34 protein-coding genes (1 of these 34 running past the window's edge) are annotated in these 57671 nt (G+C 50.8%); 23 read left to right on the top strand and 11 right to left on the bottom strand.

Features of this window, described 5'->3' with window-relative positions; translation table 11 throughout:
• Both FGL37_RS00160 and FGL37_RS00155 read right to left on the bottom strand, forming a co-directional pair.
• A protein-coding gene (locus tag FGL37_RS00160) for a CPBP family intramembrane glutamic endopeptidase (RefSeq protein WP_028068739.1) crosses the window boundary here: on the bottom strand, positions 1-128 show its 5' portion. The gene continues 547 nt to the left of window position 1, outside the view; the window shows 128 of its 675 coding nt (coding positions 1-128); its start codon is at positions 126-128; its stop codon lies off the left edge, out of view.
• A gap of 10 nt (positions 129-138) precedes the next feature.
• Positions 139-1149: a carboxypeptidase-like regulatory domain-containing protein gene (locus tag FGL37_RS00155; RefSeq protein ID WP_028068738.1), complete on the bottom strand. Its 1011-nt coding sequence runs from the start codon at positions 1147-1149 to the stop codon at positions 139-141.
• Positions 1150-1369: 220 nt separating this feature from the next.
• On the opposite strand from FGL37_RS00155, the gene FGL37_RS00150 reads away from it, so the two are divergent.
• Positions 1370-1855, top strand: a complete 486-nt coding sequence (locus FGL37_RS00150; RefSeq protein WP_028068737.1) for a hypothetical protein — start codon at positions 1370-1372, stop codon at positions 1853-1855.
• Here the strand turns inward: FGL37_RS00150 and FGL37_RS00145 are convergent.
• Positions 1845-2573 carry a LytR/AlgR family response regulator transcription factor gene (locus FGL37_RS00145; RefSeq protein WP_028068736.1) on the bottom strand — a complete coding sequence of 243 codons (729 nt, stop codon included), beginning with the start codon at positions 2571-2573 and terminating at the stop codon, positions 1845-1847. The two genes, FGL37_RS00150 and FGL37_RS00145, sit on opposite strands and share 11 nt — an antisense overlap.
• A gap of 153 nt (positions 2574-2726) precedes the next feature.
• Between FGL37_RS00145 and FGL37_RS00140 the strand changes: the two genes are divergently transcribed.
• A complete protein-coding gene (locus FGL37_RS00140; protein WP_028068735.1) occupies positions 2727-3776 on the top strand; it encodes a sensor histidine kinase in 1050 nt (349 codons plus the stop codon).
• 466 nt (positions 3777-4242) lie between these two features.
• On the opposite strand, the gene FGL37_RS00135 is transcribed toward FGL37_RS00140, so the two are convergent.
• Genes FGL37_RS00135 through FGL37_RS00120 form a run of 4 tightly spaced genes read right to left on the bottom strand, consistent with a single transcriptional unit; the run spans position 4243 to position 10055 of the window.
• Entirely contained in the window at positions 4243-4821 is a 579-nt protein-coding gene (locus tag FGL37_RS00135) for a hypothetical protein (protein ID WP_051606534.1), read from the bottom strand.
• 38 nt (positions 4822-4859) lie between these two features.
• Positions 4860-5354 (bottom strand): lipid-binding protein, encoded by a 495-nt coding sequence (locus FGL37_RS00130; RefSeq protein ID WP_051606533.1) that lies wholly within the window; start codon positions 5352-5354, stop codon positions 4860-4862.
• Between the two features lie 58 nt (positions 5355-5412).
• Positions 5413-6867, bottom strand: a complete 1455-nt coding sequence (locus FGL37_RS00125; protein WP_037532236.1) for a SusD/RagB family nutrient-binding outer membrane lipoprotein — start codon at positions 6865-6867, stop codon at positions 5413-5415.
• Between the two features lie 17 nt (positions 6868-6884).
• Positions 6885-10055, bottom strand: coding sequence for a SusC/RagA family TonB-linked outer membrane protein (locus FGL37_RS00120; protein ID WP_028068733.1), 3171 nt, complete (start codon positions 10053-10055; stop codon positions 6885-6887).
• A gap of 460 nt (positions 10056-10515) precedes the next feature.
• On the opposite strand from FGL37_RS00120, the gene FGL37_RS00115 reads away from it, so the two are divergent.
• On the top strand, positions 10516-11964 hold the full coding sequence (locus tag FGL37_RS00115; RefSeq protein ID WP_051606531.1) for a tetratricopeptide repeat protein: 1449 nt from the start codon (positions 10516-10518) through the stop codon (positions 11962-11964).
• 110 nt (positions 11965-12074) lie between these two features.
• Here the strand turns inward: FGL37_RS00115 and FGL37_RS25295 are convergent, their stop codons facing one another.
• Both FGL37_RS25295 and FGL37_RS00110 read right to left on the bottom strand, forming a co-directional pair.
• Positions 12075-12242: a hypothetical protein gene (locus FGL37_RS25295; protein WP_162835068.1), complete on the bottom strand. Its 168-nt coding sequence runs from the start codon at positions 12240-12242 to the stop codon at positions 12075-12077.
• 44 nt (positions 12243-12286) lie between these two features.
• Positions 12287-13855: a fimbrillin family protein gene (locus FGL37_RS00110; protein WP_028068732.1), complete on the bottom strand. Its 1569-nt coding sequence runs from the start codon at positions 13853-13855 to the stop codon at positions 12287-12289.
• A gap of 515 nt (positions 13856-14370) precedes the next feature.
• Between FGL37_RS00110 and FGL37_RS00105 the strand changes: the two genes are divergently transcribed.
• Both FGL37_RS00105 and FGL37_RS00100 read left to right on the top strand, forming a co-directional pair.
• Positions 14371-15729, top strand: a complete 1359-nt coding sequence (locus FGL37_RS00105) for a glycoside hydrolase family 88/105 protein (protein WP_051606530.1) — start codon at positions 14371-14373, stop codon at positions 15727-15729.
• Positions 15730-15818: 89 nt separating this feature from the next.
• Positions 15819-16424: a YdeI/OmpD-associated family protein gene (locus FGL37_RS00100; RefSeq protein ID WP_037532233.1), complete on the top strand. Its 606-nt coding sequence runs from the start codon at positions 15819-15821 to the stop codon at positions 16422-16424.
• Here the strand turns inward: FGL37_RS00100 and FGL37_RS00095 are convergent, their stop codons facing one another.
• Positions 16425-20462: a hybrid sensor histidine kinase/response regulator transcription factor gene (locus FGL37_RS00095; RefSeq protein ID WP_051606528.1), complete on the bottom strand. Its 4038-nt coding sequence runs from the start codon at positions 20460-20462 to the stop codon at positions 16425-16427.
• Between the two features lie 321 nt (positions 20463-20783).
• Here FGL37_RS00095 and FGL37_RS00090 point away from each other — a divergent pair, with 321 nt between their 5' ends.
• From FGL37_RS00090 to FGL37_RS00040, 12 genes are all read left to right on the top strand, one after another.
• The gene (locus FGL37_RS00090; protein ID WP_051606526.1) at positions 20784-23387 is read left to right on the top strand and encodes a glycosyl hydrolase 115 family protein; all 2604 of its coding nucleotides are present in this window, start codon (positions 20784-20786) and stop codon (positions 23385-23387) included.
• Between the two features lie 66 nt (positions 23388-23453).
• Positions 23454-24953: an MFS transporter gene (locus FGL37_RS00085; protein ID WP_028068729.1), complete on the top strand. Its 1500-nt coding sequence runs from the start codon at positions 23454-23456 to the stop codon at positions 24951-24953.
• A gap of 118 nt (positions 24954-25071) precedes the next feature.
• The gene (locus FGL37_RS00080; RefSeq protein ID WP_028068728.1) at positions 25072-26205 is read left to right on the top strand and encodes an endo-1,4-beta-xylanase; all 1134 of its coding nucleotides are present in this window, start codon (positions 25072-25074) and stop codon (positions 26203-26205) included.
• Positions 26206-26233: 28 nt separating this feature from the next.
• On the top strand, positions 26234-27199 hold the full coding sequence (locus tag FGL37_RS00075) for a glycoside hydrolase family 43 protein (RefSeq protein WP_028068727.1): 966 nt from the start codon (positions 26234-26236) through the stop codon (positions 27197-27199).
• Between the two features lie 229 nt (positions 27200-27428).
• On the top strand, positions 27429-27626 hold the full coding sequence (locus FGL37_RS25650; protein WP_232048802.1) for a hypothetical protein: 198 nt from the start codon (positions 27429-27431) through the stop codon (positions 27624-27626).
• Positions 27607-29241 carry an alpha-glucuronidase gene (locus FGL37_RS00070; protein WP_232048779.1) on the top strand — a complete coding sequence of 545 codons (1635 nt, stop codon included), beginning with the start codon at positions 27607-27609 and terminating at the stop codon, positions 29239-29241. The genes FGL37_RS25650 and FGL37_RS00070 overlap by 20 nt, the downstream gene beginning before the upstream one ends.
• 179 nt (positions 29242-29420) lie before the next feature.
• Positions 29421-31160 carry a glycoside hydrolase family 43 protein gene (locus FGL37_RS00065; RefSeq protein WP_081817783.1) on the top strand — a complete coding sequence of 580 codons (1740 nt, stop codon included), beginning with the start codon at positions 29421-29423 and terminating at the stop codon, positions 31158-31160.
• A gap of 80 nt (positions 31161-31240) precedes the next feature.
• Positions 31241-34327: a SusC/RagA family TonB-linked outer membrane protein gene (locus FGL37_RS00060; protein WP_197734424.1), complete on the top strand. Its 3087-nt coding sequence runs from the start codon at positions 31241-31243 to the stop codon at positions 34325-34327.
• A gap of 11 nt (positions 34328-34338) precedes the next feature.
• Positions 34339-36300, top strand: a complete 1962-nt coding sequence (locus tag FGL37_RS00055) for a RagB/SusD family nutrient uptake outer membrane protein (protein ID WP_028068723.1) — start codon at positions 34339-34341, stop codon at positions 36298-36300.
• A 77-nt stretch (positions 36301-36377) separates the two neighbouring features.
• Positions 36378-38249 carry a sialate O-acetylesterase gene (locus FGL37_RS00050; RefSeq protein ID WP_028068722.1) on the top strand — a complete coding sequence of 624 codons (1872 nt, stop codon included), beginning with the start codon at positions 36378-36380 and terminating at the stop codon, positions 38247-38249.
• 32 nt (positions 38250-38281) lie between these two features.
• Positions 38282-39901, top strand: a complete 1620-nt coding sequence (locus FGL37_RS00045) for a xylulokinase (RefSeq protein WP_028068721.1) — start codon at positions 38282-38284, stop codon at positions 39899-39901.
• Between the two features lie 2 nt (positions 39902-39903).
• On the top strand, positions 39904-41142 hold the full coding sequence (locus tag FGL37_RS00040; protein WP_051606523.1) for an MFS transporter: 1239 nt from the start codon (positions 39904-39906) through the stop codon (positions 41140-41142).
• A 155-nt stretch (positions 41143-41297) separates the two neighbouring features.
• Here FGL37_RS00040 and FGL37_RS00035 read toward each other — a convergent pair whose 3' ends face one another.
• On the bottom strand, positions 41298-42194 hold the full coding sequence (locus FGL37_RS00035) for a cyclase family protein (protein ID WP_028068719.1): 897 nt from the start codon (positions 42192-42194) through the stop codon (positions 41298-41300).
• 824 nt (positions 42195-43018) lie between these two features.
• Between FGL37_RS00035 and FGL37_RS00030 the strand changes: the two genes are divergently transcribed.
• The 6 genes from FGL37_RS00030 (at position 43019) to FGL37_RS00005 (ending at position 57601) form a co-directional block, all read left to right on the top strand.
• Positions 43019-44524, top strand: a complete 1506-nt coding sequence (locus FGL37_RS00030) for a helix-turn-helix transcriptional regulator (RefSeq protein ID WP_051606521.1) — start codon at positions 43019-43021, stop codon at positions 44522-44524.
• A gap of 384 nt (positions 44525-44908) precedes the next feature.
• Positions 44909-46219, top strand: coding sequence for a tetratricopeptide repeat protein (locus FGL37_RS00025; protein ID WP_051606519.1), 1311 nt, complete (start codon positions 44909-44911; stop codon positions 46217-46219).
• Between the two features lie 66 nt (positions 46220-46285).
• Complete coding sequence (locus tag FGL37_RS00020) at positions 46286-50191, top strand: hybrid sensor histidine kinase/response regulator (RefSeq protein ID WP_051606517.1); 3906 nt, start codon at positions 46286-46288, stop codon at positions 50189-50191.
• Positions 50192-50346: 155 nt separating this feature from the next.
• A complete protein-coding gene (locus FGL37_RS00015) occupies positions 50347-52920 on the top strand; it encodes a glycoside hydrolase 5 family protein (RefSeq protein WP_028068715.1) in 2574 nt (857 codons plus the stop codon).
• 121 nt (positions 52921-53041) lie between these two features.
• On the top strand, positions 53042-56023 hold the full coding sequence (locus FGL37_RS00010) for a SusC/RagA family TonB-linked outer membrane protein (protein WP_037532228.1): 2982 nt from the start codon (positions 53042-53044) through the stop codon (positions 56021-56023).
• Positions 56024-56035: 12 nt separating this feature from the next.
• On the top strand, positions 56036-57601 hold the full coding sequence (locus FGL37_RS00005) for a RagB/SusD family nutrient uptake outer membrane protein (RefSeq protein ID WP_028068713.1): 1566 nt from the start codon (positions 56036-56038) through the stop codon (positions 57599-57601).
• Positions 57602-57671: the final 70 nt, after the last annotated feature.

Raw genomic sequence — 57671 nt, 5'->3', positions numbered from 1 at the left:
AATAGTGTAGACTGCCAATAGGGTAGATAGGGATTGAACATGAAGGCATTTGCAAATAACAGGTATATGATCGGGCTAAGCTTGGTAAGGGGCTGACTGTCGTATGCCACTGATGTCTTGATTTCCATGGATGTCTGATCAGTTCATTTCAATAGTTAAGGGCACTTCTTTCCAGTTGCCAAACCAGGCCAGACACTCGGGATCGCCAGGAATAAAGGTCAGTTCTGCTTTTCGTAAAGCATTCTTTGGCGCCAGGCCAAATTCATCTTTCAGGTTGATTCCTTCCTTCATGGAAATGGGTGTTCCGTCACCGGTTTCTATTTCGATCGTGTACCGTCCCAGAGGAATGTTATTGATGTAGAGTTCGCTGTTGAGTACCTGTTTTTTGATGATGAATGTGACCTTTTCGTCTGCATGTACCAGATCGAGCGGCGTCAATCTGATGACGATGACGGTCCCGAGAGGGAAACTTCCGGGCAGCGGAAGGGTTTCTGTTCGCAGGCTATAGGAGAGATGCACGGAGCCTCCCATATAGCTCGTCGGCCATTGGGGGGAGTTGGCAATCTGATCGGGTCTGCCCTCGCCATAGGGGAGCAGCACAAAATTCTTTACAGCTCCGTTGCTCGAGGGAAATTCATTCAACGTACTGTCGGCAGGAAATAGAGAGACAAACGCCCGGCCGCCGGCATGCAGCATATTTAATTTGGCTCCCCAGATTTCGGTATGGCCAACGGGAATTTTTATTTCGTAGTAGCCTCTGGAATCACTTTTGGCAGTGGCCGAGCTGTAAAGTCCTCCGGCAATAGAGGAACGGACGCCGATCTCCGCATCGGGGACAGGACGGCCAAAGACGTCTTTTATATATCCGCGCAGTATGCCCGGTTTTACGTCCAGGGGCGCGAATTTTGGTAACTTGGGGCGTTGTTTTTCCATAACGTTGACATGCCGCCGGTTTCCGGGAACATTCATGCTCTTGGTCCTTGCGGGAAGCTGCGAAAAGGGAAGCTGCGGTCGTATTTCTTCCTGTGGATAGGGCTCCTCGCCGCCATTGGGCGGGTTACTGCCCTTTGAACAGGCTGAAATCATCAGACAGCTGAAAAATAGGGAGGCCATCCGTACGGTTTTTGTAGGGTTGATAAGTTTGTTCATAGCTAATTTTTTTTGCTAAGTTATCCAGCGGACCTTTAGGGCGGCACCTTTTTCGATGAATGGCGCATTATAACTGCTGAGCGGCGTAAAACAGGGCTAAACGAAAGTCATGCATCAGTTCAGGGGCCAGAAAATACCGTTGGTCTCCCTGACATGCTGTTCATCGTTTATTAGGATAAGATATGGTTTAGGGGACGATCTTTGGAAAAAAATAAACGACATGAAAATGATCAGATTAAATGTATTCATTCTTTCGCTGGGTCTATTGGCCCTGTTGAGCGCGGCATGCCATGCCAGTGGGGGGGACCGTCCGCACAGCACTTCTTTTGTAGGCAAAAAATGGCAGATGGAAAAATTAACAGCATCTCCGAGTATTGACTGGGATATCGACGGAGTCAAGGATACCGACATCTTTGCCCTGATCGACCCCTGTGACAAAGATGATGCTCTGATGTTGCGGGAGGACGGCATTGTCATCCGCGAAGGGGGCGCAGAAAAATGTGACGAGGACGAAGATGAGCAGTGGGAAGATGGTACCTGGAAGTATGATGATGCGACCAGCATGCTGACCTTCTCCAAGGAGGCAAAGCTGGATGTGTCCAAAGTGCTGGAATCAAATTCGGAAAAGCTGGTCCTGGAGCACCATTTCAAAAGCACCAAAGGGGAGGAGCATGTGCTGACCGCCGTCTATCGGATCAAAAGATAAGATGCTTAATCGTGGGAAGATAACTTCTCCCTACGGTCAGTTCTGTGCCGTTGTCCATGACGAGAAAGGTTTTTCCGATATCCCGGTAGAGTTCCGAAATGTGCTGCACATTGACGGCGACGGATCGGTGGATACGGAGGAACTTTTCTGGGTCAAGCCTCGATGCCAGTGTGCTGATCCCCGACGAGCTCAGGTACATCTCGGATGATGTATGAAGCTCTGTGTAGTCACCGAATGCCCGGAGGAAAATAATATCGGCCACATCGATGTTGCGGTACCTTTTCTTGGATTCCACCAGGATTCTTTCGGGAAAGGCTGATTTCTTTCCCAAGGTTTCTCCCAGCATGAAAGAAGATGGAACAGAGTTGGTATGCAGCTTTTCCATCGTCTTTACAAACCGTTCCTTGGTATATGGCTTCAGGAGGTAGTCGGTCGCATTCGTTTCAAACGCCTGAATGGCATATTTGTCGTATGCGGTCGTAAAGATCACCTGTGGCACATGGCCGATCTTCTGCAGGACTTCAAAGCCGTTGGCTCCGGGCATCTGGATGTCAAGAAAGATAAGGTCGGGTTCGAGCCGGTCGATCTGCCCGATGGCCTCCAGCCCATTGGCACATTCACCCGCCACATAATAGGCGTCAAATGGTTTCAGATACTGCCTGACCAGCACCCTGCCGTGCTCTTCATCATCGATGATTAATACTGACTTTTTTGCCATGGGATCATACTTTTATGCAAGATAAACAGAAATATTGTTTTGTCCTTATTTTTCGGACAGACGGCATTGTACACCGATGAACGTTAAAAATATGGAGCCGAATCGGCATCAGTAGTTTAAAAAAACTTAAATTCAGGTAAAAAATACGAGTGCATGACACATCTGGGACACTTAGGAAATCCCAAAAGGGAAATATCGCTGTTTATATTCGTTTTGTTGGTGATGAGTGTGCTTTATGCCACACCGCGGCTCTTCGCCGGCGGCTTTTCGGCAGGCTTTTTCAAAGAGCTGCTGGTTGATTGTCTGGTCATGGCAACAGCCTGTCTCCCTGTCTGGTGGTTACATTTTCGCAAATGGACTGCCCTTCCGATGAAAACACGCTTTGCCCTGCATCTGCTCACCGGCATGTTGTACTATGCCATCTGGGTGATCCTCTATCAGTTCTACAACCGCTGGATGGGGATACCCCTCATGACCGGCAGACAGATGGTACAGAATATCGGTCCCAATCTGCTGTTTTATATCCAGGTATTCAGTTCGTTGCATATTGATCTGTTTTTCCGTGAGCGGGAGTATCAGCAGAACAGGGAGAGAGAATTGCGTGAACTTGCCCATCGGGCAGAGATCGAAAGCCTCAAGGCCCAGATCCAGCCTCATTTTCTGTTCAATACGCTGAATAGTATCAGTGCATCGGTACCCGCAGAAAACGAGCATACCCGCGTCCTGATTGCTCAGCTGGCGGATACCTTTCGGTATGCGCTTCGCTCCACCAGGGAGGAGCTGGTGCCGCTCTGGCAGGAACTCGATTTTTTGAAAAATTACCTGTTGCTGGAACAGAGCAGGTTCGGAAAAAGACTGGAATTTAAAATTGTTGCCGATGACGGATGCCGGCAGGTCAGCATTCCTCCGATGCTGTTGCAGCCTCTGGTGGAGAACGCGATAAAGCATGGCATTGAACCGGCTGTAGATGGGGGACGGATAGATATTACCTGCAGCCTGGAGCAGGGATTGATCCAGTTTTGCATTCGGAATACTGGTGCTCTGTATACAGGGACGGTCGAGGGAATGTTTAATGCGGACGGGGTCGGACTTTCAAATACGGCCAAACGTCTATCGAACCAGTTCGGAGAAAAACTCCATATTGCGCTTGACGAAAATGGAGCGGTAACAGTTTCTTTTGCGCTTCCGGCTGGTCCGCGCTAGCTACCTGTCGTTGGTCTGCCAGTATATGCATCTCATCGAAAAGATCAGCACCGTAACCACAGGACGACGATATTTGTCAACAGTTAGTAATACTAGTTTCATTTCATATGTGGCATGTCGTGACGATATTCCGATGTTTATTTAAGAGTTACCAGGGGCTCCTCAAGCCCTTGGTTTCCTTTTTCGGGCCATTCAACGACCAAAAGTGCTGTTCATCGAATTTATCGCCCAAGATGTTCAAAAAGTTTCATATTTGATAACAAACTGTGGTAAGGTTTATTTTCATACGGGACATGTCGTGAGATATTTCCAGTTAAAAAGTGTTTATTTCGGGGTCTGCAAAGACCCCGATTTTTTGTTTTATCGGGCAGACAGCCGCTGGACGTATAGCTGACCGTAAAAAAAAAAGGTGCCCCAATAGGGACACCGTCAGCAAACCAGGGAAAAGCGGGGCTGGATATGCTTGCTAGAACGTGTATTTCACACCGAATCCGCCACTCTTGCTCGCAAACCCGCCACCGCTGTTTAAGGTATATCCGGGCTGCCAGTCTACACTGATCGCGATAGGCAGCTTGTCAATTTTGTATTCAAGTCCGGCGACGCCATCCACACCATAGGAAAACGATGAACTATCCAGCTCGCTGTCTTCAAATCCCTTGAGTTTGATGTAGCCCAGCGAGGCCCCACCACCCAGATACCAGCGGAGTCCCGGTACAGCGAAACTGCCATGATATTCATAGAGCGCGGTAAGATTCAGGGCAGTACCAAGGCCGCTCATCCCATCATAGTGGACAATGGCCTCAAAGGCCGCATTATCCTTTACAAAGAACTTTCCGGTAGCACTGATGCCCCAAAGAAATTTGATGCCCAGTGCGGCCTTATAAGGCTGTTCTGAATGTTGCACCACAGATGATGCTGCTGTTCTGCCTTCTTTCGCCGGGGAGGTCGTGGTACCCTGTGGAGCCGCAGCATCTTTTTGCTGCGCAAATACAGGAGCAGCGATTATATATGCTCCTGTCATCAACAATAGTTGTTTAAATTTCATGTATAATGGATTAAAAATAAATTCACTGGTCTTAGGTCTTAATATTCATCTTCGGGCCAGGCAGTACGCCGGTGCCCTTTGACGGTATAGATATCGCCTTCGGCGCCGGTTTTATATTTAATATAGATACTGTCCGCCATCACATCACTGGGTTGCTTGGACGCATTTAACAGCACCTTGCCCTCGATGATCGAGAAATTGACCGCTGGATCGGTCTGGGTATCCTGATAATCGCCGGCAACAAAAGTCCTGTTGGCCACATTCACTTTGATCTTTGCTAGAATAGTGGGCCGCGATGAGGTGATCAGTCGAAACCAGGCGGCATCGGGTACATTGTCCGAGGTGTTATAGGTGCGCAGTATCGATAGGTCACCGACACGTCCGCCATCGGCATTGTATATATGTGTGTGCCATTCGCCGGACATCGGAAAAATAGGGGAATATTCGACTGCGGGCTGCTCTTTCCTGCAGGCGGCAGCGCCCAGAAGGAAGAGTCCTGTTATGATGAGTGTTCTATTGTAACGTGATTTCATGATGCTGTTCCTTTATTTGTTTGGTAACTATTTCTGCTGATTTTCCATACTCCTGTACTTATTTTTTGTGCCACCACATCTTCGTATTGATCGGAACGACCTTGGGGGTATTGGGGTTAAAGTCAGACGAATTTTTTGGATAAGCCAGCCGACGTGGCAGCTCATTGCCCGGAAGAGCGGAATTGACAGACACGGTATAGTGCCCTGCAACGTAATTGGGGCTGTCTGGTTCTACGGTGCTTACCCTCGGATATCCGGTGCGGTTCTGGTCGTAGAATGAATCCCAGGCCTGACAGCGGGTGGCAGCCACCCATTTCTGCAGGATAATCTGTTCAAGCATGGATTCCACGGCTCCGGGGCGAAAAGCATATTTGCCATTTTCTGCAAGAAAAGGCGCGGCGTTTTTACCCCAGCGTGCAAATGCAGCTGTAACGCCAGCGTTGTAATGTGCCGCCGCTTTGGCAGGTTCGCCTGTCCGGGCAAAGGCTTCGGCCTGTAAAAATTCAACCTCGGCATAGGACATGAAATAGACTGGATCGGTCGCCGCCAGTGAGGCCCGCGAAGAGATGACGGTAGAGGACGCAAAATAATCTCCCTGACGATAGGCTTCGTAATTTCCATTCGATGCAAGTTCAAAAAAATCCGAAATACGCGGATCACCCTTTTGCTGCAGATAATACAGTAAGGTACGGCTTGCACGGATGTTGGGGCCACCCAGCGTTCTTCTTTCGGACTCGTAAAGGGGATTGGACTTGCTTACCTGATCCTCAAATGCAGTCATTTTTGCATCCGTGTTCAGTAGATCCGCTTCGTTCAGAAGCGTGGTAATAGCGGCTCGGTTGGCGTCGAAATCGCGCATCAGTATTTTTAGTTTGAGTGACTTGGCAAATTTCCGCCAATGGTCCATATTCCCGGCAAATACAAAATCATTTGTTCCCATGCTGGGAGCCTGCCTGGCCTGCTCAATCTTTGCTAGGGCTGCATCCAGCTGTTCGAGGATCAAACCGTTTGCGGTCTTTCCGTCGTCCCACTTGGGGGTGAACTGTCCCAGATCCCCCTGAAGCCCTTCTTTAATGGGCAGGTCGCCGTATAAATCGACCAATACATGGTAATCAAAGGCCAGCATAATGCTTGAAGCCACAAAATAGTGCCACTGGCCCATCCCTTCGGCCTTTGTCCTAGCGAGCTGTAGATCCTTCATACCTCCGCCAAAAAGATTGAACCAGATACCGTTGTAGGATTGATTGGTCAGGCTATAGGAGTCGATGTCCCTGTATTGGCTGGAATTGTTGTTTTGTGTATAATGCTGTGACCAAAGGCCCCCAAGCAATTGAAGATCGCCACCTATTTTGGCGGCGCTGTAGGCGACTCCCGAGGGGAACAGCAGGTGAGGGCTCGCATCCTGCTCGGACGGATCGTACGGATCGATATTAATATCAAGGCTCTTGGAACAGGCACCCAAAAAAAGGGTACTTACCAAAACCATATAACCTATTTTCTTTAAATTTCTCATAGCAAACTTCAATAAGATTAAAAACGAACGCTAACACTCCCACCAAAACTTCTGGAGGTCGGGCCTACCGCAAATTCCCCATAGTTGGACCGGATATCATTGCCGTAATTGGAGGATTCGGGATCGACAAAATTGTTATTCTTCGGTGTCCAGAGGAAAACGTTGCGGGCGACCAGGCTGAAATCTATCCCTTTGATTTTCGAACCCAGAGCAGATTTCGGCAATGTGTATGTCAATACGATTTCCCGAAGCTTAATAAAGTCCCGCTTTAGCACCGCTTCGCTATATTGTGCATTGTTGGTATTGGGATCCCAGTAGCCGTATTGATTACCTGCAGAGATGGGCCGGTCATTCTCCACATAGCTGCCGTCTGCCAGCTGTCTGACCGAATTTGGCACAAGCCAGGGCTGCCTTTCATTGAAGGTGGTCTTCACTGCGTTTCCGACAAAATAGTTTAGCTGAGCAGTATAGGAATAGAAGTACCCGCCCTTACGCCAGTCCAGCACAGTCCCCAGACTCCAGTCTTTATAGGCAAATCGGGTTGTGAAGCCCAGTACAAAGTCGGGCTCATGTTTGCCGACAGCGCGTTTGACATTGGCGTCGGCAATGGGTATACCCGAATTATTGACGACTGTCCTACCGACAAAGGGACCTTCGGCCACGGTCATGACCTTTGGAACCTTGTAGATCCCCAGAGGCTGCCCAACCTCGGCGATAAAGTCTACACCATACGTGGTATAAATATTATATTCTCTCACGTTATCCCAGAGTTTGGCGACCTTGCTGCGATTCTGGGTGAAATTGACACCCAGGTCCAACTGAAAAGTTCCGGTTTTCATCGGGGTGGTATTTAAGCCGATCTCGACACCCTTATTCCGGATATCACCAATATTCCTCGTCCGCGTTGTGAAGCCGGTTTCGGGCGAAATGTCTGCAGCAATGATCTGGTCCACCGTTTTACGGTTATAATACGAGAGGTCCAGACGGATCCGGTCCCGTAGAAAGCGCATATCGGTACCAAATTCGAGTTCGGTTGTAATTTCGGGCCTTAATTCCTGATTCCCTAGAATTTTGCTATGCTGCAAGCCCGCACTACCACCCAGGGGGAGAATCATTGAACCGAAACCTAGTGCAATCTGTGTTGCTCCATACACGTTTTCCGTTAAATACGGTGAAGCATCATTGCCTGTTTTTCCCCATGCGGCACGCACTTTCAGGAAATTGAACTGATCGGACCTTAATCCCGGGAATGCCTCCGTCACCACCAGGGAGGTATTTGCCCCGCCATAAAAATAGTTGCGGTGATCGGCAGGCAGGGTCGAAGACCAGTCCGAACGGAATGAGCCATTGATATACCAGAAGTTCTTATAGCTGAACGTAAGGTCTGCAAGCAGACCCATCAGTCGCTGCCGCATAAAAATATTGTTGGAAACCGGATTTCCGGTGGTATTTTTCAGGCTATACCAACCCGGTATGTTCAGTCCGGAGATAAATGAATTGAGTTCGGAGTGGCCTCGCTGATTAAAATTGAAACCTGCAGTTCCCGTCAGATTCATGTCCGGATTCAGCTGCTTGTCGCCTTGCAGCATCAAGGTCGCATCCAGTTGATTGGTTTTCCGGTAGAATTCAGCATAACGTCCCGTAATTGGGGCTTTGTCGTGTTCGGCAGCCGGTGATCCGGCGGTATAGCTTATCTTCTGCGCAAAATCGATGGTCCTGTTGTTGCCAAAATCTCCACCTAGTTTTCCGGCAATGCGTAGCCAGGGCAGGAGTTTATAGGAGAGGTTGATATTCCCGTAAAAACGGTCGTCCTGAAACTTTCTGCCGTTATCCACCAGCGCCTTATAGGGGTTGGATGCATACGATGTATAATAATTGTCGTCGTTATAGTATTTGTTCATATAGTCCCGCATCGCGGCAATGGGAATGTCAACGGGGATCTGTATCAGTTCCTGGAAAGTCACATTTCCACCGTCCGAGGCGCCCTGTCCTTGATAGACCGCGTCCAGATCCCGCCGGACATAGTTGACGCCGTAGCTCATCTCAAATTTATCCAGCTTCGTATCACCCTTAAACGAAAAGTTATTGCGCTTCAGCTTATCGGGGTGGCCCGGCAAAATGCCCTGCTGGTAAAAATTACCGTAGGAAAAATGGTACGACGACGTTTCGCCACCCCCGGAGATCGCTAGCGTATTGGTGGCATCTAGTCCGTTTACATAGAAGTTGCGAATATTATCTTTGACGTATGCAAAAGGCTTGGTCTGGGCCACGCCGTCGACCACTGAACCCCAGGCGCGCACGATACCATCGAGCTTGGGACCCCAGGAACCATTTTCGTTGGAATCGTAGTCTGGCCAGCCTTGTCCGAACATGTTTTGGGTCTGTGGTACCATCAGCACACTGCTCGAATTGATAGCGCCAGTATAGGTCACCGCAAGCTGCTGACCCAGTTTGCCGCGCTTCGTCGTTATCATAATAACACCATGAGCTCCTCTTGAACCATATAAAGCCGTTGCCGAGGCTCCTTTTAAGATGGTCATGGATTCTATATCGTCGGGATTGATATCGTTGGCCGTGTTTCCCAGATCGACAGACCTGGTCGTCCCGATATCCCCCTGCATGCTGTTATTGATGGGGACGCCGTCCACCACATACAATGGGTTGTTGCCTGAAAAGGACGATATCCCGCGGATAATGACTTTGGTGGATCCGCCCACCGTGCCTGCATTGGAAATGCTGACACCGGCAACTTTTCCCTGCAGGCCGGTCATGGCGGTCATGTTGTTGGCCGCGGTAATGTCGTCGGACTTAAATGTGGTCGCGGCATAGCCCAGTGCCCTGCTCTGTCTTGAACTTCCCATGGCGGTGACAACCACCTCCTGCAGGGCATTTGAAGATTCGTCCAGACGTATATTAAAGATAGACTGTCCCTTGGTGACGATAACCGTCTTTTCTGAAAAGCCCACCGAATGGAACACGATTGCCTTTCCTGTAGGCACAACAAGCGAATAGTTGCCGCCCGCATCGGTCTGGCTGGCGAGGTTAGATCCTTGGACGGCGACCGTCACACCTGCCAATGGTCTGCCGTCAGGCCCCGTGACGCGGCCGCTCACCTTTTGCTCCTGAGCAAAAGCAACAGCAGTCAGGGCTACACTGCCGACAATTAAACTGAGTAATTTGTGTTTCATAATTTTATGTTATAGTCCTCTTTTGTCGCGTTAGGAATATCGGCGGGTAACCTTATCCTGTAGCGAAGATATCTGCCTGGGCGATAATGCAGACAAGAATTAGACGAACGGCATTTGCCGGCGGTCATCCGGCAAAAAATGACGTCCAATAGCGGACGGGCTTTTCTGCTTTAATAAAAATTGGAAGTGGGCTCCTTTCGCCCTGCCACATGGGTACGACAAATTCTTTTAATTGATCTTTCGATCTTTTAATGTTTGTATAATGTTGTTTATCAGTTATTTTTATGGTTTTTGTGCACTATTGTTAATGGGGTTAACTATTTGTTTCCCGTCTTTTTTTGTTTGTCTTCTTTATGTTTGTCGTACGTATGTAGTACCTATTTTTTTTCGCTTTATTGGATTTTTTTTGTTGTATCGCGGGAAAATCGAATTTTTGCCTTGTCTATATTATCCTTGATCGATGAAGATTTTTGCCATTTTATGTTTGCTTAGCTTACCTATTTACAACTTTGCGCAGTACAGTACCCGGGAGATCGACACCCTGTTGATAAACGAAAAACCGGCCGGACAGAACGCTTCGGGCATGGAACGAATCTTATGGAACAAAAAGATCATTGATCTTGCACATAAAATGAATTATCAAAAAGGGAAGGTGCTAGGTTACACGAACGTGGGGCGGATCCTCCGACAAAATTTTGAACTTAAGGAGAGTTTAAAATACCTGCATATTGCTGAAGACCTCTCCAAAAATGTGGACGATAATTTTGTAAAAGGACGTTTATATATCGAATATGCGCAGGTGTTTAATCAGCTCGGGCTTTTCGAAACAGCTGTTAAATACTGTGACATAGGGATCGCGCATTATACAAAATTGAAGCCTGCTGACCGGTACAGGAAAGCATTGCGATATGCCTATGGGTGTCGGGGGGCATATTATCAGGAGTTAGATCCCATAAGGGCATTGGCTAGTCTGCGTAAAGCAGTGGAGCTGGATCCGACTCCGATTGCGTTGAGTAATATCGCTACGCACTATCTAAAATTTGAATACAACGAAGATTCGATTCAGCTGTATCTTAAACGATCTTTCGAACTGCTCGATAGCCCGGTCTTTAAAAACAACAGTTATCACCGATCTGCTGTTCTGCTGACGAAGGCAGACTTTTTAATGCATAGTCATCAGTACCGCGAAGCGATAGTCTGTTTCAGGGAGGTGTTCGAATTATCGAAAAATTTTGTCGGTCAGGACATGGTTCTGGCAGCCTATAGGGGTATAGCCAGAGCTTACCAACAGCTAGGTAGCACCAAAAAGGGAACGGATTTCCTGCAGCGGGCCAAAATACTGGAAGACAGTCTGGTCATGGCGAGAAACAGGGGGCTGGCCGTGTCAGTGGACAAGCTTTTTGCCGACAATAGAACTTTTCAGCAGTCGCTGGACCGGCAGCGGGTAGAATTGGGCCTTACGCTTGCTGTATGTTTGGGTATCCTGGTGCTGGTTGCTTTTTTTCTTTTCGGTTATCGCAAAAAAATGCTGATCAGGATACAGGAGCGGGACCAGGAGCATGGAGTATTGCTGGATCAGGTGAATAATGAAAACGAAGAGCTGTTCAGCCGGAAAGTTGATCATCTGATTGAACTGGCTAAGGAAAATGATCCGAAATTTTTTATTGTTTTTCAGGAAGTCTATCTCGCATTCTTCGAGCGGTTGAGATCAATAGATCCTAAAATCAGCAATGAAACATTAAAGTTCTGCGCCCTCCTGAAGCTGAATTTTTCCACGAAAGATATCTCACTCTACACTCATATTGAAGTCAGAAGTGTCCAGACAAGGAAAAGCAGGCTAAGAAAACAGCTCAATATTCCTTCGGATGTAGACCTGAATGTCTTTATGGATCAGCTCTGTGGAGACTAAAATAGCTGGGCAAATGATCTACAAAAAAAGAAGACTGCCCTATGTTGAGCAGTCTCTTCTGTCGATGGTTCTGTTCGGTTGCCCCTAAGCTACCCTCCAGGACACATAGCTTACCAGTCTATCGTCTGATTGATATCATCGGTTTTATTCCAGGACTGCTCGGGGCTGTTTGTTGTTGTGCCCCCTGCCGAACCTGCCGCAATGCCTTGTTCAAGTTCTACGTTGATTGTCTCTATACGTGGGCTGATATAGACGTTTTTTGAGTGATCTGTTTTCATGTGATTATGAATTGTTGACTAATTTATATGTTATTGCTGCTGGGTTAGTTGCACGATATCTTCTTTCTTCCACTGCCGGCGCCGACCATTTCCGTTTTACCCTGTACGATCTGTGTAATTTTCACTGTATTGGAGGTCGGGCTCCAGTTAACCTGGTTGAATGATCCGGCTGTCAGGCGCAGCGGATAGAGCGCACCACCGGAAACCTTACTACCGTACAGCTTAACCTCACCTGTACGGCTGATGACGACGCGAAGAATTGGTGCGGCTGCAGTTCCGGTCAGGGAGTAAATCTGTGAAATATTGCTGCCGCCTTCTGTATTCACGCCGGCATATTGACTACCATCTTCAAACTCCACATTTTTGGGAGCAAGGCTGTTGCTCGTCGCTTCAAACTGAATTTCCTGAGTTGCTAACGGTTGCCCGTTCACCTCCATATTGAAGGAGTTGTCGAGACGTAAAATATCGAAAACAAATCCATAATCCGCGCCAGGCGCCTGTAGTGTTTGCTCAACAACACTGCCGTTTGGCCTAAATTGGCCATTGACAGTTGCTCCCCCGTTTGTGGCAGGATAGTTCCAGTTCAGGTCAGCTCCGCCGGTGACTTCCTGTGTACAGGTTTTGAAGTTCAGATTGAGATTATATCGTTGTCCCGGCACAATGTGCAGTCCAGCGAAAGATACATTATTCTTCGTTTCACCATCGATTGTGATGGTACCGATGTTGAAAGTACCGTTCGTCTCACCGGGGTTGAGCAATAGGGTGGGATTGCTTGCCACGGTTCTCAGACCAGTGCCCAATAGCGGAAAAGCTACCGGTGCTGATGCGGTCGGTAAGTTCCATTGTGTGATCGTGCCGTCGGATAGTTTTAGATCTGCACTTGTATAAGTCGGCGTGATTGTGGGATTGACAAGGTTGGTAATATATCCTGTCATGTCTGTAGCCATGCTCAGACTGGTCGTTATCTGGCTGTATTTGTGCGCGAGGACGACGTCCAGATTGTTGGTGCCTGTCTGGACAGTCAGGTCTCCTTTGAAATACATAAGGTCGGCACTAACATCTTCCAAAGTTGCAGCCGATAGGCTTTGCGGATTGCTCACCGTAGGAACAGTGGAGGTGCTATTGATGGAGTAGGCCACGAAGGTATAGGTTTTGCCAGCCTCCAGTTCGAGTTCGGCAGCGTTGTCTACCGTATTGGTATAAATCTGCTCTTTTACATAGTCTCCATTGCTATCGTAGACTACGACTTTATATTTTATATTAGCGTCCAGCGGTGTTCTCTCTTCAACTGTGGCAGCCTTGGTTGCGGAGGCAGCGCGTAAGGAAATACCGTTGGCAGGAGCGGACGCACTTGTCAATGTGGCTTCAAAAGAACTTGTCTCCGTAAAGGGGATAACGACGGATTGCGACACCGAACGGCTTGTCGTTTGCGTGCTTCCTTTTTTGTTGATGGAGATCGGATTTTCAACGCCCAGTAATCGCACTTTAACACTCGCTGTGTTCATGGATGCAACACTGTCTTTGCTTTCTTTACAGGAATAAAAGGAGCCGCAGGCCAATGCTACCAAAGACAGTGTTGTCCAGCTGCCTACAGTTTTAAATTGTGAAGTCATGTTCTTGTTTTTTAATTGTTTTTTTTAATGGTGTTATTTGTTAATATTGCTGTTGCTTTTGTTTGTTATGTAATTAAATATCTCTAACCGGTTAAATTTTTCGCCGCAAATAAAGTTATAATCTTCAGGATATGTTGTTTTTCGGTATACGACTTAGATACTACATTTTTTTATGCGTTAGTCCCGGCGATGTTGCCTGTGACCGGTAGGGACCGAGCGGCCTCCGGAATTCGTTCATAGTTCATAGGCTTCTTCCATGAAGCAACAGACACAGGAAAGGTCTTTTATCCGCATAGGAATGGCTTTGGATCGTGGTGATCTGAGTGATGTAGTATGGTGGTAGTAGCTGTTGTTGGCCGCGCCCAGACTACAAACTGATTGCCGGTGACGGGCAGCGGATCGGGCTGGCCCGGTCGGGCTGAAACTGGCAGGCGAGCAGAGCATGACACCACAGAACGGTTATGTCGGGCTGACAGTGTATCTTGTATCACAAACGGATACATAACCAATTGATCATGATAAACCTGAGAAAATTTTCGCTCATACCCTTTGCCTTGCTGGCTATCCATGGATGTCAGTCCTATTCGCAGAAAGATAAAGCCGAGATCAATGATTCCAACACGCCGCTGCACCTGATGAAGCCGGAATATCCCGTGATGTATGGGGAGACGACACTGGACAGCATCCGTGCGGATGTTGAACGGGTGTACGCGTATTTAAATCGGGTGACGCCTATGGTGCTTGAACAGAAAACGGACCATGCACCGGTCACAGATATGGCTAAAATCGATACCAATACGCTATTTAAAAAAGGCGATTTTCGGCTGATCAGCTATGAGTGGGGTGTTACTTACGGTGCTATGCTGCGGGCCTCAGAGGTGATTGGGGATCCTCGATATGCGGCTTATACGATCGACCGGCTGGGATTTATCGGAAAGGTATTGCCGTACTTTCAAAAACTCGAATCTGCTCAGCACGGATATCGGTCTCCAGTACATTCGGTCATGCAGCCGCATGCATTGGATGATGCTGGATCCATGTGCGCCGCGATGATCAAGGCACAGCATGGAAGAACATTGCCTGTGGATATGAAGCCTGCAATTGCCAATTATATCGATTACATCCTGACCAAAGAATTCCGCCTGAAGGATGGGACGTTGGCCCGAAACAGGCCACAGCCAAACACGCTCTGGCTGGATGACTTGTATATGAGCCTCCCCGCACTGGCACAGATGACCCAGCTTACTGGAGACAGCAGATACTTAGATGAGGCTATAAAGCAATTCTGGCTCTTTGCCGATAAAATGTTTGTGTCCGAAAAGGGGTTGTATCGGCACGGTTGGGTAGAGGGTATGGATCCCCACCCCGCATTTCACTGGGCCCGGGCAAATGGCTGGGCACTGCTGACCAAAGTCGAATTGTTGAATGTGCTGCCGGGGACCCATCCCGCCCGGGCCAGGCTGCTGGCGCAATTTAAGAAACACGTCGCCGGAATTGCAGCGCTGCAGCATGGTACCGGCTTCTGGCATCAGCTGCTGGACCGTAATGATTCTTATCTGGAAACATCCGCCACAGCGATCTACACTTATTGCATCGCCAGAGGCATCAATGCAGGCTGGCTGGATATCAAAGCCTATGGCCCGATGGTGCTGCAGGCATGGAATGCTGTGCACACCAAAATCAACAGCCAGGGGCAGGTGGAGGGTACCTGTGTAGGCACAGGCATGGGCTTCGATCCGGCATTTTATTATTATCGTCCTGTCAATAAATTTGCCGCACATGGGTACGGACCGGTGATCCTGGCGGGAGCTGAACTATATGAACTGATCAAAAAGAATACCTATGTGATCAACGATAGTTCAGTGCAATTCTAAAAGAAGTAGCTGGCACTCCGGACATACAGCTGTCATGAGGAATGGCTATCTTTGTATGGAGGTCAACGAAAATAAAGAAAGGCAAACCAATGAAAACCACAGCAGAGAAGTTATCCATAGCCATCTACACACGGGAGGAATGGCGGTACTGGTTAGAAACCAACCATAGGAAGGAACAGTCCGTATGGGTGATCTGCCATACGAAAAAGTCCGGGCTACCGGCTGTCAGCTGGTCGGAGCTGGTGGATGAGGCGCTTTGTTTTGGCTGGATCGACAGCACCCGCAAGACGATCGACACGCATACCTTCAAGCAATTGTTTAGCCGCCGTAAGCCGAACAGTACCTGGTCAAAGATCAACAAGGAGAAAGTGCAGCAGCTGATCGGCAGCAAGTTGATGTCAGCGGCAGGATTGGAGTGTATCCAAATCGCCAAGGAGAATGGCTCCTGGACGATCCTTGATACAGTGGAGGCATTGACCATCCCAAGCGATCTGGAGGCGGCCTTTGCGCAATATAAAGGTTCAAAAGCCTATTTTCTGAGCTTGAGTAAATCCATCAGGAAGATGATGTTACACTGGATCGTGCTCGCCCGGCGCCCCGAGACGCGCCAAAAACGAATTGAGGAGATCGTGGCACATGCCGCAAAAAATGAACGTCCCAAACGGTTTCAGCCCATTAATTCGACCAGCCGGTAACTATAAGCGCTTTTCTTTTACATCCGAAGTCGAAGGATTTTCCTTGCAGCTGTGCCGCTGGATATAGTCGGTCGGGCTCAGTCCGTACATTTTCTTGAATAGCGTGGTGAAATGCGTCTGATTGGTGAATCCAAGCGCATAGGCCACCTGTGAGATATTCATCTTTTTCTCCAGCAGCAGCTTTTCGGCCTGCTGCAGCCTGATATTGCGGATAAATTCGCCGGTTGAGATGCCGGTCAGGGACTTCACCTTGCGGTGCAGCTGTACGCGGCTCAGTCCGACTTCATCAGCCAGAAACTGCACATTAAACTCCGGATTTTCCAGATATTGGTTGACCGTTCTGAGGATACGTTCCATCAGTTGTTCATCGCTGGATTTGAAGCTGATCGTCTTCACCTTGCCGTCCTGCTGTTGCGCTCCCGAAAACTTCCCTTTCACCTTCATACGGTTTTTGATCAGGTTGCCGGCCACCAGATGCAGTTCGTCAACCATAAAAGGCTTAGTCAGGTAGGCATCTGCACCCAGGCCGATGCCCTCCATACGATCTTCTGTATTGGTGCGCGCCGTCAGTAGGATCACCGGTATATGGTTGGTGGTACTGTTGCTCTTGATCTTCTTGACTAAGGTATAGCCGTCCATGGCCGGCATGGCGACGTCAGAAATAATCAGGTCGGGCTGCTCGGCCAGGGCGAGCTGAAATCCCTCACTGCCATTTTCGGCAACCAGAACCTTATAGCCACAGGCCAGCTCCTGACGCAAAAACTGCAGGATGTCCCGGTCGTCATCGACCACCAGAACCTTATAGCCTGTCTTCTGGTAGCCGTTTTTGGGCAACTGCTGATCATCCACGACGACTTTTTCAGACTGTTGTTCAATAGGCGCATGCAGCGGCTGAAAGGCAACCAAATCTTCCTTGCGTAGGTGTCTATGGCCCATCGGGAGGCTGACCACAAAGCGGCAGCCGCTGCTGTCCTTTCTATTTTCGGCATGTACCTGTCCACCATGCAGCTCGACCAGCACTTTGGTCAGATGCAGGCCGATGCCGGAGCCCTGACGCTGAGCGGCCCCACCCGAAGTGGACTGATAATACCGCTTGAACACATGTCGGATATCGCTCTCGGGTATACCGGTCCCCGTGTCGCTGACAACAAGCTGTAGGCTTTCGCTCCCGTTTTTGCCTGCTTGGACGGCCAGAGAAAGCCTGATCTGCCCACCGTCCGGCGTAAACTTAAACGCATTGGACACAATATTGTGGATGATCTTTTCAAAGCTGCCCGCATCGATCCATACCGGGATCTCATCGGCTTCGCTGTGTACCGACAGCTCGATCTGATGGGCCAGCGCCTGATCGTCAAAGGCCTTGATGACCTGCTTCACATAGTCCACAGCATTGACACGGGCAAACTTGAGGTTCAGGTGTCCGCTTTCGAGCTTGCGGATGTCGAGCAGCTGATTGACCAGGCTGAGGATCCGTTGTGCATTGCGGTTCATATTCTGTAGCGTCGAGCTCGTCTGGGCATCTGGAGCATGCTTGATCAGTTTGTCGATCGGGCTCATCACCAGGGTCAGCGGCGAGCGGATCTCATGGGAGATATCCGTAAAGAGCTGTAGTCTGAACGCATGCAGACGTTCGAGCCGCCGCTCGCGTAGGTATTTGCTGATCAGGAAGACGATACCGGCAATCAGCAGGAAATACACGAAATAGGCCGTGCCACTGAGGTACCAGGGCGGCAGGATATGCAGTAACACCGTACGGCTAGGTGAATAGGCACCAAATTTACAGGCCCGTATCTCGAGCTCATGCTCGCCCGAAGATAGGTTGTTGTAGGTAATCAGATTGACTCCGGGGAGTGTGGCGTTCCAGCTTTTGTTGATGCCCTTGATGCGGTACTCGTAATGGACGTTTTCGGGGCTGTTGAAGTCCATAGTGGACAGTTCAAAGGTAAAACTGTCGTCGTTGTTGTGAAAAAAGAACGCGTTTGCAGCCATCAGGTCACCCTGATAGATGACGCTGCCGCTGGGTGACATGCCCGGCTTGATCGGCTGATTTTTGACATAGAGGTTGGTAATCAGCACTGGGTAGGAGTAGGTTTGCAGCTGAATCTTTTCGGGAAAAAAAGAGGTAATGCCCTGTCTGCCGCCATAGTATATTTTCCCCTCATTATCCTGGAAGAAAACGCCGCGGTTGTAGGACCGGTCAACTAGTCCATCCCCTGTATAATAGCTGACGATTTTTCCCGACCTTGGATTCAGACAGTTGATTCCCTTGAAGGTGCTGCACCAGATATGGCCCTTGCGGTCCCAGCCCAAACCTGATATCACATTGCTGGACAGTCCATTGTTGCTGGTATAACTGTTGATCTTGCCATTTTTTTTATTAATTTGATAGAGCCCATTGTAGGTCCCCGCCCAGATATGGCCGGCTCGGTCCTCGAGGAGTGAGATCGTGATCTGCTCGGAGAGCCTATGATCGGTAAATTGCCCGGAGAAGCTGTTGCGGACAGGATCATAGCAGCTGATGCCTTTGTGGTGTCCCAGCCACACGAGGCCATCCTGATCGCACAGGACAGCCGAAATCCAGTCGTTTGCCAGTGCACCTTTTGTCGAATTGGCGGTGTTCATGCTGAAAATTCGCGACACTCCGGTCTGACTGTCGTACTCGACAAATCCGGCACCGAAAGTAGCGATATAGATTTTATTATTTCTGCCCAGGGCAAATGCTTTGACCTGTTTGTTGGAGCAGATATTTAGATTATCGGTGTTACCGGTAAGCGGATCGATGCGCCCAAGACCTTTTTCATATGAGCTGAACCAGATCGTGCCGTCTGTCCCCGTTTCGAGTTGGGTGACATCCTGAATGGTATTTATTTGCTGGTGTGAGCTGCCTTGCGCATCAGTTTTGAATATACCGCCGTGCTCCAGAGCGTACCAGATGCTGCCCTCCCGGTCGCGGGTGATCGCGGTGATGTTCTTTTGATCGGTTTTTTCACGGCTCAGGATGCGCCAGAATTCAAACTGCTTGCTCTGCCCAGGAATAAAGACCAGTCCCCGCTGAAACCAGCCGAGCCAGAGGTTGTTTTCGCGGTCCTGTAGAATCGTACGGATGCGCCCCTGCCGGTAGTCGTTGTCCAGATTAGGCAGTTCGGCAGGGGCCGCGATCAACGGTGCCCGTCCCAGATCCAGATACCAGAGACCGTCCCCCTCAGTACTGATCAGCAGATGGTTTTTTATGGTTTTGGAAAGCTGGATCTCCGTTACGGTAGACCGGAGTTTTTCCTTGAAGTCCACCGCTTCAAAACTGTTTTTCGCCGCATCATAACGGCATATTCTGGAGGGGGAGGCAAATAACAGCCTGCCATCGGCCTGCTCGACGATGTCGTAATTACCACCCTTGGGCTGCGGCAGCAGGTCGGAAACAAGTCGCATGGCTTGCTTCTGGTCCGGCGAGATCCGCGATACGCCCACGCGGTCCACCGCTACCCAGATCGCGCGGTGCTGGTCTTCAAAGATGCTGCGGGCAAACATGCCACCTACCTGCGAATTGATTCGCGGCAACGATACAGCCTGTCTGCGGCCGACCTGGATATCGAAGATGCCCCAGCCCGAAGTGGCCACCCAGATGTGGCCGTCTTTTTTATGGACGATATCCGTGATGTGCGGTGCAATCTGGTTGGGAAAATGGATGCGGACAAACTGATCGCTGTTTTCATCATAGTACTGCAAACCGTTGTTGCAGCCTACCCACAGCCTTTTGTCACGGTCCAGATAAAGAATGATAATATTGTTGCTCGATATGGAGGTGCTGTCCTGTACGTCATGCAGATACTGCACAAAACGGGTCCCGTCAAATTTGTTGAGTCCATATTCGGTGCCGGTCCAGATGTAACCGTGCTTGTCCTGACTGATACTGCTGGTCAGGTTGGAAGAAAGTTCGCCAAAGCCATAGTCCCGATTGTCGTAAATACGTGTGGCCTGTCCATGTGCATAGAGTACAAAAGCAAATAATAGGATGACTGTCGAAAAAAAATCCCTCCGCATTGGTTTTATTGGTTTATGTGTTGAAGATACATATTATTGCGCAACCTTGAAAAGAAAAAAACGTTTGCGGCCCGGTAAACGCTGTTTTTGGTCCTGATGTAACAAATTGAAATAAATATGAAACATGGCTGGGCTCTTCCGCAACAAAGGCCAAAGGGAATGTAACAGATACGAACGTCGCTACTGCCCAGGACTACTAATTTTAGATTTTCCAGAATAGGGGAATGTACTGCAGCCCAGGGGCCCGCCTTGCGCAGGGATAGGTTGCTGTATGTGCTGAGCCCGGGAAAGGGAAAAATACCAATTGTAAATAAGGTCATCATGTTATTATTGAATAAAATGGAGTTATCCGCTACACGGATCTGTACCGGTCTTTTGACCGGGTACCGCTACGGCAAGGCGCTGCTGGCTGCGATGGTGCTGCTTTGTTGTGCAGGCAATACCCGGGCTGTGTCCTACAACGCAGTGGATACGGTAAAGACGGGCTTGGTGGTCCAAGATGCCCAGCCGGGTTATCTGCCGCTGGTCAAAGATGGCCTGCCGCTGCCCATGCTCGTCGATCCTCAGGACCATAAGGGGGTACTTCGGGCCTTCGATAATCTGAAAAAAGACTTTGTGCGCGTCACGGGCCATAATCCAGGCCAGCAGCAACAGAGCCGCTCCAAAATAATTATCGGTACCTATGGCAAATCGGCACTGATCGACAGCCTTGTCCGTAAAGGTCTTCTGGACAGTAAAGAGCTGGCTGGAAAGCGGGAAAAGTTTGTCATGACAGTGGTCAGGCAGCCCTTGGATGGGCTTGAATCGGCCCTGGTCATCGCCGGCAGCGACAAGCGCGGCACCATCTACGGTATTTACGAACTGTCGGCCCAGATCGGCGTGTCGCCCTGGTATTACTGGGCGGATGTGCCGGTCCGCAAAGCGGCACAGCTTTATGTCAAGCCCGGCGTCTATACACAGGGGGAGCCAAAGGTCAGGTACCGCGGTATTTTCCTTAACGATGAGGCTCCGGCGCTGAGTGGCTGGTCCAAAGCGACTTTCGGTGGGTTTAACGCGGATTTCTATGAAAAGGTGTTTGAACTGCTGCTACGGCTCAAGGCCAATTACCTCTGGCCGGCCATGTGGGGGAGCGCCTTTTACGATGATGATCCCTGCAATGGGCCGCTAGCAGATGAAATGGGCATCGTGATGGGAACCTCGCATCACGAACCGATGGCAAGGGCCCAGGCCGAATGGAAACGCTACGGAAATGGGGGCAGCTGGGATTATACCAAGAATAAAGCGGGGCTGCAGCAATTCTGGCACGGCGGCATGCAGCGAGCGCGGGCCTGGGAGTCCATCATTACCATCGCCATGCGCGGAGACGGAGATGAGCCCATGAGCGAAGAGCAGAATGTCGGGCTGCTCGAGCAGATCGTCAGAGACCAGCGCCGCCTGATCGGCAAGGCAACAGGCCGGCCGGCTGCTGAAACACCGCAGCTATGGGCCCTCTACAAAGAAGTGCAGGACTATTATGACAAAGGAATGCGCGTACCGGACGACGTGACGCTACTGCTCTGTGACGACAACTGGGGCAATGTCCGCAAGCTACCCGAACGGGATGCTAAGCCACGCCCGGGTGGTTACGGTATGTATTACCACTTTGACTATGTAGGCGGTCCCCGCAATTCCAAATGGATCAATGTGTCGCAGATACAGCGTGTCTGGGAGCAGATGAACCTGACCTACCGGCACGGCGTGGACCGGATCTGGATCGTCAATGTCGGCGATCTCAAGCCGATGGAATTTCCTATCTCATTTTTTCTGGATATGGCCTGGGATCCGGACCGCTTTGATGCCGGCAACCTGATGGCGTATACCGAGCAGTGGTGCCGGCAGCAGTTTGGCGAGGCTTATGCGGCCGATGCCGCCGGACTGATCAACCGCTACAGCAAATATAACCATCGGGTCACACCCGAACTGCTGAACGAAAAGACATTTAGTCTCACACATTATAACGAGTTTGACAGCGTCGTCAACGACTATAAAACGCTGGCCATGGAAGCCTCGCGCCTTTATTACCTGCTGCCGGATTCGCTGAAGGATGCGTTCGACCAGCTCGTGGTATTTCCGATCAATGCCTGCGCCAACCTGTATGAAATGTACCATGCCAAAGCCATGAACGAGTACTGCTACGCAAGAAATGACCGTAAGGCAAATGACTGGGCCGACAAGGTAAAAGCCTGCTTCCGGCGTGATTCACTGTTCAGCGACCACTACAACCATAAGATCGCCGGCGGCAAATGGCAGCACATGATGGATCAGGTGCGTATCGGCTACAGCAGCTGGAACGAGCCACCACGGGCGATCATGCCCGCGGTTCGCTATCTGCCGGAACCCGCTACTGCTTCTGTATCAACGGTATTTGTCGAGGCAGACGGCTATATCGCCATGGAAGCGGCAAGCTATGCGGCAGCAAGCAGCGCTCCGGGCATTCAATGGACGGAAATCCCTGACCTCGGAAAGACCGTGTCGGCCATGACAACGCTGCCGGTCACAGCCAGCTTGGGGGACAATACGGCTTTGGAATACAGGATTTGCGTGAAGGAAAAGCGCGAAGCGAAAATCATCGCACTGCTGTCGCCCACGCTGAACTTCAATGGAAACCGCGGGCTGCGCTATGCCATATCCATAGACGGCGGTCCCGAAACGCTGGTCAACTTTAACGGCCACTACAAAGGGGAACTGGGCCAGTGGCAGGCACGCCGCATCATCGAAAGTGTTTCGGTCCACAGCCTGCTGCCGGGGGAGCATACGCTTAAAATCCGCTTTCTGGATCAGGGCATTGTCCTGCAGCGCATCCTCATCGACCTGGGCGGGCTCAAGCCTTCGTACCTGGGGCCGCGGCAGAGTGCGGAGCAAAGTCCCGCGAACAGGGACCGATAGGGATAAACAGCACAGGCAGCGAAAATGCCTGCCAAAAAATGAATGATTATACACATGATTTAATATATGAATGCAAAAACACAAAAGGTTGGTTTCTGGGAAAAGGTAGGTTACAGCATGGGGGACGGCTCGGCCAACCTCGTCTTCCAGATGATGATGATGTTTCAGCTGTTCTTTTATACCGATGTATTCGGCATAAAAGCGACCACAGCTGGTTTTATACTGCTGTTTGCAAGGGTCTTCGATGCCTTTGTGGACCCTCTGGCGGGTATTCTCGCCGACCGTACGCATACCCGCTGGGGCAAGTACCGCCCTTGGGTGCTCTGGACTGCGCTGCCTTTTGCGGTGTTTTTTGTCCTTTCTTTTACAACACCTGACTTGGAGGAACGTGGAAAAATATGGTATGCGGGTATTACCTACACGCTGCTGATGTCGATCTATTCGTTCAACAACACGCCGTATGCTTCGCTGGGTGGCGTGATGACCAGCGACATCAAGGAGCGTACGAGCATATCGTCCATACGTTTTGTGACGGCGACCATCGCGACCTTTGTGGTCCAGGGACTCACCCTGCCCCTGGTGGCCAAGCTCGGTGATGGCGACGCGGCCAGTGGCTGGATGTATACCATCATGATCTATGCAGCTGTGGCCTTTGTCCTGCTGCTGGTGGCCTTTTTGTCGGCACGCGAACGCATCACCCCGCCGGTGGGACAGACGTGTTCGGTCCGTCAGGACTTTCGCGACATCTTCTCCTGCCGCCCCTGGAAAGCGATGTTTGTGCTGACTTTATTCCTGTTCATCACCCTGGCGCTATGGGGAAGCAGCATGTCTTACTTCTTCAATTATTATGTGGATAAGGAAGCGCTGTTTGCCTTTATGGCACAGTTTGGCCTGGCCAGGGATGCGGCGGCTGAAACGGGGCTTGGACACCGCATATTGGATGCCTTCGGGCTGATTGTCTATAGTCCCGGACAGGTATTTGCGGTAGGCTTTAGCTTTTTCAATATGGTGGGCCAGCTGGTCACGCTGCTGGGCGTGATCTTTTTGTCCCGCTGGCTGTCGGGTATCTTCGGTAAGCGCAATGTCTTTATTGTCTGCCTGGCATTGACCGCTATTTTTACGTCTATGCTCTTTTTGGTGCCGGCAGATGCTATCGGCAGCCTGTTTGTGATCAATATCCTGAAAAGCTTGGCCTATGCACCGACCATACCACTGCTCTGGGCGATGATGGGGGACGTGGCGGATTTCTCGGAGTGGAAAAACCACCGCCGGGCAACGGGATTTGTGTTTGCCGGAATTGTCTTTGCGTTAAAAGCCGGACTGGGTATTGGCGGGGCGCTCTGCGGCTCATTTATCGACGCATTCGGTTTTGTGGCAAACACGGTTCAGAATGAACAGGCGATACTGGGCATCCGGCTGAGTGCCAGCGTGATTCCGGCGATGACCTTTCTGGTCGGGGTGGTGGCCCTGCTGTTTTATCCGATCACCAAGCAGGTTAATGAAGATTTACAGGCGGAGCTCCACCTGCGGCGCACATCAGCCAGCAAAGGGCCTGAACAATCTTAAAAAAATAGCTGGACTATGCGCCCGGAAAATCATTTGAAATGAACTGAATTGTATAACAAGGTGGACGTTTCATGGATACACATGAAAGCGGACACCTGATCAAATAGCTAATTTACGTATGAATACAACAAAAAAGCTGGCGATGCTGATCGCGGGATGTATGCTGCTGTCTGGGCCGGGCCTGTTGGCACAGCAGGCCGCGCAGCGCGGAACGCTAAAAGCTGCTTTTGCAGACAAATTTGACATCGGCACAGCGCTCAGCCTCAAACAGATTTATGAGCGGGACAAGAAGGCCATGCCACTGATCGAAAGTCAGTTTAACGCGCTCACCGCCGAAAATTGCATGAAAGCCATGTACCTGCAGCCCCGTGAGGGCGAGTTTAACTTCAAGGATGCCGACCGCTTTGTGGAATATGGCGAAAAGCATGGCATGCGCCTGATCGGTCATACGCTGATCTGGCATTCGCAGGCACCGGCCTGGTTTTTTAAAGGCAAAGACGGCCGGGACGTATCCCGCGAGGTGCTGATCGAACGCATGCGCAGGCATATCCATACCGTCGTGTCCCGTTACAAGGGACGGATCAAGGGCTGGGATGTGGTCAACGAGGCTATTCTCGACAACGGCGAATGGCGTAGGAGCAAGTTTTACGATATCATCGGCGAGGACTTTGTGCGCCTGGCCTTCCAGTTTGCCCGCGAGGCAGACCCTCAGGCACAGCTCTATTACAACGATTACTCCATGTTCCTGGAAGGAAAGCGGAAAGGCGTGGTCAGCATGGTCCGCCGGCTGCAGCAGCAAGGGGTCAGGGTTGATGGCATCGGCATGCAGGGCCATCTGAATATCGATCATCCGAAGGTGTCGGACTTTGAAGATAGCCTCCTGGCTTTTGCGGCCCTTGGTGTGAAGGTCATGATCACTGAAATGGATATCTCGGTGCTTCCCTCGCCGCGGCAGACCATGGGAGCCGAGGTCAGCACCCACTTCAAATACGACAAACAGCTGAACCCATACGCCAAGGGATTACCCGCGGATAAGGAACAGCAGCTGGCGCAGCGCTACAAGGACTTCTTTGCGCTGTTTCTCAAACACCGGGACAAAATCGACCGCGTCACGGTCTGGGGTGTCACAGATGGCGACTCCTGGAAAAACAACTGGCCGGTGCCCGGACGTACGGATTATCCCTTGCTGTTTGACCGCAACTATCAGCCTAAGCCTTTTGTGCAGGACTTATTGGACATGGCCACCAAATAAAATATAAATGAACTGAACAGATATAAACATGAAAAAGCAAGCACGTTACTTATTTCCTAAAGACTATATGGCTGACCCGTCAGCGCATGTATTTGAGGGTAAAATATATATTTATCCGTCCCACGACCGTGAGAGTGGCATCGCCGAAAACGATAATGGCGACCATTTTGACATGCAGGATTACCATGCCTTTTCACTGAGCTCGGTAGATGCCGAGGCGACCGACCACGGGCGTATCCTGTCCGTGGGCGACATCCCCTGGGCGGGAAGGCAGCTCTGGGATTCGGATGTGGCGCATAAGGACGGAAAGTACTACCTCTACTTTTCGCTAAAAGACAAAAATGATATCTTCCGCCTTGGCGTGGCCGTCAGTGACCGGCCGGAGGGGCCGTTTGTGCCTTGCCCTGATCCCATCCGCGGCAGCTATAGCATCGATCCCTGCGCTTTTGAAGACAATGGACAGCACTATTTGTACTTTGGCGGTATCTGGGGCGGCCAGCTGCAGTATTACCGCAACAACAAGCTGACCATGCCCGGGGAGCTTCCGGAGGCAGGACAACCGGCGCTATGTCCCAAGGTTGTGCGCCTGTCGGACGATATGCTGCAGTTTGCCGAGGAGCCCCGGGACCTGCTGATCCTCGACGAAAAGGGCCAGCCCCTATTGCAGGGGGATATCGACCGCCGTTTTTTTGAGGCTTCGTGGATGCACTGCTATCAGGGTAAATACTATTTTTCTTATTCTACGGGCGACAGCCACCTGCTGTGCTACGCGATAGGGGACAACCCTTATGGTCCTTTTACCTATCAGGGCGTCATTCTGACGCCGGTAGTGGGCTGGACCACACACCACAGTATCCTCGAATTTGAGGGACGCTGGTATCTGTTTCACCACGATTCGGTGCCTTCGGGCGGGCGGACATGGTTGCGTAGCATGAAAGTGGTGGAGATCGACTACGATGCGGATGGTCGTATCCTAACCGTGGAGGGCAGCTGATGGGGAATGTCGTCTGGTATATCGTCTGTCTACTGGGGGTCCTCTGCCATCAGCTGTGCCAAGCCGAGGACGGCAGCCAGCTGTGGCTGCGCTATGCCAGGGTAACCACCAGTGAGGCCGCACTCCGCAAGATCCACTGCCCGTACAGGGATGCGGTGGCCAGTACGGCAGCGGCGGAGCTGCAGGACTACTGGCGCCGGGGAGATGTGGATCTGCAGCTGGACAAAAAGTGGCCAAAGTGCCAGCCGGACGGATACCGGATCCGCTCGCTGGGCAGCAAAACGGTGATCAGTGCGGGCAGCAGCACTGGGCTCCTGTACGGGGCTTTTCACCTGCTGCGGCTACAGCAGCAGGACGTGGCGCTGCAGGGACTCGACATCAGCGAAAAGCCCAGCTATGCACTACGGATGCTCAACCACTGGGATAATCTGGATGGCACGGTCGAGCGTGGGTATGCAGGGCATTCGCTCTGGAAATGGCAAGAGCTCCCCGGTGTAATTTCACCGCGGTACCGCGAGTATGCACGGGCAAATGCCTCGATCGGGATCAACGCGGTTGTGCTCAACAATGTCAATGCATCACCGCTGATCCTGCGTGCCGACTACCTGGAAAAGGTAAAGACTCTGGCCGATATTTTCCGGCCCTACGGGATCCGCGTGTTTCTGTCCATTAATTTTTCCGCTCCCGCACTGCTGGGAAATCTGCCGGATTCGGATCCGCTCCGTCCTGTGGTGGCAGGCTGGTGGAAGGACAAGGCCGACGAGATCTACCGGTTGATACCGGACTTTGGCGGCTTTCTGGTCAAAGCCAATTCGGAGGGGCAGCCCGGACCGCAGGACTATGGCCGTACGCATGCCGATGGAGCCAATATGCTGGCCGCAGCACTCAGACCGCACCGGGGCCTCGTGCTATGGCGGGCGTTTGTATACAACCCCACGGCGGAGGACCGGGCTAAACAGGCGTATCAGGAGTTTGTACCCCTGGATGGTCAGTTTGACGACAACGTGATCCTTCAAATCAAAAATGGGCCCATCGATTTCCAGCCGCGTGAACCGTTCAATCCGCTGTTTGGCGCGATGCCCAAAACCAGCCAGATGGTCGAATTCCAGATTACGCAGGAATACCTGGGCTTCTCCAACCACCTGGTCTACCTGGCACCCCTGTTTAAGGAAACGCTGAATGCCCAGACCTATTCCCGCTCAGAGGCTGGCACAGTAGCGGGAATAACGCAGCGGGGATCGCATCCGGTGTCGGCTATTGCGGGTGTGGCCAATATCGGTGAAGACCGCAACTGGTGCGGCCATCATTTTGCCCAGGCCAACTGGTACGCCTTTGGAAGGCTGGCCTGGAATACCGAACTGTCCAGCAATAGCCTGGCGCGGGAGTGGCTCTCGATGACCTTCTCGCCAGATCCGGCTCTGGTCAATCCGCTGTCGGAACTGATGGTGGAATCCCGAGAGGCTGTGGTCAACTATATGATGCCGCTGGGGCTGCACCATATTTTTGCTTTTGAGCATCATTATGGACCGGAGCCCTGGGGCGATATTCCCGGCGGAAGGCCGGACTGGATGCCCTGGTACTATCATAACGCGGATGCGCTGGGTATCGGATTTGACCGGACGGCCACGGGGAGCAATGCCGTAGCACAATACCGCAGTCCGCTCCGCGAGCAATTTGGCCAGATCAGCAGCTGCCCCGAACAATACCTGCTCTGGTTTCACCATGTGCCCTGGAAGCATCGCATGAAAAACGGCCGCTCCCTATGGGACAACCTCTGCTATGCGTATCAGCAGGGTGTGGATCAGGTGCGGGGTTTTCAGCGGCAATGGGATAGCCTGGAAGGGAAAATGGATACACAGCGCTTTCAGGAGGTGCAGTCCAAACTAAAAATTCAGGCGCGGGACGCGGTATGGTGGCGTGATGCCTGCCTGCTGTATTTTCAGACCTTCTCCAAGATGCCGATTCCGGCTGCACTGGAACGCCCTGTGCACGAACTGGACGAGCTGAAAAAAATCAGGCTGGATCTCAAGCATCATAATTAGCTGGACTGGGCGCAATTTTTTTTACTGCGAGACCGTCCAGAGTGCCGTAAAAAGGCAATGGAGAAAGAAGAAAAGATGTGGTAACAAATTGAAATGTTTTTGTTACAAATTTTAATTGTTGCCTATACACTTAAAACTATGTTTGTAGGCAAATACACCAAATTATAAATAAACCAATCATGTTAAAGCGGAAGGGGAAAACGATGCTGGGCATGTCCGTAGTGATATTGGCTACATTAACAGCATTTAATACAAAAGAGCATAAACGGAAGTTGCAGGCAGATCGCCTCTCTGAACCTGTATTTTCGGATTTTGTCTATAAAGGCGAAGATGCAGTTTACAACGAAAATCCATTAAAACCGGGGCAGTTCTATTCGCCCATTCTACAGGGATGTTATCCCGATCCGAGCATTACACGCAAAGGTAATGACTATTACCTGGTGAATTCCTCCTTTTCGATGTTTCCGGGGGTGCCCATTTTCCACTCTGTAGATCTGGTCAACTGGACACAGCTGGGGCATGTTCTGGACCGTGAATCGCAGCTGAAAGTGCAGTCGGCAGGTATCAGTGCGGGAATATATGCCCCAGATATCGTGTACAACCGGCACAACGACACGTTTTACATGATCACGACACAGATCGCCTCGGGCATCGGGAATATGGTCGTCAAGACCAAAGATCCCAAAGCGGGAAACTGGTCCGATCCGGTCAAGCTGGATTTTGACGGCATTGATCCAGCCCTGTTTTTTGATGATGACGGCAAAGCTTATGTCGTGCATAACGATGCGCCGGATAAAGGCAAACAGCGCTATGAGGGCCACCGCGTGATCAAACTCTGGGCATATGATACCGAAAAGGATCAGGTCATCCCGGGAAGTGACCGGATCCTGGTGGACGGTGGCGTGCATCCGGCTGAAAATCCCATCTGGATCGAAGGACCGCATATTTACAAAAAAGATGGCAAGTACTACCTGATGTGTGCCGAGGGCGGCACGGGCAGCGATCACAGTGAAGTGATCTTCTCGAGCGACCATGTCGCAGGACCTTACACCCCTGCGCCCAAAAATCCGATACTCTCCCAGCGCCATCTGGACAAAAATAGGCCCAACCCAGTGGAATGGGCTGGACACGCGGATCTGGTCGAAGGTCCGGACGGATCCTGGTATGGCGTGTTTCTGGGTGTCAGGCCCAATGAAGTAAAACGGGTCAACACGGGCCGCGAAACTTTTATCCTGCCGGTCGACTGGTCGGGTGAATGGCCGGTCTTTGAAGGGGGAATGAAGGCCCTCAAACCCAGCGTGCGAATGCCTGCGGGCGTCAACAACAAGACCCATGCTCGGGGCTACTTCCCCAACGGCAATTTTACGTTCACCGATCCGCTGACCGCCGCAGCGCTGGATCACCGCTGGGTCGCCCTGCGCGGTGCCCGTGAGAAATTTTTGCAGGCCACGGACAAGGGCATGGTCTTCAGGCCGTATGCCGTGGATATCAGTGAGCAAAAACCAATTTCGGCCTTATTTTATCGGCAGCAGCACAAAAATTTTGAGAGCAGTGTATCGCTGGACTACGTGTCGGCCTCGGATTCACACCTGGCGGGGATCACCTGTCTGCAAAGTGAAAAATACCATTACGTGCTGGGTGTCACCAAGCTGGATAACGAGGACCATATCGTCCTTGCCAGAAGCGAAAACGGCAGCACGCGGATCCTGGCCAAAGAGAAAATCCATCTGAACGCCAAGGTGCAGCTGCAGGTTAAAGCAGCCGGCGACGCCTACCAGTTTGCTTATGCCGTGGGGAAAGGAGCCTTCCGGAATATCGGCAACACCGTGTCGGGCGACATCCTATCGACGGACGTAGCCGGTGGATTCACGGGCGCGCTGATCGGCCTGTACAGCACCACAGCGAACAGGATCAGATAAACTGTGCTGAATGTGTAAAGAATATTGAAATGACGATTATAAACAGAACTGAAAACAAAATTTTCTTAAATCCCTAAGTTATGAGAATGATGAAGTTTACGATTCCTGTGCAACGACAACGATGGCTACAATATGGAATACTGCCCTTGCTCTTTTTGCTGGCAGCTCTACAGCTGGCCTTTGCACAGGATAAACTGGTCAAGGGGCTGGTCTCAGACCAGCAGAAACAGCCCATTGAAGGGGTGACCGTATCCGTCAAGGGCGGCACCAGGAGCACGACAACAGACAGTAAGGGCACATTTACCATTGAGGCCGGCAACGGCGCTGTGCTGGTCTTCACCAATGTAGGCTACAAAACAGCCGAAGTGCCGGTGGGCGCCAATAACAGCGTGCAGGTGACGCTGCAATCCGATGATATTGCCATGGAAGAGGTGGTGGTCATCGGTTATGGTACGCAGCGCAAAGAAGCTGTGACGGGTTCGGTGGCCTCGGTAAGCGGTACGACGATGAACGAAGTGCCTGCAGCCAACATCAGCCGTGCGCTGCAGGGCCGTATTGCAGGGGTCAATATGCAGCAGAATTCGTCTAAGCCGGGCTCTCCGATGCAGATCCGGATCCGCGGTACACGCTCCCTGACCGCCGACAACAATCCGCTGATCGTGCTCGACGGAATTCCGTTTGCGGGTTCCATCTCGGATATCAATCCCGCGGACATCAAGAGTGTGGATGTGCTCAAAGATGCTTCGGCAACGGCAATCTACGGTTCGCGTGGTGCCAACGGCGTGATTCTCGTGACCACCAACAAGGGGCGCATGGGGCAGCAGGCACAGCTGGCGTACAACGGTTTTACCGGATTGCGTACCGTATTTGCCAAATATCCAATGATGTCCGGTCCGGAGTTTGCCGAAATTCGCCGCTATGTGGGACAGTTTCAGAACACCCTCGACGAGTCAGACGATACCAATACAGACTGGCAGGACCTTTTCTACAAAAATGGAATGGTCAACAGCCACGATATCAGCGTCAACGGTGGGGCAGAGAAAGGAAACTACAACTTCGGCGCCGGTTACTTCCGCGATGAGGGCGTGGTTCCCCTGCAGAACTATACCCGCTACAATCTGCGTGCTGCACTCGACCAGCAGGTGGGCAAGATATTTAAATTTGGGTTCAACCTCAATCAGAGCTACAGCATCACCAATGGCAACAACCTAGGCCTGTACGGCGTGCTGAGCGCCTCGCCGATAGCCAATCCCTTTAATGCGGATGGCACACTCAAATCCCGTATCCAGCAGCAGACATCGGGTCAGCAATGGGTGCATACCCGCGAGTCCTATGAGGCGCTGGGGGACAGCTATATTAATCAGCAGCGCGTGTTCGGTTCGTACAACAACATGTACAGCGAGATCCGGATTCCCGGCGTGGAGGGCCTGATCTACCGCACCAACCTTGGACTCAACTTCCGTCAGAACAATGATGGCAGCTATACTGGACAGGGTGTATTCAGTGGCACCCCGGACAATGTGTCCACAGCTTCGGTCGCAAACGGCAGAACGGTACAATGGGTAATGGAAAATCTGCTGACTTACGATCGTACCTTTGCGCAAAAACATAACCTCAATTTGGTGGCTCTTTATTCGGCGGAGCAGAACACCACCAACAGCACGCTGATATCGGCCCGCGATATTCCGATCGATGCGTTCCAGTTCTATAACATCGGCCGCGCCCAGGGGGAGATCATTGTCAACCCTGACCAGCAGGGCTATGCCAAAAGCAGCCTGATGTCTTTTATGGGCCGCGCCATGTATACCTTTGACAACCGCTACATGCTGACGATGACCATGCGCCGCGACGGCTCCTCGCGACTGGCACCGGGGCACAAGTGGCATGCCTATCCGGCGATTTCGGCAGGATGGAATATCCACAACGAGAAGTTCAGGTCAGCCGTGCCATGGATAAACCAGCTTAAGCTGCGCCTGGGCTACGGTCAGACGTCCAATCAGGCGGTCGATCCGTACAAGACCCTGGGCTTGCTGAGTACAAGACCGTATAATTTCGATACGCAGTTCCTGACCGGCTACTACATGTCCGAATTGCCCAATCCTTCGCTGGGCTGGGAGTTTTCCAAGACCTACAACTACGGTCTGGACTTCGGTCTCTTCAACAACAGGGTCAGCGGTACTATGGAATACTATGTGCAGAATACCGACAATATATTGCTGCGCGTGGGACTGCCACCGACAAACGGTGGCGGCAGCTACATGGCCAATATCGGAAAGACGCAGAACAAAGGCTTTGAACTCTCCCTCAACGGCGCGGTGATCGACAATGAAAACGGCTGGAAATGGGATGTGGGAGTCAACCTCTATGCGAACCGCAATAAGCTCGTTGAACTGACCTCCGGAAGCCAGCGTGATGAAGGTAATCAATGGTTTGTCGGCCATCCGATCGATGTGATCTATGACTACAAGAAAATTGGCTTGTGGCAGGCCGATGACCCCTATCGGGATATCCTGGAGCCGGGAGGTAACGTGGGAATGATCAAAGTGGAATATACCGGAGAGTACGATGCAAATGGTGTGCCTACACGGGCGATCGGTGCTGCGGACCGGCAGATCATCAATATCCAGCCCAATTTTCTGGGAGGCTTCAATACGCGTCTGGCCTACAAAAATGTCGACCTGAATGTGGTAGGTACCTTCCAGAATGGCGGTACGCTGATCAGTTCGCTCTACGGAAGTACCGGCTACCTCAATCAGCTGAATACCCGCGCGGGCAACAACGTGAGCGTCGAATACTGGCGTGAAGACCGTACGGATGCCAAATATCCGAAACCGGGAGGCATACAGAGTGGTGATAATCCCAAATATGGCAGTACGCTGGGCTATTTCGATGCGTCGTATCTAAAGGTGCGTACGATTACGATGGGATACAACTTTAAACAGAAGTGGGTGGAACGCATGGGTATTGGCCGCCTGCGCCTCTATGCGACGGTGGAAAATCCATTCGTCCTCTTCTCGCCCTACCACAAGGAATCAGGCGGTGATCCGGAACCCAACTCCTATGGCGACGAGAACGTCGCCGTGGGTGGCCTGAGACGGATACTGGTGGTCGGTACAAATACACCGGCAATGAGAAGTTATATTCTGGGGCTCAATCTTTCATTTTAAAACATTCAGGCATGAAAACTTTCAATTCAAAACTTATCATAGGGCTCTGCCTTGGTTCACTGATGCTCGGCATGAACAGCTGCTCCAAATTTTTGGATGAACAGCCCAGAGGAATCTTTACGCCGGGGGATTTTAAGACACCAAACGGTATCAACAACAGTATTGTGGGACTCTATGCCCACCTGCGCTATATCTATGGACAGGCCTATTATTACAATGCCTGCCTGACGGGGACCGATGAGGTGACCTATGCGCAGAGTGCGGACGAAAACTTTCAGGTGATGGACTTTACAGGTCTCAGTACGATGACGGCTGTAAATAGCAGGGCGGATGTGGCATGGCAGGCCGCCCTGCCCAACATCAACATGGCCTCGGGCATCATCGAAAATGCACCGGCAGTGGGCACCTCGCCCGCGATCATCGCCGAAGCACACTTTTTCCGGGCATTTGATTATTTCCTGCTGGTACAGACTTTTGGTGGCGTGCCGCTCGACCTGGGTGGGGGCGAACTCAAATACAGTACCTCTGTGGAGCGTAAATCCAAACGCAATACCGTGGCTGAAGTGTATACACGGGCTATTTTCCCGGACCTGACTAAGGCCATTAGCGATCTGCCCGATGCACCGCGCTTAAAGGGGGCCGTGAGCAAGACGGTGGCCCGCTTATATTTGGCAAAGGCCTACCTGACCTACGCCTGGTGGCTGGAAAATCCGAAAAATATACCGACTTATCCGGAGACCGCACGGACGGATCCCGATGGCAAGACCAGCGCCTGGTATTTCCAGCAGGCTTACGACATGGCCGTGGCTGCTATTGAAAATCCTGGACCGTATGGCCTGCAGCCCACCTTTTACGATGTCAACGTGGGGACCAATGACCGCAACAACGAGATCCTGCTTTTTGCCGACCATACCGAAGACAGCGAGCTGTATAATGGCGGTAGCCTGAGCTATGGCAGTGGCGGTGCACCCGACAACTTTGCGGGCTGGATGATGACCTGGAATTACACGTCGATCACGAGCTCCAAAACAACGGCCTGGAATACCGCCGATCTGGTGAACTCGGTGCAGCGGGAGGCCGCCCAGGCACTGGGGCGCCCATGGACACGGATGGCACCGACGATCAACGTGGTGACCGAAACCTTTGCCGACAAAACCAACGACTCGCGCTACGATGGCACCTTCACGACGGTGTACCGCGGCAACTGGAACAAGGCAAATATCAGCGACCCTTCGTTGTTTAACGCCAATAACATGCCCGTCAAACCGGGAGAGGCCATTCTCACTTTCTTGAATGAGGAGCCACAGACGCCGATCAACTATGACAACAAAACCTATAAAAGCAGTATCGGGGCGGGGGTACTCCCCGGCAGGGCCGACTATGTGATCTCTCCGGAGGGCATCAGCCGCCGTGTCTATCCTGGACTGTGGAAGCTGGGCCCTTACCGCACCGACAACGGCAATGGTTTGGGACAGCCCAATGCGGGCAGCACCCGGCCGTTCAATATTGCCAAGTTTTCCGAGCTGTACTTTATCGCTGCCGAGGCGGCAGTGAAGGGTGCGACGGCCAAAGCCGGCAAGAGCGCACGTGACCTGGTCAACGTGATCCGCGGCCGCGCGGGGGTATGGCGCTGGGACAACAACGGCAACACGGCCAAGGAAGCCAACCGCCGTGCCGAAATGCTGGCTGCGACGCCGGCTCAGATTACGCTCAATTACATCTTGGCCGAACGTTCGCGTGAGTATTATGGTGAGGGCTACCGCTGGTATGACCTCGTGCGTACACAGACTTGGTCCGACATCGCTAAAACCTATCGTATTGCCGGTTCGAATGTAGGTGACCACACGGCAGCAACCTTCACTCGGTCAATACAACCCTTCCACTACCTGCGGCCTATCCCGCAAGGACAGCTGGATGCCATGGATATGTCGGCAGCCGAAAAAGCAGCCTACCAGAATCCCGGATATAACTAATAACAGTGCAGGACATGCCATCTGTACAGGATGAGCGGTCCTGCACTGTTATTTGCGGAATGTGCAATCGTATGAAGATGAAAAAAAGAAAAGCCTGTGCTCTTGTCCTGACCTTAGCTCTGTTCCTCTATACTGCAGTCTCGTCCGCAGCGGTGCGGCTGCCTGCGCTGATAGCAGATCGCATGGTGCTGCAGCGTGATACCGAACTGAAAATCTGGGGCTGGGCCGACAGCGGTGAAAAAATAACGGTTCGTTTTCGTGGCCAAAGCTACCTGACTGAGGCGGATGCGGCAGGTAACTGGGCCATCAGACTGCCGGCACAGAAAGCCGGAGGCCCTTATCTGCTGCAGGTGAATGAGATCGCTATCCGCGATGTCCTGATCGGCGATGTATGGCTTTGCTCGGGGCAGTCCAATATGGAGACACCGATAGAAAGGCTGGTAGAACGCTTTCCGGAGATCAATGAATCCAATAACCATATGATCCGTTATTTTAAGGTGCCGACACAGAGTGCACTGGACCGCCGCAGCGAAATAACCGGCGGTCGCTGGTACTCCGCTGTAGCCTCAGAAGTGATGAACTGGACGGCATTGGCCTATTTCTATGCACAGCAGAGCTATGCTCATACCGGTGTACCCGTGGGCATGCTCGTGTCGAGCCTCGGCGGCTCGAATATAGAAAGCTGGATCAGCCAGGATCAGCTAAAAGAATTTCCCCGGCTGCTGCTCGACCGCCCCGCACTGGACAGCATGCAGCTGGCGCAGCAGGACCGCGGTATCCGGGACTGGATAAAGCCAGACTGGAACGACAGTAGCTGGCCTACCTTTACCGTGCCGGGATGGTGGCGGGACCAGCAACTGCATAACAAGGGAGTGGTCTATTTTAGAAAATCATTTGAATTGCCGGGCGAGCTGGCGGGGCGGTATGGCATGTTGTACCTGGGGACCCTGATCGACAGTGATTCGGTATTTGTCAATGGCCACTTTGTGGGTGCCACCGGCTATATGTATCCGCCCCGCAAGTACCCCGTACGGGCAGGTATCCTGCGCGCTGGGCACAATACCGTGACGGTACGCCTGCGGTCTACTACAGGTAATGGGGGATTTGTGGAAGGCAAGGCTTATAAGCTGCTGGTGAATGACCAGGAGATCAATCTGGCTGGACCCTGGAAATATCAGGTAGGCATGGATCCCGATCTTGCCAAAAGCTATCTGCCGCGACTTCAAAATATAAATGAAGTGGGATCAAAGCTCTATAACGGCATGATCTATCCGATAAAAGATGTGGCCGTGAGCGGCGTGATCTGGTATCAGGGAGAGGCCAATACGGGCAGTCCTCAGACCTACGAACAGTATCTGCGTCTGCTGATCAAAGACTGGCGCCTGACGTTGGAGCGCCCGCAGCTGCCTTTTTTGCTGGTGCAGCTACCTAATTATATGCGCAAACAGGAGCGTCCGTCTGCATCGGGATGGGCGGGTGTACGGGAAGCGCAGTTTAAGGTATCCCGTGACGTTCCCTATACAGCGTTGACGGTCAACTATGATATTGGCGAGTGGAACGATATTCATCCTCTGAATAAAAAAGACCTTGCTGCACGGTTGCTGCTGGCTGCCCGCAAACTGGTGTATGGTGAAAAGCTGGTAAGCTCAGGACCCGTCTATGAGCGTATGGAAATCAAGGACAGCAGGATCGTGCTCTTTTTTAAGGAGGTCGGCACTGGACTGGCAAGCAGGGACGGGCAGCCATTGAGACACTTTGCCATCGCTGGGCAGGACCGCCAGTTTGTCTGGGCGGACGCTGTTGTCAAGGGCAAGACCGTCGTGGTCAGTCATAGGGATATAGCCCACCCCGTGGCGGTACGCTACGCCTGGAGTGATAATCCGGAGGATGCTAATCTGATCAACAGGCAACAGCTGCTGGCCTCTCCGTTCCGGACCGACAGCTGGTGATTTTTTAACCGTGGAAATTTGTTTTACAAAATATGGATAATAACATGAAGGCGGCGATAATTCAGGGCAGAACCTATCTTGGCATAGAATTGGGTTCGACGAGAATTAAAGCTGTATTGGTTAATGATACATGTGAACAGCTAGCGTCAGGCCTATATGATTGGGAAAATCAGCTGATAGCTGGGTATTGGACATATAGCCAGGACGAGATAGTTAACGGACTTCAAAAAGCGTATGCGAGATTGGCTATGGAAGTCAAAAATCGCTACGGTGTGTTATTAACACGGGTGGCGGCCATAGGCTGTTCGGCGATGATGCAGGGCTATATTGCTGTCGACAAAACCGGAAAACTGCTGGTGCCGTTCCGCACCTGGAGGAATATGACCACAGCAGCCGCGGCAGCGCAGCTGACTGAGCGCTTCCAGTTTAAAATCCCGCAGAGGTGGAGCATAGCTCATCTGTTTCAGGCCGTTCTGAACCGGGAGGAGCATGTTGCTCAGATAGATTATGTAACGACACTGGCTGGCTATATCCACTGGCGCCTCACCGGAGAAAGGTACTTGGGAATTGGTGATGCTTCCGGTATGTTTCCTGTTGACCTGACTAAAAGAAAGTTTGATGAGAATAAGTTAGCGGTTTTTGATAACCTGATTGCCCAAAGGGAATATTCCTGGAACCTGATCGATGTCTTGCCTACTATTCGCGTTGCAGGTGAATCTGCGGGGCACCTCAGTGTCGAAGGAGCCCAGTTACTGGATCCTTCTGGCTCGCTGGAGGCGGGTATTCCGATGTGTCCTCCGGAAGGAGATGGTGGTACCGGGACTGTGGCTACAAATAGCGTGAATATACGCGCGGGGAATATCTCTGTAGGTACATCCATTTTTGCCCAGTTTGTACTGGAAAAAGAACTGTCTAAGATATATCCTGAGATTGATATCATGGCAACCCCAGATGGGAAGCCGGTCGGTATCATCCTTGCCAATAACTGCTCCGGCGATATCAACGCATGGGTAAATTTATTCCGTGAGTTTTATCAGGCGATGGGACTCGCGCCGGACATGGATAGGATTTATGAAACGCTATTTAACAAAGCTATGAATGCAGAACCCGACGGAGGAGCATTGTTGAGCTACGGCTATTATTCCGCAGAAAGTATCACCGGTGTCGATGTCGGCCGGCCGCTTTTTGTCCGGTGCCCTGCAAGCCGCTTTAATTTATCCAACTTTATGCGCACACATCTATTTTCTGCTTTTGCTGCACTCCGCCTGGGAATGGATATTTTAACAAATGGAGAGCACATCCGGATCGAACAGATTAAAGCACATGGCGGTCTGTTCAAAACCCGTCTTCCCGCGCAAAAAATATGCGCGGCGGCACTCGATACACCCGTTTCGGTGATGGCTACGGCCGGAGAGGCGGGCGCTTGGGGGATGGCAGTTCTGGCATCCTTTATGGTCAACAGAAAGGATGCGGAAACATTATCTAGCTACTTGTCTGACCGCGTTTTTGTACGGTTAGAAGAACAGATTATTGCTCCGGAGCCCAGAGATGTAGAAGGTTTCACTGTTTTTATGAACCGGTATAAGCAGGGTTTAGCCATTGAGCGCACGGCTGGCGAATATTTCATGGAAGATAACCTTTCTGACGGCTAAACATGACAAGTTTGAAAAAGGATGCACTGGACCGAAAGATAAATCCCTTCAACCAGGGGAACGGGACAGCCTATCCCATTCTCTTTATGTTGAGTTGCTGCCACTTGTTTAACGATACCATTCAATCGCTCATACCAGCGATCCATCCGGTCGTCAAAGAATCATTTCAACTGAATTTTTCTCAGATCGGGCTGATTGTCTTTGTCTTCCAGCTATCTTCCTCGATTATGCAGCCGCTGATCGGATTTATCACCGATAGGAAACCTTATCCATATCTATTTCCGGTGAGTATGCTGTTTAGTCTCCTGGGCTTAGTCACGTTGGCTTTGGCCAGCAGTTACGGCTGGTTACTGATGGCTGTGGTGACAGTCGGTGCAGGATCCGCTATTTTTCATCCGGTAGCATCGAGAATTGCGTATGTGGCATCAGGAGCAAAACGCGGGTTTGCCCAGTCTCTTTTTCAGCTCGGCGGTAATGTCGGAACGGCAATGGGCCCTATACTTGCTGCGGTGTTGATCGCTCCATATGGTAAAAAAAATGTACTGTGGCTGTTGCCGGTAGCATTGCTGGCAATGGGGATATTGTACCGAATAGCATCTTGGTACAAACCAAAGAGCAGAACGGCGCCTACGGAGGACAAAAATGGATCGCAGTATACTGAAATGGTAGAGAGCTGGGGAAAGAGGATTGTTGTTCCCCTGGCTATTTTGTTGCTATTGATCTTCTCAAAGTATTTTTATTCGGCAAGCCTGTCGAGCTACTACACATTTTACCTGATGGATAAATTTGCGCTTTCAGTGAGGGAATCTCAGGTTTATCTGTTCGTTTACTTATTGGCGGTAGCCGTCGGTACGATGATTGGAGGAGTCTTGGCCGACCGGATAGGCCGAAAGAATGTTATTTTATTTTCAATATTCGGGGCTTCGCCCTTTACGTTAGTTTTACCCCATTCAAATTTAATCTGCTCGGTCATATTAACTGTCATCATTGGTTTAATTATAGCGTCGGCCTTTTCAGCAGTCGTGGTGTATGCACAGGAGCTTTTACCCGGAAACGTGGGAATGGTGTCGGGACTCTTTTTTGGACTCTCTTTCGGAATGGCAGGGATTGGATCAGCTGTATTGGGAAAAATCGCCGACAGTTCTGGTATAGACCTTGTCTATCGTATATGTGCATTCTTACCACTCATAGGGGTGGTTGCTGTTTTTTTACCGGATCGGAGGGTGGAGAAAGTGTTTTGATTTTTGTCTGAAAAAGTCAAAACTATTTTGCTTAAAAATTGTTTTTTAATTGATTGTAATCATAGGTTAGTTAAAACATAGGTAATGGGTAGTTTTTAAGGCTGGGTCAGGTAATGGGCTCAGCCTTTTTTTACGCTATCTGCGGTGAACACGGTTCAATCAGGTTGTGGTATTTTCGCCATCGCGCGCACGGGGAATGTTCCCACCCCCTTAAACTTGGGCGGCACAGCGCTAAAGGTAAATCCATCTTCTGGCAAAAGGTACAGGTTGCAGAGATGTTCCACAATCAGAATCCCGGCACCTAAAAGCGTCGTATGGACAGGTCGCGTCTTGCCCGAGGTGCTGTCGATGTTATGCGAATCGATGCCGACCAATTTGACAGCGCACTCTTTCAGAAATAGCGCTGCATCCTCTGTCAGATACGGATGATTCTCATAATACTGCTCGCTATTCCAGAATTGATCCCAGCCGGTATGGATTAATACGGCTTTGTTTCGGATCTCGTGGTTGATCAAATGCTCCCGTGTAATTTCAAGGCTGCTCGAATAGGGGATACGTATCACAGTCGCTTCTAGGTCTGCAAAACACTCGAGTCCGATTTCGGAAAGGTCTTTGCCGTCCTCGAAACGGTGAAAAGGACAGTCAATATACGTTCCAGTGTTAGAGACCATCTCGATTTTACCGATTTGAAACTCGGTTCCCTCCGCATAAAATTGCCTGGAGTTTTCCCTGCTCAGGTAATCACAGATGATTGGTGCGGGGAGACCTTTGTAGGTCACCAGTCCATCCTCGATGGTATGACTGAGATCGACAAATAGATCGCGGGTTGGGGATAGGTCGATCGGCTTGCGTTTGTGGGGTTCCGTAAAGATCACTTTGTTCGTAATTTTGGTCTGCCCCACCATCAGAAGCCTCATATCGGCAACAATATAGTCTGCAAGTTCTTTATCCGAGATACTGTCGCCTGCGATGTCGAGCCTAAAGTCTTCCCCCTTGATGCATCCACCATTAGTAAAGGATATTTCAAAATCAAATTTTACGCGTTTGTCCATGTTTTGGTGTTCCAATTTTAAGCGTGTATTTCTCCTGCTCTAATATACGTTATTTTGTACTTCCTGTAAGCAATCGCTGCCGGTTACCCATATTTTAGGTACCGAGCACGCCAAGGATCCACAGAAGCCATGTTTATCTACTTAAGGGCAGCCTCTCCTTCAGAAACATGCGGGATTTAATTCATTAGTTAATAATAGTATGTTTTCTTTTTAAGGTCTGTAATCGTGTTTAATGATTCGTTTACGGTTTAAATAGTTGAAATAAGTAGATTATGGTATGGTGTGGATAAGTGTGATAGCAATGTGAATACTCTGTTTTTTTGTGTGGTTTTGATAAAAAAGCATCTTTGTGCTACCATTAACGTTGGATATCCCTAATTGTGTACATCGACACTGCCTACGACAATCTGGACACTATATGTTTTTGCCGGATAACATGTCAGTGGTCGTAAGAAGGGGATCAGGAAATACCAGTACTCCTATTCCGACGGATGCTGTCGGGGTTTATTGGGCTGACGGCACTGTTCAGGAGACTGCCAAACCTGCCGTTATTTTAACTGCTTCTGACGTCTACGTGATGCCAATACACCAAAACAACCAGGTCGGTATACGGTGTATGAGAAGCAAATAACGACAGTCTGATGTAATTGCAGATTATTTGGATAAATAATAGTAAATGGGATAGTTATCAGTGGCGACTGATAGCTATCTTTTTTTTTGTCTGTGCTATGAAATATTCCTAATTTTAGCCCGCCGAATCTTTCTCTCTTAGAAAACGGCCGTCAATCGTAGTAGTGAACGTGTTCAATAAAAAAATCCCTTAGATGAAAAAAAAACTTCTTATCGCCATCTCATTCCTGCTTCTACTCCTGTTGTTTTTTGCGATTAAGACAATCGCCTGGGATAGTAAGAAGAAAGAGATAGATACCATCCTGGACAAAACTAGGGAACTCCAGCGCACGGTCAAAATATCGGCACAGCTGGAATCTGCACTGAAAGCGCTTGATCTATCCGATACTTATAACTATGATGAAGGCAAGGCACGAGCACATTATTGGGCGGCAGATGCACTATTTAGCTTAGGGCTGTTTAAGGAAGGGTTCAAACATATCGAAGGTCTCGAAAATACAAAATACCATGGCGATGATATAGAAATGCAATCCGAGACGCACCGGGAGAAAGGCAGGGGATACCAAGGGCTCGAATTATATCAGCAGGCAATAGCGGAATATCGTTTGCAGTTGGCCTGTACGGCCAAGCTAAAGGGGGAAAACCAAAAGAAGTCGTATATGTACGCCTTTGGGAATTTAAGTACTGTGTACGATAGGCTAGGAAAATTAGATTCTGTGCAAAAGTATCTGCAGCTAGAATTGGAAGGACTTCGGGATCTGGATGAAAAAGAAAATGTATTAATGTACGTGGGTCTTTACGATCATCTCGGTAGTTTTTATATCAAAAAAGCTGATCTTGTAAAAGCAGAATACTACCTTAACAAATCGCTGGATTTGATTGAGCGATATAAAGTTCCGATATTCTTTAATACCATGACCTATTTGTCGAGTTTGGAGCAGGAGAAAGGAAACATTAAAAAATCCGTAATGTGGAATCAAAGGAGCTTAGCGAATATGAGGGAAGTCGGAGCTTGGGGGGCGGTGAGTAGAAAATATAAATATTTAGCCTATTTTTATCGATACTACAAGCTTGGGGACGAGCAAGCCCGTGAGTATGAGCTCGAACATGCCTGGCTTAGAGATTCTCTGGAAAAGCAAGATAAGGCGGTAATCGACAGTGTGATGATCCAATTGGTGAAAGCCAACGAAAAGGTATCTGCGAAAAAGATCACAAGTTCCGTAAATATTTCAATCGTTATTTTTGCTCTATTGGTGGCGGTTACCATCTTTTTTGTATGGCGTGTCAGACGCAACCGCAAGCTGCTGGGCCAAAAGGAAGAGGCCCTGCAGGAAACGGAAACGATCAACAGGGAACTGAGCGAGCAGATCGGGGAAAATAAATTCGCGACTCTGCTCGAACTGGCAAAAAGCAATAATCCGGAGTTTCTCGCCTTGTTTACTGAGCTGTATCCCGAGTTTATACAGTCCCTGAAAACTTTGGATCCAAGTATCAGAAGTACCGAACTGGAGTTTTGCGCCATGGCTTTTCTGAATTTTACGGCCAAAAATATTGCCGAATATACCTTCGTGACCGTCAGGGCGGTACAGGTGCGGAAAAATAGACTGCGAAAGAAATTGGGAATCCCTTCGGATGCGGATTTCAATAACTGGATGCAGGAGCTGGCGCAGAAAAATAGCCCATCGTCCAGTGAAAGCTAGGCGCTTAATGGTCACTCGGCTGCTCTGCAAAGCCAATCCTTAAAGCCTGCTCCTTTTGCCGTCCAGTTGATATTTTTTATAAGGGTTTAAAACAGTATAACTGCAAGCATTAGGCAGAAAAATCACTATTTTTGAAGCTGAGATAACCGGTCTGGATGTTCTGATAAAAACGACCCGACGGGATTAGCCTAACGAAATCGATGAAAAAGCAATTTCTATTTTTTATTCTATTCTTATTTGCGATCAAGGCTTCCGCAGTGGATAGCAGGCAGCATGAGGTGGACTCACTTTTGAATAAAACCAGATAACTATTTAATGCTGGCCAGCTGTTATCATATATTGAGACGGCCATTAAAGCCCTTAATTTGTCCGAGGAAGCTAACTATGACGCTGGTAAAGCAAAAAGCACATTCGTGGATTGCAGAAGGCCTGGTGCATGTGGGCCTGTTTAAGGAGGGACTGAAACATCTTGAACGTACTGAAACCACCAGATATTACAGGGAAAATATTCTCGCGCAATCCGAAGTACACCGGGTGCGGGGAAGAGCCTACGGTGAGCTCAAGTTGTATCAGCAGGCAATTCGGGAGTTTCGCTTGCAACTAGGACTGATCAGGAATCTGACAGGCGAAAAGCAAAAAAAATCCTATCAGTTTACCTATGAAAATCTTAGTACTGTTTTTGATCAGATCGGACAGCTTGATTCCGTAGAGAAATATAACCGCCTTCAGCTGGACCTGTTGCGGGGGGATGATGAAAAGAAGGAAGTCTTCCGCTATTTGGTGGTGTATGATAACCTGGGCCGGTTGTATATTAAGCGGGGTGATTTTGAGCAGGCACAACAATATCTCGATAAGTCCTTAGCCCTCGTTAAGAAATATAACATCCCAGTTGTTCTGAATACGTATAGTTTGTTGGGTAACTTGGAAGAAAAGAAAGGAAATTTAGAAAAAGCTGCAACCTTTTACGAAAAGAGCCTGGCAAGTAAACGGGAAATGGGCAGCAGAAATGGGATAAAGTATTCTTACAGGCAGTTAGCGGATTTTTACCGCACCAATAAGTTGGACAAAGGTAAAGCGAATGAATATGAACTGGCTTTTAGCCGGCTCAATGATTCGCTGGAAAATGAAAATAGGCAGGTCGTGGATATGGTGCTCAACCAGATCCTGAAATTAAAAGATCAGGAATCTGCCACGAAAGTTACTAAATCACTTACCATTTCAATCATTGCACTGGTATCGCTTGTCGTGGCGATCTCATTTTTTGTCTGGCGTGTCAGACACAACCGCAAGTTGCTGGGCCAAAAGGAAGAGGCCCTGCAGGAAACGGAAACGATCAACAGGGAACTGAGCGAGCAGATCGGAGAAAATAAATTCGCTACTCTGCTCGAGCTGACAAAAAGCAATAATCCGGAGTTCCTGGCTTTATTTACTGAACTTTATCCCGAGTTTATACAGGCCCTGAAAACTTTGGATCCAACTATCAGAAGCACCGAACTGGAGTTTTGCGCCATGGCTTTTCTGAACTTTACGACCAAAAATATCGCCGAATATACCTTCGTGACCGTCAGGGCGGTACAGGTGCGGAAAAATAGACTGCGAAAGAAACTGGGAATCCCTTCGGATGCGGATTTCAATAACTGGATGCAGGAGCTGGCGCAGAGACCCGCCATGGCATCCGGCGAAGCTAGTGCATGATCTGTAAAGGGCAGGCAGGGTGTGTGTATGTCAATAGAAATAATTAAGTTTGTACCATACCGGTATATGATGCAATCTGTCTATTTCTATTGTTTGTTGCTATGTTCGCTGCTCAGCGGTACTGTCTTTGGACAATCTGCGGACTATTCCCGTTTTCGCAATATTTCCTTAGGAACCAGCGCAAATACGGTACACTCCTTTGCGCAGGATAGCCTGGGCATGTTGTGGGTCGGTAGCAACAATGGTCTGTTTAATTACGACGGCTATTCGTTGCAGGCTGTTACCGATGCCGGTTCTCCTTTTCAGACTTTTATATACTGCATCACACTGATTGATAGCAAACGCTTTGCGCTGGGTACGGGTCAGGGTGTGCGGATCTATAATTATCAGGCTGATCGTTTTGAACCCTTTCCGGAGGGCGGGCCGTCTGATGTCAGGGCGATGTTGCTCCTGGGGGACAAGTTGTGGATAGGTGCCATCGCCGGCCTTTACTGTTACGATATCAGAACCGGTAAATTGACGGATTATGGCCAGTCTACCCTGCAGCGTAAGGCGAGCTTAGCTGTATACGCGCTTGACCGGGTGGGGGATAGGCTCCTGATCGGTGCTTACAACGGCCTTTTTGAACTGGATCCCGCGGCAAAGAAGCTTGTGCAGCTCCAGCTTCCTGACTACAAGCCGGGCAGCAACCAGTTTGTAAATTCCATGTTGACGATCCCAGCCACCGCCATCACGTATATCGGCACGGAATATGGACTGTATCTGTACGATAGCCGAAACCGTAAATTGCGGAGGGCACCCGTGCTGCTCAACCATCCCATCAAGTCCATCGCTTCCACGGATCAGCATACGCTGCTGGTAGGCACCGACGATGGTCTTTTTATCTATCAGCCCGACCAGCAGCTGGTCACGCGGGTCAAACACGATTCGCGCAATAGGAATTCCCTGGCCAACAATATCGTTTGGAGCATCTTCAAAGACCGTTCGCAAAACATCTGGCTGGGTACGGACCTCGGGTTTTCTCTGTGGTCGCACCGGCAGACAGAAAAAATATGGCCGATTTACCAGCTGACGGGCAGCAGCGACGGCAACCGTTTTTATAAAATAGCAAGTGACAGGAACGGATGGTACTGGCTGGGGGGCGACAACGGCTTGATCCGCGTGCATGGGCTGGATAAAAAAAATATGGAAAGCTACTGGTACCGGATGGATGCCGGAAACTACCGTCTGACGCACAACCGCATCCGCGATATCTATATGGACAACAAGGGGCTGGTATGGATTGCTTCCGACGGGGGCGTCAATGTCTTTGACGAGCGGTCGCGGCAGTTCCGCAACTTTGTGATCGTCGATGCTTCCGGCAGACGCAATGCAAAATGGGCCTACGATATTCTGCAGGATGCTGAGGACAACCTCTGGGTGGCCTCCTATATGGGGGGCATCTTTGTCGTAAACCGGAATACGCTGCTGGGGTCGTCCGGTCCAGTGACGGCCGCGCGCAATTACAGTAAAGCGGATGGACTACTGGAAGATTTTGCCAACCAGATTGTCGACAACGGTAGAGGGAGGATCCTGGCGCTGTTTTACAACAAGGGCATCAGCAGCATCGACGCAGCCACCGGAAAGGTCACGGAACTCAAAGATAGCGCCGGCCGGCCACTACGGCAGGCTACCTTTATGCTCAAAGACAAGCAGCAGACCATATGGGTCGGGGAACATGGTGGGCTCAGGCGCCTTTCTGCCGATGGGAGCAGCAGAATGATACGGTTTGACCCCGTAGGGAAAGGGGAGGTGACCGCCATGGTAGAGGTAGAGGACCATATCTGGGTGGCCACCAGCGCGGGGGTATGGCAGATCGCTAAACAGAGTCTGAAAGCCGAATTGCTGCGCTATGGGCAGCGGATTTCGTCGATGTACTACGATCTCGCGCAGAATGAAGTGATCCTGGGCGGTATTGATGAACTGGTTGTCCTGCCCGCCCGAACGCCACCGGCCGAAGACGGTCGCGCAAAAAAGATCGTCCTTACCGCCATGTATGTCAACAACGCGCTGTTTGGAGACTACGGCTATGGACTGCGGTACCGCAATACCATCAGCCTGGATCACAACCAGAACAACCTGCGGCTGGAGTTTTCGGGACTCGATTATGGGAACCAGCTAGGCTACCGTCTGGCCTATGCTTTTAAGGGCAAAAATGAGACGTGGATTCCGCTTGAACGTGGCGACAATAAGGTGCTGCTATCCAATTTGAACCCCGGTAGCTACGACCTGCAGCTGGCCAAAGTGGATATAGCGGGGCATGTGGTGTCCGACATTCACGAATATCACATTACGATCCGCCATCCCTGGTATGCCTCCTACTGGGCCAAAAGCCTATATGCGCTGAGTGCCTTATGTCTTTTGCTCTGGATAATCAACTTTTTTAGGGTGCGCAACACCTTGAAATGGGAACGTCGTGAGCGACGGAAGGTGATGGAGCTCACCAAGATGAAAATGGACTTCCTGGCAGCGATATCGCATGAAATTAAAACACCGCTGAGCCTGATTCTGGCGCCGGTAAGTCAGCTGATGCGGCAGACCAAAAACAGCGAAAAGAAGAAACAGCTAGATGGGGTTCATCGCAACGCGTTAAAAATCAGTAGTTTGATTCAGGAGCTGATGACTTTTGATCAGACCGGGGGGCGTGAAATGCCGTTGCAGGGACTGCTGATCTCGCAGATCGATCTGGTCGCCCACATACGGCAGATCGTGCACGACTGGCGGCAGATCCCAGAATACGATAACCTCAGCATCTGCTTGGTGAGTGAACTGGAACATGTGTTTGTACAGACGGATGTGGCCAAGCTGGACTCGATCGTCAACAACCTGCTGGCCAATGCCTGTAAATATAACCGTCCGGGGGGACGAGTGGAGCTGATCCTCAGGAGCGCGGCAGGCGGGGTGGAGCTGACGGTGCGGGATACGGGTGTTGGCATCGCACCGGATGACCTGCCTTATGTGTTCAGTAAATTTTACCGTTCTGCTGTCAGGGAGGTCAGTGAAGTACAGGGCACGGGGGTGGGGCTCTACCTCGTCAAAAGCTACTGCGACCAGCTGGGCTGGCCGATCAGCCTCAACAGTAGTCCTGAAGGTACAGAGGTAACGCTGCAGCTGAAACTGGGCACCATGGCTGAAACGGATCGGCCCGATGATGGCGGTAACGACGACAAACGTAAGCTGCTGATCGTCGAAGACAATGCTGAGCTTGCCGATTTCTTGCGCAATACACTGCAGGATACATATGATTGCGTGGTCGTGGGCGATGGCCGTGAAGCCTTGCGATTGATAGAGGGACACGCTTTTGTGCCGGACATCATCATCACGGATGCCATGATGCCCCATATGGGCGGAATTGAAATGGTCCGGAAACTCCGGCAGCAAACGGCCATCGCCACCATACCGATCATGCTGCTGACAGCACAAAATGATGAGCTGATCCAGCGTGAGTGGGTAGCGGCCGGAATAGATGCATATATGAGTAAACCTTTCGACATGGCGCTGCTCCATATGCAGCTGCTGCAGCTGCTCGACCGAAAAGAGAGACTCGCTGCCCAATTGCGTATAGACCAGATCAGCCAGCCTGCAACGCCGGCTCCGGTACAGTCGCCCGACGAAAAATTTCTCGCACGGGTGACGCAGCTGATCGAAGACAATATTGATGATTCAGACTTTTCGGTACAGCGCCTGAGCGAGCTGACAGATGTGGCCCCGAAACAGCTCTACAGAAAAATAAAACAACTCACCGGACATACACCGGTGGAATACATCCGTAGTATCCGGATCAAAAAGGCCGCTCTCTTACTGCAGCAGCGGAAGTTTACCGTAGCCGAAGTGATGTATATGGTCGGTTTTTCCAATGCCTCCTATTTTTCCAAATGTTTTCAGGCACAATTTGACATGTCTCCCAAATCGTATATGGATACCTATCGGTAGTTTGTTGGTATTTAGGGTTTTATATTGCTATGTCCAAATTGGATAGGTCGAAATGTCTATTTTGTGTTGTTGTTTGTCCGATATGTGGCGCTAAAAAAGGTTGTCGATGAATAGGTTTGCGGTAGGAATAACCAAAAATTATAAATCGATAATCCATGCGTGCAATTATTTTATGCTGCTTTGCTCTTTTTGGCTATGGCCATCTACTGGCACAGGTGAAAGCCAGTAAAAAGATACCCACAGTATATGTGGACCAACGGGGTGTGATGCGCTGGTCGGACTCAGGAGCCGAAGCTTCTTTCTACGGCGTCAATTATACGGTACCGTTTGCCCATGCATACAGGGCACTCGCCTACAAGGGAATCGACCATAAGCAGGCCATCGACCGCGATGTCTATCACTTCGCCCGTCTGGGCTATAATGCCTACCGTATCCATATCTGGGATGTCGAGATATCAGACCGGCAGGGCAATCTGATTAATAATGTGCATCTGGATCTGCTTGATTACCTATTTTTTAAGCTACAGCAAAAAGGAATCCGTATGCTGATCACGGGGATGACTAATTTCGGAAATGGCTATCCCGAAAAAAATGAAAATACAGATGCTTTCAGCTATCATTATGATAAATGTCAGGTACATGCCGACCCGAAGGCTATTGCCGCACAGGAACGGTATATCGGTCAGCTGCTCCGTCATGTCAACCCTTATACAGGTTATGCGTATCAGGACGATCCCTATGTGATCGGTTTTGAGATCAACAATGAGCCTTGCCACATGGGTACAGTACAGACTACGTCAGCCTATATCGCCCGCATGGTTGCTGCCATGAAGAAAAGTGGGAATAAGAAGCCCATATTTTACAATGTCAGCCATAACATGGATCATGTGGGGGCGTACTTTGATTCGGCGATCCAGGGGACTACTTATCAATGGTACCCGGTCGGGCTGGTCGCCGGCAAGGAACGCCACGGCAACTTCCTGCCTTACATTGATCAGTACAGCATTCCTTTTTCAGATGTGAAGGGTTTTGACAATAAGGCCCGGGCAGTGTATGAATATGATCCTGCAGACAACCTCTACAGTTATATGCATCCGGCCATGAGCCGCACCTTTCGTTCGGCAGGATTTCAATGGATCACACAGTTTGCCTATGATCCGATGGATATTGCAGCGTACAATACGGAATATCAGACGCATTACCTCAATCTGGCCTACACCCCTGCTAAGGCACTGAGCACGATGATCGCAGCGGAAGTCGCCTATAGGGTGCCGCGTAATGAGAAATTTGGCCGTTACCCGCAGGATACCGTCTTTGGCGACTTTACGGTCAGCTACGGCCGGGACTTGTCATTGATGAATACCGCCGAGCGCTATTATTATAGCAATCATACGGATGTAAATCCTGTCGACGCGCGCAGACTGCAGCATATTGCAGGGCATGGCAGGTCTCCGGTAGTCAGTTATACAGGCTCCGGGGCTTACTTTCTGGACCGCCTGGAGACGGGCGTATGGCGCCTTGAGCTCATGCCGGATGCGGAAAAAATTGCGGATCCTTTTGCCAAACCTTCACTCGGACGTGAAGTGGTACATATCCTGTACCGGCGACAGGATATGGATGTTCGTGTTCCGGACCTGGGCAGTGCATTTACCGTGGAGCCGCTAGGGGTAAAGGACGGAGAGGCTGGCACAGCCACGGCAGACGGTACCAAACTCACCCTCTCGCCCGGCGTTTACCTACTGAAGCGTAAGGGTCTTCAACCTAAAAATCGGTGGACAGCGTCCACCGTCTGGAACAATGTCCTGCTGGGTGAGTACCATGCACCGCATGTACAGCCGTTACAGCAGCCTATCCTTGTGCACCAGAAGCCTGAGGTGCTGGAAAAAGGAAACCCAGTCACCCTGCAGTTTCGCTTTGTCTTTGACAGGCAGCCTGATTCCATCATTCTGCAGACGGACGAGGTCTCCTTCTGGAATGCGCACAATCCCTATATTAAATTAATGCCCAATGCTGGTTACAGCTACACGGCGGAGCTGCCGGCTTCCATGCTGAAGGGCAGTGAGCTGAAGTATACGGCGACGGTATTTATCGACGGGCAACGGTATACCTACCCCGACAATCGTGCAGGCAATCCTCTGGACTGGGATTACCGGGTGGGAGACTATTGGACAGTGGATTTGTATGAGCCTAAAGCGGCAATTTCTTTGTTTGATCCTGTCGCCAGAGAAGCTGTGCTGGAGACCTATGCGATTCCGGAAACTGCCCATGTGCAGGCTGTTGCAGAACGCAGCCCGGGGCAGTTACCGTACTGGACCTATAAGATCGGTACCAGAGACAAAGGGGCGCAGTACTTCTGGGTAAGGGACATCAAACAGACTATCCTAGGCAGGCCCGCTGGTGTGGCAGCTGCCACACAGCTGTGTGTACAGCTGAAAAGTAGCGGCGGTCATCCGAAGCTCAATATAGGTTTTGTGACAAGCCAAGGGTATACCTATACCAGCAGAGTGACAGCAGCGTCGCAGGCGGAAACCGTGCTGCGCATCCCTCTGGCGGATCTGCGACTGATGCCCACGGCCTTGCTGCCAGCACCTTATCCGGTGTTTCTCGACCGCTTTTTTCATCCGGAAGCTGGACCGCAGTTTGTCCCCGGCACCGTCGAAAAGCTGATCCTTTCGGCGGCAGACATGGAAAGTGTATCGTTGGGCGTAGGTGCCATCTGGCTGGAGTAATGCAATAGCTGCGAAGCACGGGCCTGTCTGAGCTTCGCTAAGCTGCACGGTATATGCGCAGCGTGTAATCAACATATAAAGGGAAAAAGAATACAGTTATAAACGAATAAATCTGATAAATATGAAGGGTTTGGCATTTAAAACAAGTGTATTGGGCTTGTCATTGCTATCCTGCCTGGGGACTGCTCATCTGCAGGCAGCACCGGGTGGGGATAGCCGGTGGATAGGGCTGGTGCAGCAACAGGATGTCCGCGGTGTGGTACGCAACGAACAGGGGCAGGGCATCGCAGGTGTCACCGTGCTGGTGGCCGGCACAACCATCGGAACATCCACGGCTGCCGACGGATCATACCGTATCGCAATGCCCAAAGGTAAAACACAGCTCCAGTTTTCGATCGTCGGTTACAGCAGTCAGACATTGACTGTCACAGGCTCCACATTGGATGTCACCATGGCGCAGGCGGGAACGGTGCTGGACGAACTGGTGGTCGTAGGCTATGGTAGCACCACGAAAAAAGACCTGACTGGCGCTGTCAATACGGTGAGCAGCAAGGATTTTAATGGTGGACTGGTGGGCTCCCCCGAACAGCTGATCAATGGAAAAACTGCTGGTGTACAAGTGATGGCCAACAGTGGATCGCCCTCATCGGGCAGCACGATCCGCATCCGTGGGGGGGCTTCGCTAAGTGCCAGCAATGACCCTTTGATCGTCCTCGATGGGGTGCCGTTGGAAACAGGCGGAATCAGTGGCAACAGCGGCAATTTTCTGAGCCTGATCAACCCCAACGATATTGAAAGCATGACCGTGCTCAAAGACGCCTCATCGACGGCCATCTATGGGTCCCGGGCATCCAACGGGGTCTTGCTGATCACCACAAAGAAAGGGAAAGGCGATGCACTACGGCTTTCGTTCTCATCGATCGTATCGCTGCAGCAGGCCCTGGGTGTAGCCGATATGATGTCACGGGAAGAATTCGCCGGACTGATCAATAGTAAGGGGACTGCTTCGCAGAAGGCGCTGCTGGGCAACGCTTCCACGGACTGGCTGTCTGAGGTTTTTCAGGATGCCATAGGTACCGACAACAACCTGAGCCTGCAGGGCAAGATCGGCACCGCTTTGCCCTTTCGCGCTTCGGTGGGCTATTATAACCAGCAGGGGACGTTGCGTACCGACAGAACGGATCGCATGACCGGTGCCCTGGTACTTAGCCCTACGTTTTTCGATAAACACCTGAGCGTTAACTTGAATGTCAAAGGAGCTCGTAACAACAATCGTTTTGCCAACACGGATGCCATCTGGTCGGCAGTGGCATTCAATCCGACGCAGCCCATCTATTCGGGCAAAGATGTCTATGGTGGATACTACGAGAGTCTGGACAACGCCGGCCTGCCGGCAACGGGCGCCAACCTCAATCCCCTGGGCCTGCTAAACCAGGAAAAGCACCGCAGCACGGTCAACCGTGCAGTCGGAAACCTTGACCTTGACTACAAATTACATGTGCTCCCCGAACTGAAAGCGCACCTCACCCTGGGCTACGACTATGCCAAGGGGGACGGATACAATCATATTCCGGCAAGTGCCGCGAGCAACTTTTCGATCGGTGGTGCCTATGACAGCTATGAGCAGACACTCAAAAACAAACTGTTTACTGGCTACCTGAACTACAATAAGCTGTTTGCCGATATCAAGAGCACCTTTGACCTGACGGTGGGCCATGATTATCAGTTCTGGAGCGCCCGTCGTCCGCCCATTGTGTACTACAACGATGCTGGAGATGTGCGCTCCACGGCCATTGCATCGGACGAGCGGCATACACTGATCTCCTGGTACGGGCGCCTCAATTACAACTACGACAGCCGTTACCTGCTGACAGCCACCGTCCGTAGGGATGGCACCTCTCGCTTTAGCCCGGAAAACCGCTGGGGCACATTTCCTTCGGTAGCCCTGGCATGGCGGCTTTCGCAGGAGCCGTTTATGCAGAGCATCGCTTTTCTGGATGATCTGAAACTCCGCGCCAGTTATGGTGTCACGGGGCAGCAGGAGGGGATCGGCAACTACGGATATCTGCCTGTGTATAATCAGGGAACGGCCTATGCACAATACCGTTTTGGAGAACAGTACCATCTGGTGTACCGCCCCATGGTGTACAACCGGGACCTGCGCTGGGAGACGACCAAAGCCTTTAACTACGGTGTGGATTTCGCTTTATGGAAAAATAGGGTATCTGGTGCTGTTGAGTACTACAGCAGAAAGACCCATGACCTGCTGGCCAATGTGCCGGTGGCGGCGGGAACCAACTTTGATCAGAACGCGACCATCAATGTGGGGAATGTGGAAAGCCGTGGTTTTGAATTTCAGCTGAATACCGTGCCCATCCAGAAGGACAACCTGCGCTGGGAAGTGAATTTCAATGCCACCAACCAACATATGAAAGTCACCAATATTGCGCTGGTGCAGGACGCTACTGCTGTCGGCAGCTATGTGGGACCGAATGTCAGCGGTAGGGGTATCCAGATCCTGACTACGGGCTATCAGCCTTATATGTTTTATGTCTACAAGCAGCTGTACAACGAAGCAGGCAAACCGCTGGAAGGCGTGTATGCGGACCTGAACGGCGACGGTGCTATCGATGAAAAAGATCTCTACCGCTACCAGTCGCCGGCACCCAAATGGATTTTTGGCTTCAATACACAGCTGACCTACAAAAAATGGACGGCAGCGACCACATTGCGCGCCAACCTCGGCAATTACGTATTCAATAATACAAAAATGAACCTGAGTGCCTGGGAAACGCTCCAATATGTGGATCCGGCGATCAACAACCTGCACCGCGACTACTTTCATACCGGTTTTCAGAGCCGGCAGTATTATTCGGATTACTATGTTGAAAATGCGTCATTCCTGCGCATGGAGAATCTGACGCTGAATTACAGCTTTGGCAAGGTCGGCAGGATTTCCAGCCTCCGGGTGGGTGCCGTGGCCCAGAATGTCTTTATCATCAGCAACTACAGCGGAGTGGATCCAGAGGTGCCAAACGGCTTTGACAGCTCGTTTTATCCCCGCTCAAGAACCTTCTCCCTAAGCGTCAATATGGATTTTTAATACGATATAGAAATGAAAAATATAAAGAGATATTGTTTCGGACTGCTGAGCCTGATGTTGCTGTGGCAGTCCTGCACAAAAGACCTGAATCAGTATCCTACGGTGGAGACGACTTCCGAATCGGTGTATACCTCGCTGGAAGGCTATCGGTCGGTGCTGGCCAAACTATATGCGTCTTTTGCGGTCGCCGGCAATGGCAGGGGGGATGCTGATCCCGATATGGCGGGCAGCACCGCTTCCTGGGGATACCTCAGGGTGTATTTTAATCTACAGGAAGTACCTACTGACGAAGTGGTTTACACCTGGGCGGGTGGTGACAACATGACTGACATACAGTACATGACCTGGGGTGCGTCAGATACTTGGGTCAATGCGATGTATTACCGTATTTATTACACAGTGGCCCTGTGCAACGAATTTTTGCGCAATGCCACAGCAGAAAAAATAGCGACATTTGGTCCGGCCGAACAGGCGCAGATCGCAGCTTTTGCGGCCGAAGCCCGTTTTCTGCGTGCACTAGCCTACAGCCATGCCATGGACCTGTATGGTCATGTACCTTTTGTGACGGAAAAAGATCCGGTAAAGGCATTTTTTCCACCGCGCATAAGCCGCAGCGATCTTTTTGCTTTTATCGAACAGGAACTGACCCAGATCGCGGAGCTGCTGCCCGAAGCCCGGCAGAATGAATATGGCCGGGTAAGCCGTGCTGCAGCCTGGGCCCTGCTGGCCAAAAACTACCTGAATGCACAGGTGTATACAGGCACGGCCCGTTATGGGGACTGTGTCAACTATGCACGAAAAATTATCGATGCAGGATATACCCTGCATGCAGATTATAAGCAGCTGTTTAATGCGGACAACGATAAACGCAGCAGTGAAATTATATTTCCCATCCAGGCGGATGTGGATCATACAACGACATGGGGCGCTACAACTTACCTTGTCAACGGACCTATTGTGGGCAGCATGAAATCCTCGGATTACGGGGTGGTATCAGGCTGGAATAGCTTTCGGACGCTGCGTGAATTTGTAGCGCTATTTGATGGGACCGACAGCAGGGGTGATTTCTGGACAGATGGGCAGTCGCTGGATGTGGAAGATCCCTCAGTATCGAGCCAGGGTTATGGCGTGGTCAAATTTACCAACCTGAAGGATGACGGCAGTTATAAAACCGACGAAGGTCTGGTCAGTACGGACTTTCCGATGATCCGTCTGGCGGATGTCTATCTGATGTATGCTGAGGCTGTATTGCGGGGCGGTGGCGGCTCGGTACAGGAAGCCATAACGCTGGTCAACGGTATCCGTAGACGTGCTTATGGGAATGATTCGGGGGCCATCACGCAGGCTCAGCTGACACTTGACTTTATTCTCGCTGAGCGCGGACGGGAGCTGTTCTGGGAATGTACCCGCCGTACTGACCTGATCCGGTTTGGACGTTTTACTGGAAATGCCTATACGTGGCAATGGAAGGGCGGGGTCATGGACGGCCGCAGTGTGGATGCCAAATTTAACCTGTATCCGATCCCGACAACGGACATGAGCGCCAACCCGAATCTGATACAGAACCCCGGATATTGATTGCTGAACGTTTAAATAACCAACCGATGATGAAACAACTGACATTATATATCCTCGCCCTGTTCTTTTT

Source organism: Sphingobacterium thalpophilum, assembly GCF_901482695.1.
GTDB classification, from domain to species: domain Bacteria; phylum Bacteroidota; class Bacteroidia; order Sphingobacteriales; family Sphingobacteriaceae; genus Sphingobacterium; species Sphingobacterium thalpophilum.
The sequence above is the reverse complement of the archived record's forward strand: the minus strand, read 5'-3'. Positions and strand labels throughout refer to the sequence as shown.

Coding starts and splice junctions, on each gene's coding strand:
- FGL37_RS00155 (WP_028068738.1), bottom strand. CDS start 1,149: ATGAACAAACTTATCAACCCTACAAAAACCGTACGGATGGCCTCCCTA.
- FGL37_RS00150 (WP_028068737.1), top strand. CDS start 1,370: ATGAAAATGATCAGATTAAATGTATTCATTCTTTCGCTGGGTCTATTG.
- FGL37_RS00145 (WP_028068736.1), bottom strand. CDS start 2,573: ATGGCAAAAAAGTCAGTATTAATCATCGATGATGAAGAGCACGGCAGG.
- FGL37_RS00140 (WP_028068735.1), top strand. CDS start 2,727: ATGACACATCTGGGACACTTAGGAAATCCCAAAAGGGAAATATCGCTG.
- FGL37_RS00135 (WP_051606534.1), bottom strand. CDS start 4,821: ATGAAATTTAAACAACTATTGTTGATGACAGGAGCATATATAATCGCT.
- FGL37_RS00130 (WP_051606533.1), bottom strand. CDS start 5,354: ATGAAATCACGTTACAATAGAACACTCATCATAACAGGACTCTTCCTT.
- FGL37_RS00125 (WP_037532236.1), bottom strand. CDS start 6,867: ATGAGAAATTTAAAGAAAATAGGTTATATGGTTTTGGTAAGTACCCTT.
- FGL37_RS00120 (WP_028068733.1), bottom strand. CDS start 10,055: ATGAAACACAAATTACTCAGTTTAATTGTCGGCAGTGTAGCCCTGACT.
- FGL37_RS00115 (WP_051606531.1), top strand. CDS start 10,516: ATGAAGATTTTTGCCATTTTATGTTTGCTTAGCTTACCTATTTACAAC.
- FGL37_RS25295 (WP_162835068.1), bottom strand. CDS start 12,242: ATGAAAACAGATCACTCAAAAAACGTCTATATCAGCCCACGTATAGAG.
- FGL37_RS00110 (WP_028068732.1), bottom strand. CDS start 13,855: ATGACTTCACAATTTAAAACTGTAGGCAGCTGGACAACACTGTCTTTG.
- FGL37_RS00105 (WP_051606530.1), top strand. CDS start 14,371: ATGATAAACCTGAGAAAATTTTCGCTCATACCCTTTGCCTTGCTGGCT.
- FGL37_RS00100 (WP_037532233.1), top strand. CDS start 15,819: ATGAAAACCACAGCAGAGAAGTTATCCATAGCCATCTACACACGGGAG.
- FGL37_RS00095 (WP_051606528.1), bottom strand. CDS start 20,462: ATGCGGAGGGATTTTTTTTCGACAGTCATCCTATTATTTGCTTTTGTA.
- FGL37_RS00090 (WP_051606526.1), top strand. CDS start 20,784: ATGTTATTATTGAATAAAATGGAGTTATCCGCTACACGGATCTGTACC.
- FGL37_RS00085 (WP_028068729.1), top strand. CDS start 23,454: ATGAATGCAAAAACACAAAAGGTTGGTTTCTGGGAAAAGGTAGGTTAC.
- FGL37_RS00080 (WP_028068728.1), top strand. CDS start 25,072: ATGAATACAACAAAAAAGCTGGCGATGCTGATCGCGGGATGTATGCTG.
- FGL37_RS00075 (WP_028068727.1), top strand. CDS start 26,234: ATGAAAAAGCAAGCACGTTACTTATTTCCTAAAGACTATATGGCTGAC.
- FGL37_RS00070 (WP_232048779.1), top strand. CDS start 27,607: ATGCTCAACCACTGGGATAATCTGGATGGCACGGTCGAGCGTGGGTAT.
- FGL37_RS00065 (WP_081817783.1), top strand. CDS start 29,421: ATGTTAAAGCGGAAGGGGAAAACGATGCTGGGCATGTCCGTAGTGATA.
- FGL37_RS00060 (WP_197734424.1), top strand. CDS start 31,241: ATGAGAATGATGAAGTTTACGATTCCTGTGCAACGACAACGATGGCTA.
- FGL37_RS00055 (WP_028068723.1), top strand. CDS start 34,339: ATGAAAACTTTCAATTCAAAACTTATCATAGGGCTCTGCCTTGGTTCA.
- FGL37_RS00050 (WP_028068722.1), top strand. CDS start 36,378: ATGAAAAAAAGAAAAGCCTGTGCTCTTGTCCTGACCTTAGCTCTGTTC.
- FGL37_RS00045 (WP_028068721.1), top strand. CDS start 38,282: ATGGATAATAACATGAAGGCGGCGATAATTCAGGGCAGAACCTATCTT.
- FGL37_RS00040 (WP_051606523.1), top strand. CDS start 39,904: ATGACAAGTTTGAAAAAGGATGCACTGGACCGAAAGATAAATCCCTTC.
- FGL37_RS00035 (WP_028068719.1), bottom strand. CDS start 42,194: ATGGACAAACGCGTAAAATTTGATTTTGAAATATCCTTTACTAATGGT.
- FGL37_RS00030 (WP_051606521.1), top strand. CDS start 43,019: ATGAAAAAAAAACTTCTTATCGCCATCTCATTCCTGCTTCTACTCCTG.
- FGL37_RS00025 (WP_051606519.1), top strand. CDS start 44,909: ATGACGCTGGTAAAGCAAAAAGCACATTCGTGGATTGCAGAAGGCCTG.
- FGL37_RS00020 (WP_051606517.1), top strand. CDS start 46,286: ATGATGCAATCTGTCTATTTCTATTGTTTGTTGCTATGTTCGCTGCTC.
- FGL37_RS00015 (WP_028068715.1), top strand. CDS start 50,347: ATGCGTGCAATTATTTTATGCTGCTTTGCTCTTTTTGGCTATGGCCAT.
- FGL37_RS00010 (WP_037532228.1), top strand. CDS start 53,042: ATGAAGGGTTTGGCATTTAAAACAAGTGTATTGGGCTTGTCATTGCTA.
- FGL37_RS00005 (WP_028068713.1), top strand. CDS start 56,036: ATGAAAAATATAAAGAGATATTGTTTCGGACTGCTGAGCCTGATGTTG.